Genomic DNA, 57,671 nt, shown 5'->3' with positions numbered 1-57,671 from the left:
ATAGTGTAGAAATACGTAGGCCGAATGCGGGGTTAGATTGCTCAGGCTATTCTTTGAAAGCTTTTTTAATGAGTTGATTAAAGGCAAGGCTTCATAAGTATTTTTGGCATAATCATCTGCTTCAAATTCAAATTTTCTCGACAGAATGTTCATGACCAAACCGGTTATTTCGGAGATTGGACTATACAGGATTCCAAAACAAATTAAAGCAGCATGAAAACTGGGTTCAGTGACACCAATAGCATAGGAAAATTCGGGGTTATTAATAAAAAGTGATAGTATGAATAGCGTAATTCCCGTGAGAAGTATTGAAATAATAAGGTTTATAATAATATGGTGGCGTTTATAATGGCCGACTTCATGGGCAAGTACGGCTACTATTTCTTCTTCCTCTAAATCCTGAATTAACGTATCATAAAGTGTTACCCTTTTTTCTTTTCCAAATCCGGCAAAATATGCATTGGCCTTAGTACTTCTCTTAGATCCATCTATAACAAAGATGTTTTGAAGTTTAAATCCCACCTTTCGTGCGTAACTTTCAATTTTACTCTTAAGAGATCCATCCTCAAGGGGAGTTTGTTTGTTAAATAAAGGTACTATTAACCTGCTGTAAAAAAGGTTCATAAAAACCGTGAATACTGCAATCAGTCCGAGGGCATAAATCCAAAAATTGCTGCCGGCAAATTGAAAAAACCAAATAACCATTGAGAGTATACCACCTCCTAAAATGGTCATCATTAACCAGCCTTTAATTTTATCAATAAAAAACAACTTTCTGGTAGACTTATTGAATCCAAATTTTTCTTCTATCACAAACGTCTGATAATATGAAAAAGGTGTTGTAATAATATCACTTCCAATCATAATGATACCAAAAAATAAAAGAGCCATTAAAATTGGGTTTTCAGTAATATTTCTGGTGACTAGGTCTAGCCATTCAAATCCGCCAAATATTAGGAACCCTAAAGTTAGAACTAGTGAAAAGGAAGAAGATAGAATTCCAAATTTGTAATTATCTTTCTTATATGCCTGAGATTTTAAATATTCTTTCTTATCAAAGACATCCTGCAATTCTTCTGGAATAGGGTCTTGAAATTTCCGTGAATTGAGATAATCCAGGACAGTTTCCATAAGGAATTGGAGCACTATGATTACTATTATTATATAAAACAGGAAAGTACTATTCATAAAAAACTTTTATCATTCAATTAAAAACGTGACAAATTTAAATAAGCTAACACTGAAAAAGAGTTGAATATTTTATCGTGAACCTGGCAATTGGGGTTATGATCTTAAAGAAATTCTCTTTGCCGCTTTGCCTCAAAGATAAGAATTGCAGCCGACACAGAAACATTCATGGAATCTATCTCACCTTGCATTGGTATTATAATATTCTGATCGGATTCGTGCAACCACTCTGATGTGAGTCCCGTAGCCTCGGTACCTACTGCAATGGCACAAGGTTTCTTATAATCCACTTCGGTATAGTTACAAGTAGCTGACAAGCTGGCTGAATAAATAGCTATTTTATTCTTTTTTAAAAAATTGAGTACCTCCTGAGTTTTTCCAGTTGCAATATTTACGGTAAAAAGGCATCCAACACTGGCTCTGATTATATTTGGATTATAAAGATCACCCTTGTTATTTACAATAATTACCGCATCTAAATTAGCCGTATCGGCAGTTCTTAATAAAGCACCAACATTTCCAGGTTTTTCCGGTGCTTCGGCAATCAATATCAATGGATTTTTATTCCTAAATGAAATATCATTCAGATTGTGATTTTTTGAACAGGCAATAGCAACAATTCCTTCCGTACTTTCACGATAGGCTATTTTTTGGTATATCTCCTGTGATACTTCTATCAATTCTGGATATTTCTCAAGCCGGGAAATAATCTGCCTAACTTTTACTTCAGAAATAATATTGGTGCAAAAAAAGACACTCTGAACAGAATAACCACCTTTACCTGCCAGTTCAAATTCTCGCTGTCCTTCCAATACAAATAAGCCAGAATTTCTACGTTCACGTGATTTTTCCTTTAATAATAATACTTTTTTAACCAAAGGATTATGTAAACTACTAATCTGCTTAACTTTGTTCATAGGACAAAAATAGAAGAATTGATAAACTTTCTATCAGTTGTCCGACAAAGACCACAACTTATATAATCTGAAATGCGTAAGGTTTTTTTATTACTAATTTTTTTAGGGCACTTTTCCTGTAAAGAAGCGCCCAGAGATAATGCAGACAAGAGTAATCCCCAGGTCCTGTCGACAAAGATTGAACAATCTAAATATCCTGATGCTTTAGAGAGGGTTTTTAAAGCTCATGGGGGTCTGCAAAATTGGACAAAGAAAAAGGTGCTTGTATACGATTTACCTAAAGCTGGATTTACTGAAACGCATACTACTGACCTCAAAACCAGGATGGATAAGATAGTTTCTTCCAATTTTTCAATGGGTTTTGATGGCAATCATGTTTGGTTATTGGATAAAACCGGAAACTATAAAGGAGACCCGGTTTTTTATCATAATCTAATGTTTTATTTCTATGCCATGCCTTTTGTTTTAGCTGATGATGGTATAATATATGGAGAGACAACGAATTTGATCTTTGATGGGAAAAGTTATCCGGGTGTTAGCATAAGTTACCATTCAGGGGTGGGTACTTCACCCAAAGACGAATATTTCCTGCATTACGATCCCCAAACTTATCAAATGGCCTGGTTAGGATATACCGTAACCTACAGAAGTGGGGAAAAGTCTGACAATGTTAAGTGGATCCGATATGCGGATTGGATGGAAGTAAATAATATCATATTACCCAAAGCAATAACCTGGCACGCCTACGAAGGAAAAGTAATAAAAGAAGCTAAAAACACTGTACATTTTGAGAATGTTACTCTTTCGGAATCTTTAAAACCGGATTCTTTTTATGCCATGCCGGTTGACAGTAAAAGTGTTGAAATGAAACAAGAGTAAAAGACTCTATAATCATAAGCTTCCTTATATTGATTCAAAATAATTTAGCGCGCTCAATCAGTCGCGTATTCTATATCATATGTAACCAAGAGTGTAACTATTAGACTATAACTTTTTATCCCTTCTTCCTGGTTGTTCGCTTTCAGAAATGTATTAAAAATTGATTTAAACATAGGTTCAAAAGGATTTTCAAAGGCCTGCCAAAATTTATTCAACTCTTCGTAGTTTTTTTGAACACCCGGATTTAATCTGGAATATAATTCACGAAATTTCGTTTCATCTCTTGATTTTATTTCACTTAATGAATAACTAAGTGCATAGGCCGCGGCAGAATACTTAAAGTAAATATCTTTATTATTAGCTGTAACGAGGTAGCCAATAAAATTAACTTCGTTTTCTGCAGAATAACCAACTTGATGTCCTATTTCATGCCCGGTAACCACCGGGAATCTGAAATTAGGTATTCTTTTATTCACCTGTGCCTCATTTGTAAAGGGATTAAGATAGCCGCCATATCCCATATAAGTCAGGGCGGTACTAAAAATAGATTTCTTTAAACTTGGATTTTTGTAACCAAAAAATGGATACCTAATTTCGAGTTCCGTATATCCCTCCAATGTCTTTTGAAAGATTTCTCTCTGATTATAGGGGATATTTACACTTTGCGAAGTATCTGAAGTTATTTCATACTGTAGTTTATTTGTCTTTTCTACAAGCTTTTCTGTAAACATTATCAATTCATTGGCCGTATATGTATCTTTTAGGTGAAGTGTTTGAGAAAGGGGCACACGGTAATAGTTAAAACCCCACATGAGATGAAATGTGAAATAGGCTACTGAAAGTATAAGAACTACATCTCTAAAGAAAAGTTTCAGGTTTTTTCTTATTTGATTTCTTTTGATAATTATATACCGGATGGCAAGTATTGTCAGGATAGCATAAATTAGATCGCCAATGGACAAAGGGAACCATCCAAATACTATTCGAAAAAAGTGTGAAATAAAGGGATATAAGCCTTTGCTGTAATAATTTTCAACAAGCTCCGGGTAACTGCCGAGATACTTGACCAGTATTATTTGCGGGATAATTGATAATGCAATCCCATTCTTCAACCTATTATTCATGAATTCAAAAATACCAATTATCTCGCTAGGTTAATTTTCAATATGTATTTTTGATCTTTTAAATTAAGATATGAATCAAGAGATAGAACAATTAGAACCAAAGAGAATCTGGTTTAATTTCTCAAAACTGAATGCTGTACCACGTCCTTCCAAGAAAGAAGAAAAAGTGATTGAATTCATGTTGAATTTTGGCAGGTCATTGCAATTAGAGACATTAAAAGATGAAGTAGGCAACGTTATTATTAGAAAAGAGGCATCCATTGGAATGGAAGATTGTAAACCAATTACGCTTCAATCTCATTTGGACATGGTACATCAAAAAAATTCCGATACAGATTTTGATTTTGATACTCAGGGAATTGAGATGTATGTGGATGGTGATTGGGTTAGGGCCAGGGGAACAACACTTGGTGCAGATAACGGGATGGGAGTGGCAGCGATAATGAGTTTACTAGAAAGCCATGATATTCCACATCCCCCTCTTGAAGCCTTGTTCACTATTGATGAAGAAACAGGTATGACGGGGGCAATGGGACTTAAAGGAGGTGTCCTCAAGGGTCAGATTTTATTGAATTTAGACACTGAAGAAGATAACGAGATAGACATTGGGTGCGCCGGCGGGATAGATATTACCGCTACCAGAACCTACGAGGAACAGACAGTCCCAAAAGAGTCCATTGCATACCGCATAAGCGTCAAAGGATTACACGGCGGACATAGTGGTATGGACATACACCGAGGTTTTGGTAATGCAAATAAAATAATGAACCGCCTTTTGTTTAAAAGTGCTGAAGAATTTGGTATTGGAGTGTCACAAATTGATGGAGGAAGTCTAAGAAATGCCATTCCTCGTGAGAGTTTTGCAACGGTTGTTTTAAATGCAGACCGAAAAAAAGATTTTGAAGTCCAAATAGCAAAGTGGGTAGAGGATATTAAAAGTGAGAATTCATTCATTGAAACCAACCTGGATATTAACCTGAATAAAGTTGAAATGCCCGCAAAGATGATGGAGAAAACTGCTCAGGATAAAATTTTAAGAGCTGTATATGGAGCACATAATGGCGTTTATGGAATGAGTGCGGCAATTGCCGATTTGGTGGAAACTTCCAATAACATAGCTAGAATTGAAGTCAAATCCGGGAAGATTAGGATTGGTTGTCTAACCAGATCTTCCGTAGATACGGCCAAAAATGATTTGGCTAATTCTCTTAAATCCGTTTTTGAGCTTGCAGATTGTACGGTTACTTTAACAGGAGAATATCCGGGTTGGAGTCCAAACCCTAATTCTGAAATATTGGAAGTACTTAAAGATCAGTACGAAATCCTTTTTAGTGAAAAGCCGAAAGTAGTAGCTTGTCATGCCGGATTGGAATGTGGTATTCTGGGAAAAAATTACCCGGAAATGGACATGATAAGTTTCGGGCCTACCATTAAAGGTGCGCATTCTCCGGATGAAAGAGTAAGTATCTCTTCAGTAAAGAAGTTTTGGACCTTTCTATTACAGATTTTAAAGAATACACCATAAAATAAAAAAGGCCCGAAAATTTTCGGGCCCTTTTTTTACTCGGCTTTACCTGTAATCTCCAGGTCAAAAATGAGATCAGCGTTTGGAGGGATTGGACCTCCACCTTGTTCACCATAACCCAAATGTGGCGGAATAAATATCCTGATTTTGTCTCCAATTTTCATACCTAATAAACCCTCTTTAAAACCGGCTACAAGCCTTGAATCCGGACTGTAATCCATGGGAAAGGCCTCATAACCTCCTCCTTGTTTTCGTCTTTCATCGAATTTATCAAACTTGATAGCAATTTCTTCATAATTACTGTCGAAAAGAGTTCCATCTGCCAGCCAGCCGGCATAATATACTAATACTTTATCACCAATTTTTGGATTAGCACCGGTTCCTTCGTTTAGGCTAAGAACTTTTAAACCAGACGGGAGCTCTTTTGCAACTTCCTGTTGTTGTTTTATTTCCGCTGCGAAATCGGTTTTAACCTTGGCCATAGCCGCAATAACAGCTTCTTCCTCTGCAAAATAATCTGTCATCACTTGAACCGCATCAAAATTCTTGGCTTCTTTACCATTTCTAACAATGTTCATAGAATTTATTACTACATCAGCTACGGGTTTGTCCTTTCTATTGGGTTCTGCATAGGTTTTTACATTAGCTATGGAATCTACAACATCCATTCCCGATACGACTTCTCCAAAAACGCTGTGTTTACCATTTAGGAAAGGCGTCTCCTTATGAGTTATGAAAAACTGACTTCCATTGGTTTTTGGTCCTGAATTGGCCATTGAAAGGATACCCGCCCTATCATGTACAAGGGAATCATTGAATTCATCTTTAAACCTGTACCCTGGGTTGCCGCGACCTGTACCAGTAGGATCACCTCCCTGAATCATAAAATCTTTAATGACTCTGTGGAAAATAGTGCCATCATAATACTTTCGGTCTTTATACTCTTCACTTACAAAGGGATTGTTACCTTCTGCTAGGGAAACGAAATTGGCCACTGTTACAGGAGTTTTTTCCATTTCGAGTTTTATAATGATAGCTCCCTGACTGGTATTTACATCTGCGAATAATCCATCTCCCAGATCCCGGTACTTACTTGATGTACAGCTTGTTAATGCTGATATACCAATTAAAACAATTGCAATTAATTTTTTCATTTTTTAAAGTTTAATTATCAAGATTTTCTTTTTGTTTTTCAATTTTTAGAATGCTAATGGTGGACTTAAGCGCTACGTTAGGTCCAATTTTGTTATTATCCCCATGATAACCATAAGCCATGGCAGAAGGGAAAAAGAAAGTGGCCGTTTCATTTACTTTAAGAAGTTTTACGCTATTGCGCAGGCCTGGAAATAATTCCTGTTTATCTACTTTATACTTAATAGTCCCGATTTCCTCCATAGAATAGATGGTATCATTTTCAAGACTAACTAAATTGTAATTAAGAGTAACCAAATCATCAGAAAGAGGGGTGTAATCACTTTCCTCATTTATAGCACTATAAAAGTACCAGGATCCTGTGGCCGATGCCAGATAGTGATGAAGAGTATCATTTGTGATGATTTGTTGAATAATCTCCTCTTCCTGGTTTAATAATTCTATATTCCGCTGAACAGAGGCGTTAATAAGACTTCCCGACTGAGTTTTAACAGGCCGCCTGGGTTCAGTTTCGCCACAAGCTATAAGACATACGATTGGTAATACATAAAGGAAGTTCTTCATTTGCTAAGCTGGTCTTTATAGTTTTCCAATAAGGCTTCGAAATGCTTTACTGTGCTCTCCATGTCACCTTCACTTCTTCCTCCAGCCGCATTGGTATGCCCACCACCATGATAGTGATTTCTCGCAAATTCATTAACGGAGAAATTTCCTTCAGAACGAAATGAAATCTTAATAATTCTTTCTTCTTTATTCTCAATAAAAATAACAGCAAATCGAATATTCTGAAGCGTAAGGCCATAATTTACAAAACCTTCGGTATCTCCTTTTTTATAATTATGGGCATCCAATTCTTCCTGACTCAAACTAGTATATGCAGTGTTATATTCCTTTAGGATGACCATGTTTTTTAACGCACAACCTAAGAGTTGTAACCTATCAGGGGTGTTAGTATCAAATATTTGATTTTGCACTTCAAAATTATTGGCCCCTTTATTTATCAGCTCAGCTACTACCTGATGAGTTTTACTGGTTGTTGACGAATACTTAAAAGAGCCTGTGTCCGTAACAATTCCGGCATACAAACAATCTGCAATTTCACTTGTAACCTTGTCGACATCTCCCAGAGAACTAATAAAATTAAAAACCATTTCTGATGTAGAACTCATTTTTGAATCTGAATATGTTATTTGGGCGTAATTATCAGGTGCCTGATGATGGTCTATCATTATAAAAGTGGCTTGCAACCCTTCCAGAATCGGCGTCATCTGTCCAACTCTTCCTAGTTGATTAAAATCAAGGGTAAAACAAAGGTCAGAGCTATTAAGGTATTCAACTGCGGTAGCGTTATCTCTTTCAAAATTAAGGACCTCGTTTGTGCCAGGCATCCATTTTAGGAACTTGGGATAATCATTGGGGACAATTACCTTTACTTCCTGTCCAATTGCCTTAAGATAATGCCATAATCCCAGCGATGAACCAATAGCATCACCATCAGGATTTTTATGGGGTACAATAACTATTCTTAATGGCTTTGAGAGCAGTGCTTTTATAGCCTTTACATCCTCAGAATTCATGCGCGCAAAGATACAATTAAATTGGAGATTCCCTATAGCAGTAATTTCAAAAGTAAGAGCAGGCAGAATACTTCATTTATCCAGTTTAAAATATACTCTAAAAGTATTCTGGAGTTGGACTAATATTCCTTTTTATAAAAGTCTATTTTTGTTATCTAAATCATTTGATTCATGTATAAATCATTCGTTGTTATAATCTTGTTTGCTTTAACTGCGGGTTGTACCGCCAAAAAAAAATCGGTTAAAACAACTGTCCCGGATTCGGAAATTGCAATTGCTTTTGGTTCTTGCAATAAGCATAACTTAGAAAATCTTTTATGGGATGACATAAAAGAAGCTGATCCATTATTATGGATCTGGGGCGGTGATATAATTTATGCTGACACAGAAGATGTAGCGGAAATAAGACAACTATATAATGCCCAAAATAAGGTTTCCGGTTATAAAAAATTAAAAAAAAGCACGCAGGTAATAGGAACTTGGGATGATCATGACTATGGATTAAATGATGGAGGTACAGAATATGTGTCTAAAAAACAGAGCCAACAGGCTTTTTTAGATTTTATGGATGTACCGGCAGATCATCCGAGACGAACTCAGGAGGGTGTTTATTTTGCATATGACTATAACGGTAGTCTGGGTAAAATAAAGATTATAGTTTTAGATACACGATATTTTAGAACAGCTTTAACCGCGGATACAGAAACAGAGAAACGTAATAAACCGAACCCATACGGTGAGGGCACACTTCTTGGAGAAACACAATGGCAATGGCTTGCCTATGAGTTGAACAATACGGATGCCGATTTTAATCTTGTTGTAAGTAGTATTCAGTTCTTGTCTAATGAGCATGGTTTTGAATGTTGGGGAAATTTCCCCCATGAAGTGGATAGATTTAAACATTTGCTCGTAGATTCACAGGCTAAAGGGGTAATTATCCTTTCGGGGGATCGCCATATTTCTGAGTTTTCTAAAATTAATATTCCCGGACTTTCCTACCCTTTAATAGATTTTACTAGTAGCGGACTTACGCATAGTTATTCAGATTTTTCCGGGGAACCCAATCCATACAGATTGGGTAATGTCATTGCTAAAGAGAGTTTTGGATTGGTAAAGTTGAATATGATTACTAAGGAAGTTCATTTACAAATCGTTAAAAATAACGGTATCGTGCCTCTTGAGATAAGACAAAATTATTAATGTTGTGGTTTGCTGTAAGAAAATGTATTTTTGCCCAAAATTTTATAAATGACAGCCAACAGAACTTTTACAATGATTAAACCAGATGCGGTTGAAAATGGACATATTGGAGCCATTTTAGAAAAAATTACATCTGCAGGTTTCAAGATCATAGCTATGAAATATACTCAGTTGAGCAGACGTGATGCCCAGCAGTTTTATGCCATTCACCGCGACCGACCTTTTTTTGGCGAGTTGATTCAGTTTATGACAAGAGGACCTATTGTTTCTGCTATTTTAGAGAAAGATAATGCGGTAGATGATTTTAGAGCCTTAATAGGGGCTACAAATCCTATGGAAGCTGCTGAAGGAACTATTCGAAAATTATTCGCTAAAGATATAGGTGAGAATGCAATACACGGTTCAGATAGTGATGAAAACGCTGCTATAGAAGGAAGTTTCCATTTTTCAGGAAGGGAAGTTTACTTAAGAGAATAGTACTAAAAAACCATAGATAAAACTTACCAGTTACCTTAATACAATATTTTTGACTAGGTCCTTGTTCAACTCTTCATTGATCATATCAATGATTTTGGATTTTCCATGACTTAGTTCTTCTCGTAAGACAGAAGATGAAAGGGAGACAAAAAGCGTATCATTGCGCAACTCTACTGCCGTAGTATAGTTGTTTACTCCGTTGTCCATTATCTTCTCCCATGCTTTTTTGACTATGACTTTGTCTATACCTTTTTGCAATTTATTTTCTTTAATAAATGCATTCAAAGCTTCACTCAGGGGATGTAGATTTTTTTCTTTTGCCATTACTCTTTAGCATTGATGGGCTGAAATCGTCTGTAATGATAAGACAAGCCTTCTTTATTTTTGAGAACCATATTGGATTTAGTAATCTCGGTTATTTGCTCTTCCCATGAACTTAAGTCATTCTGGTAACTCATCCAAAAAAAACCATCTCTTTCATTTATTTGGTATGACTCTGCATCACTGGAAGTATTATAAGTTCCATCAAATGTGGGTTGTACTTTCTTGCGAAAACCTTTCATATTATTATATTCAAAGTAATCGATAGTCACATTTACGTTATATTCTTTGCTTCCTCCATCAGGAAATTTAACCTCTTCAATCTCCCAATATCCGTTAATATGATTTAAATCTGAAACGGATATTTTTTCAGAACACGCCAGAAAGGATAAAAACAATATCAAAGAAATTTGCTTACGCATACTACAATTTAAAAATTTTATAGGATTGATGAATAGATTTCACAACATTTTCCGTCCGCTCTGGGTGTGTGTCAGTAATAAATATTTGCCCAAAATTTTCATCATCAACTAAGGTAATGATGTGTTTTACCCTATTTTCATCCAATTTGTCAAAGATATCATCCAAAAGCATTATCGGAGTAGTTCCGGCGTGTGCTTTTAGAAAGTGAAACTGAGCAAACTTTAAAGCGATTAAAAATGATTTTTGCTGTCCCTGACTACCAAATTTCTTTATAGGATAATCTTCTATTTCAAACCGAAGATCATCTTTATGAATCCCTGTGGAGGTGTATTGCAATGCCCTGTCTTTTTCAATATTACTTTCAAGGAGCGATAAAAGATCTTGTGAGAACAATTTGCTTTCATAGTGCACGTTAACCAACTCCTGTCCCCCGGAAATTGCTAAGTATTGTTCTCTAAAAATAGGAATAAAATCTTCGATAAAAGCCGCCCGTTTTTCGAAAATGATTTTTCCAAAGCCGTTTAACTGCTCGTTATAAACAGAAATTGTTTCCTGGTCGAAAGAATGGTTGGCCGCAAAATATTTCAGTAGGGTATTACGCTGTTGAAGTGTTTTATTGTATTTAAGAAGTGTTTGCAGATACTCCTTATCTGACTGTGATATAACACTGTCTACAAATTTTCTTCTAATATCACTTCCCTCAAGAATTAAATCTCTATCGGCTGGCGAAATAATAACTAAGGGTAATAGACCAATATGATCAGATAAGCGATCATATACTTTATTATTTCGTTTGATGATCTTTTTCATGCCTTTTTTGAGGCTGCAAACAATTTTTTCGTTCCTGTCTTTGAGTTTAAAAGTACCTTCAATGATAAAAAATTGCTCTCCGTGCTTTATATTCTGACCAGCCAGAGGGTTAAAATAACTTTTACCAAATGCAAGGTGGTAAATAGCATCAAGCACATTGGTTTTTCCTTTGCCGTTATCACCAACAAAACAATTCGTTTTGGAATCGAATTCAAATTGTTGCGCCTCAAAATTTTTGTAGTTAACCAGGGATAAATTCTTCAGAAACATTGGGAAGGTAATTTGGTAATAAACATGGAAGGTGCAAATTATCGAAAAATAACGAATATTTAGGCTTTTGGTTTTAGATAAAAACTTTATTTTTGCGCGACCAATAAATGTAAAGATGGCAACATATAAGAAAAGGGGTTACAAGCCTAAAAATAAAGCCGAAGAAAGAGAATTTGATTCTAAGCATAGTGCCACGGCGGAAGTTTTTAGCAGCCTGGATGAAAGTGCTTCCAGATCAGAACAATGGGTGGCCAAAAATCAAAATTATATCCTTGGCCTGATAGGTGTGATTGCCATTGCTGTTTTAGGCTATCTTTCTTATAATCAGTTCATTCAAAAACCAAAAGAAGCAAATGCTGCTAATGAACTTTTTTATCCTCAACAATATTTTGATCAGGCTTTAAACAATACAGCAGAAAAGGATTCACTGTTTACTTTAGCATTAAATGGAGCAGAAGGTAAATATGGTTTTCTGGATATTATCGATGAATACAAAGGGACAAAAGCAGCCAACCTGGCTAATTATTCTGCAGGCATGGCTTATTTGAACATGAAACAATACGAAGACGCCATCAGGCATTTGGAAAATTTTTCTTCAGATGATGCCATCCTTGGTGCCCTGGCGAAAGGGGGAATTGGAGATGCTTTTATGCAATTGGGTCAAGCCACAGATGCTTTGGGGTATTATGAATTGGCATTTGCCCACAATATTAATGATTATACTACTCCAAGATTTCTTTATAAAGCCGGAGTAACTGCTTCAGAGCTGAATCAGAATGATAAGGCACTTCAGTATTTCCAGAGAATTAAAGATGAATTTTCAAATTCGGAAGAAGCTAATACTATAGATGCCTTTATAGGAATGGCTAAAAGCAACAAGTAAATGGCTACGTCCAACAAAAATCTGTCGGTTTATGACAAGAAAACAATCCCAAACGCGAAGGCTCTTCGGTTTGGGATTGTTGTTTCAGAATGGAATTCGAAGATCACGGAAGGCCTTTTTAAAGGCGCCGAATCTACATTGTTGGATTGTGGTGTAAAACAAGATAATATTTTAAGATGGGATGTTCCGGGCAGTTTTGAGCTGACATTTGGATGTAAAAAAATGATACAGCAAAATAATCCGGATGCTGTTATTGCAATAGGCAGTGTAATACGCGGAGAAACCAAACACTTTGATTTTGTTTGCAGCGCTACCGCCCAGGGAATAAAAGACCTGAATGTAAATACCGACACCCCCGTGATTTTTTGCGTGCTAACCGATGATAATCTTCAACAGGCAGAGGACAGAAGTGGTGGTAAGTATGGAAATAAAGGAACAGAAGCTGCAATTGCCGCGATTAAAATGGCATTACTTTAATTGATTACTGCTGATGCTAATTCCTCTCATTCACATTTAGGCACAATTGGATTATTTTGTAAAATGTGACCTTAATAATGCGCATGCCGTAAACTGTTAACAATTTTTGGGAAGGATATCTCTTCATATTTTTTGATTTTGAGTAACTTTGAGCCTTAGGCTCATGGGAAGATTTTCAAAACTACGAAAGAACAGAAAATACAGTTATACACCACGTTATTATAACGATAAGGGTGAAGGCAGCCCGTATAAAATGCAGCCAAAACTTGATAAATTCCGATCTACAATAGATGCACCAAGAGGATTGAAAGGAAAGTTCAGCAATGCAATGGCGGATATCAAGAGGGCTGGCGACAAAAATCTAAAACTAAGAATGCTAATTATAATCGTTGTCCTAATTCTTATATTCCTTTATATTATCGATTTTGATTTATCAATCTTCTTTTCAAAATAATGGCAGATATTATACAACTTTTGCCAGACCACGTGGCTAATCAGATAGCCGCCGGTGAAGTAGTCCAACGCCCGGCTTCTGTTGTTAAAGAATTATTGGAGAATGCCATTGATGCAGGAGCTACTACCATAAAATTAATTGTAAAAGACGGAGGAAAGACTTTGATCCAGATCGTGGATGATGGACTAGGTATGAGTGTAACGGATGCCAGATTGAGTTTTGAAAGACATGCAACTTCTAAAATAAATTGTGCTGAGGATTTATTTCACCTGGACACAAAAGGATTTCGTGGAGAAGCCCTGGCTTCTATTGCTGCTATAGCGCATGTGGAAATGAATACCCGTCCGGCAGAAGATGAAGTAGGTACGCTTCTTAAAATTGAAGGGAGTAAGGTATTATCGCAAGATGTAACCGTAACACCTAAAGGAACCTCTGTATCTGTAAAGAATCTCTTTTTTAATATCCCGGCAAGGAGAAAATTCTTAAAGTCCAACCAGGTAGAATTACGTCATATTACTTCAGAATTTCACCGGGTAGCTCTGGCACATCCTTTGGTACATTTTTATTTTTATAACAATAATAGTGAACTATTCAGCTTGCCTTCAACCAATTTAAAAAAGCGAATTGTACATATATTCGGGACTAAAACAAAAGAAAAGTTAGTACCTGTAGAGGAAGAAACCAAGGTTGTAAAGATATCAGGCTTTATTTGCAAACCGGAATACGCAAAAAAAAGTAGGGGAGAACAGTTTTTCTTTGTAAATAATCGCTTTATAAAAAGCCCATATCTTCATCATGCTGTTATGGCTTCTTTTGAAGGGCTGTTGAGACCAGATACAAGCCCGGGCTACTTTTTATATCTGGAGGTAGATCCAGAATCAATTGATATTAATATACACCCTACAAAGACAGAAATTAAGTTTGATGATGAACATACCTTATACGCAATACTCAAATCAACAATAAAACACAGCTTAGGTCAGTTTAATGTAAGTCCGGTATTAGATTTTGACAAAGATCAGAATTTAGACACTCCATATGTACTATCAAATATGCAGGCACAACAACCCGGTATTACTGTTGATCCCGGTTATAATCCATTTAAGGAAAGCGGACTTGAAAATAGAGATAAAAGGTTTTTTAAAAGGCAGCCGTCTGGGGATTGGGAAAGTATGTACGTAGGTTTGGAGTCAAAAGTCGGTAGGGGTGAGGGTTTTAGTACGGTACATTTTGAATCTGACACTATCACAGGTTCTATTTTTGAGGAACAGCAGAAATTAGAAGTAAGTGGGGCGACTACATTCCAGCTTAGAAGAAAATATATAGTAACGACCATAAAATCTGGTATGCTTATTATTGACCAGGGACGAGCTCATCAGCGAGTACTATATGAAAAATTTCTTAAGAGTATTACGGTAGAGGAAACTTTAAGCCAGCAATTGCTATTTCCTATATCGCTCGTTTTTTCAAAAACAGAATTAGCGGTACTTAAGGAAATTAAAGCTAGTTTGATATCTCTGGGTTTTGCCTTCGGTCTTTTTACACAGGATGAACTCCAAATAACCGGAATTCCGCAGCTTATTAATGAGAGTGAAATAGGTGTTATCCTGGATCAATTAATTTCTGATTATCAGATGGAGGTAAGTGAGAACGATTTTACCCAGTCTGAGGTATTATCAAAAGCACTTTGTAAATCTTTAGCAGTAAAAACTGGAGAAATATTGGATGGCGAGTCACAACAGGCCTTGGTAAATGCATTATTTGCATGTAAGGAAACTAACCGAAGTCCGTTTAACAAATTAATTCACATTACTATAACTGAGCGTGAAATTGATAATAAATTTATTTAGATGGGAAAACTTACCGATGCCATTAAGCATCTGCTAATTGTTAATGTGTTGTTCTTTGTGGCAACCAATCTATTTGGAGATCAGATGTATCAATGGTTTTCATTGTGGTTTCCGGAGAACGAGAATTTTGGAATTTGGCAGATTTTGTCCCATATGTTTATGCATGGCGGATTTATGCATATATTATTTAATATGTACGCCCTCTGGGCCTTTGGAACACCATTGGAGCGGATGTGGGGTCGGAATAAGTTTTTGTTCTTTTATTTTTCTGCGGGCATCGGGGCAGCCCTTATACATAGCGGCGTAAATTATTATTATTTCAATCAGGGTATAGAGGCCCTGGTAAATTCGGGAATAGCGAAAAATCAGATTATGGAAATTATTTCGGGGGGGCAATATAGTCCGGACTGGTATAATTATGCACCACGAAGTGTTATAGATAATTTTTTAAGCGCGTATAATACACCGGCAGTAGGTGCTTCCGGGGCTATTTATGGAATATTGGTAGCTTTTGGAATGTCTTACCCAAATAGTGAATTATTCCTTATCTTTTTACCAATTCCTATTAAAGCAAAATTTTTCATTCCTGTATTAATAGGCCTGGACTTGTTTTCGGGAGTTACCGGATATTCCATATTTGGTGATGGGATTGCCCATTTTGCCCATGTAGGCGGAGCGCTTTTTGGATTTCTAATGATGTGGTACTGGAAGAAAAATCAGTTTAATAAAAATAGATGGGACTAGCATGAATTCTGGAAATTTGAAATATCAATTTGCGCGACTCAACATAGCAGAAAAATTAATTGCAGTAAACGTATTTGTTTTTATCATAAACGGATTATTTACTTTCTTAATGGGCATGCCTTCCAATTCATTGATTCGCTGGTTTGAATTACCTAAAGATTTCATCGACTTTATTTCTCAACCTTGGTCTCTTGTTACCTATTCCTTTTTTCACGGGGATATCTGGCACTTATTTTGGAATATGATAATGCTTTATTTTTCAGGAAGAATATTCCTTAATCTTTTTGGGCCTAAAAAATTCACAAGCGTTTATTTTTTGGGAGTCATATTGGGAGGATTAATCTTTTTATTAAGCTATAATGTATTTCCTGCTCTTTTAGCCACCAACACGGCGCTAATTGGTGCGTCTGCTGGTGTGACTGCCGTTTTAATTTTTGTATGTACCTATATTCCTAACCAGGAAGTAAGGCTCTTTATTTTCAATGTAAAGTTGTGGTATATTGGAGCTTTCTTTGTATTGGTAGATTTAATTCAGATACCATCCGGCGGAAATGCAGGTGGGCATCTTGCCCATTTGGGAGGAGCTTTACTGGGATATGTGTATGCCAGGCAGCTTTTAAAAGGCAGAGATATTGGAGAAGGATTTACCAAAATGTTGGAAAGCCTTGAAGGTCTTTTTAAGAAGAAAGAGAAAAAAGCGCCTTTAAAAACTGTGTACCGACGAGCAAAAGGAAATAGTAATTCAAGTGTAAATTACGACAGGGAAAGTAAACAGCGCAAGATTGATACCATCCTGGATAAAATAAGTAAATCTGGTTATGAAAGTCTTTCCAAATCAGAAAAGGATTTCTTATTTAAGGCAGGTAAAGATGACTAGTCTGTGAGAGAATTATCATTTTTTGACAGGGGAGTTTATATTTTAAACTTGATATGTGGTGCACTTCTTTTATTGTCATGTCTGGCACCTTATATTTCTGTAAAGACATTTCTTCCTTTAGCTTTTTTGAGTTTGTTCTTTCCGTTAATTTTTATCATAAATATTCCATTTATTTTTTATTGGAGCTTTAGAAAAAAAAAGATATTTATACTATCACTTTCAGCTGTTCTCATTTCTTATTTTACTTTTGGCTCTTTTTATAGATTTGGTTCTTCCAATATATATCCTGAAGATAAAGACTTGAGTATTATGACTTATAATACCAGAGGTTTTAACTTTAAAGGTTGGTCAAATTTCAAATTAATACGAAATAAAATTATCGATTTTGTTGATGAACAAGACCCTGATATAATCTGTTTTCAAGAATCTAAGTGGCTAGATATGAGGCGGTTAAAAAACTATCCATTTAAATACATAACCCCATATACCTCTCAGAAAAGCATCCAGGCTATTTTGTCAAAATACCCAATAGTTGCCAATGGAACTTTGGAATTTCCAGATACTGCCAACAACGCCATTTATGCAGATATTGAATATAAAGGGGACACTATTCGAATATATAACCTGCATCTTCAATCATATCAAATTAGACCGTCCAGTGTAAGGAATGTCAGGCGCGCGGTTAGTTCATTCAATAAAATGAGAAGAACCTTCGTAAAACAAGAAGAACAGGTACAAATATTTAATAATCACAAAAAAAAATCTCCGTTCAGGACCATAGTATGTGCGGATTTTAACAATACACCATTTTCAAACGTGTATCGCATTGCCAAAGGGGAAATGCGAGATACATTTGACGAAAAAGGTACTGGTTTTGGAAAAACTTTTGACATAAAGGTTGTTCCATTTCGCATCGACTTTATTTTAGGGGATAAGACCATGCAAGTAATGACACATCAAAACTTTGATCTAAAACTATCTGACCACTACCCTGTACTGACATCAATTCGACTCTGACAGCAAGAAGTAACAATCAATCAAATCTGCCAGGATATGAATGAGTAAGGCAAGCCCGATTATCCTTGTCTTATTAAAAATAAACAGCAAGATATAAACGGCTATGGCCCAATAGGAATGAAGAGGGTGGAAGTTAATACTGCATCTCCCGGGATCAAAAATGGGATTGGCAATTAAATGATCTACATCAATTAAAATTCCCGAAAGGAGAATAAGGATTATCCATATTCTATTATTTTTAAAAAATATGAGGCCAACAGCTATTGGTACTATTATATGAATACCGTAATGAAGCAAGAATCTAAGCATTTAGAAAATCGAGATTTTGGTTCATTAAATAATCAAGACTGGCAGTACCTTCGTTGAATAACAAATCCAGAACACTACAATTTTTAATAAAACCATGCCTGTCATTGAAAACCTGCATATAGCTTTTTTGCCTTATATCAATTGTTTTTTTGGCATGTACCAAAAACCTGGCATCGAAAACCGCTTTGGGATTTAGCTCATAGACATCAGTTTGCCTTGCATTAATGTCGAATTGTAGGCAATTGGAAATAATATCAATTGCATTAAGATTAAAATCTAATAAATATGAGTAATTATTCACGAAAAGCGGGGCCAGATCATCTTCGTAATATTCAAAAAAAGGAGATGTCCTGTATGCGGTTTGAAGCGTTCTCCAATGTTGACGCTGCCATCTGTACTCATTATCAAGCTTTACATCTTTATACTTTTGTCTACCCTCCTTGCCACCTACATGTTTAATTGGAATATTCAACATAAATTTTCCCTGATCTGTACAAATAAAGGCCCGATTTCGATAGGTTTGTTTTTGATAATTGTCGCAGACTTCCCAGATTATTTTATTTTGCACAAGAGTTGAATAAGTGGCAATATCAGGCAAGTAGGTAGGATGGAGTAGCAAGTTCATCTATTTGTATTTTTATTCCACCCAAAAAAATAAATTATTACTTTTTAAGCTTCTTTCTACGTTTCCAAAAGTAATCAAATATAAACCAGGCCGCCAGTGCAATAAGGAAATGCTTAAAATAAGACCTGGGCTCACCATCACCTCCAACAGTAGTGAAAATCCTATCCCATCTGGGTTTCCAATGAGTAATTCCCTTATTGAAATTATCAAAGCTTAGCCAAATAAAAATTGGTTTGCCAACAATATGATTGGCGGGGACGTACCCCCAACTCCGGCTATCTTCTGAGTGATCTCTATTATCTCCCATCATCCAATAGTAATCCTGCTTAAAGGTATAGGATTCAGTAACCTGGCCATTTATACTTACCTGATTCCCTGAAACTCCTACAGTATTTCCTTCATAGTCGCGAATTATCTTTTTATAAAGTGGAAGAACTTTTGGATTTAGCGAAATAGTTACTCCTTCCTGAGGAATGTATATAGGTCCAAAGTTATCATTATTCCAGGGATAGTCAGGTGCATGCGGGAATATATTATAACCCTTTAAACCTTTAGGTTCTACTATTTTTACAACAGAATCTATATCCGAATTACTTCTTAATTCTTCCAACATTTCGTCGGTAAGTGTCACCGTGCGCTGGCGACCTGTTTCTTCCCGTAAAGAAAGTCCTGCCTGTCTAATAACTTTTGGGGGAATTCCACTTGCATCTGTAATCAACTCTATTTCACCCTTGGCATTTTGACCTCCTGCAATGAGGTATTTGTTGACAGCATCAAATTGATTTTGGTTCAAAGGAGCCGACAAGTATTTTCTTGTAAACTCATCTATTCCCAAACTTATAAGTAGCCTTGAGGATACTCCTTTCTGTGAGTAAACATTATAATCATATTGAGGTTTAGCTCTGTCTGACAGTTGAAGCAGTTTGCCATTGATGTATACTACACCATCAATTACTGATAGCGAATCGCCGGGAGTTCCAACACATCGTTTTACATAATTGGATTTTTTATCAATTGGTTTTTTTACTCCTTCTTCCTTCTTAAAAAAGACGCGAACCGTATCTGCCGGCCAGCTGAAAACAACAATATCATTTTTTTTAACCTTTTCAAATCCAGGTAATCTGAAATAAGGAAGTTGAGGTTTCTTCAGATAAGATCTTATTCCTAAACCAGGTATTGTATCATGTACCATAGGAGCTGCTATGGTGGTCATGGGAGCGCGAGCCCCATAATGAAACTTACTCACAAAGAGGAGGTCTCCAATCCTGAGGGTGCGTTCCAGTGAACCTGTGGGGATTACATATGGCTGAATAAAATAAGTATGAACCAGTGTTGCAGCTACAACAGCAAATACAATGGAGCTTACCCATTCTCCTAATCCACTTTTTGGATGCAAACTTCTGTCCTCTATATAAGTAACATCTTCGGCATAGTTAATATAGTAAATATAAAATCCAAGAGTGAGGATAACCAACCACGTATCAAGAAGGCTATTTTTACCGAAACTTCGTATAGTTTCAACCCAAATTACAGGAAACATCAGAAGATTAATTATGGGAATGAAAAGAAGTATAACCCACCATTTAGGCCTTCTTATAATTTGCATTAATACAATGGCATTGTATACTGGAATGGCAGCTTCCCAAGGTTTTCTTCCTGCTTTAATATATAGCTTCCAGGTCCCTAAAAAATGAATGACTTGTATAACTAAAATAAAGATGATCCAATTTGTACTATTCATACTCTTTTATATATTTTTTCAGACGTTATTTCGTCCGGTTTGTTACCAAAATTAACCCAGGTTTAACACGTCCTTCATGGTGAAGACACCTTTTTTCCCATTTAGCCATTCCGCGGCAACAACAGCACCTAACGCAAAACCTTCCCTATTGTTCGCTTTGTGCTTTATTACTATTTCGTCTACTAAATTTTCATAAGAAACGACATGGGTACCATATTCATCGGCTATCCTTTTGGAAATTATAGGGACATGTTGGTCTTGAGATTTTTCCATTTCCCAGCCTTTATAATCCGAATTCTCAATAATACCTTCAGCAAGTGTAATTGCAGTTCCACTTGGAGCATCAAGTTTTTGCAGATGATGGGTTTCTTCTATTGATACCCTGTACTCGGGTAATTGGCTCATCATTTTTGCTAAATAACTGTTTAATTCAAAAAAAAGGTTTACACCTAAACTGAAATTTGAAGCATAAATAAAAGCCCCATTTTTTTCTTTACATAAAGAAATTACTTTGTCGTAATCTTTCAGCCAACCTGTAGTGCCGGATATGACCGGAACATTGTGTTCAAGACAACTCTTAATATTATTAAATGCAGCCTCCGGACTACTAAAATCTATTGCCGTATCCATTGCTGTATAGTCAACTTCTCTTGTGTCCACATCTACTTTAGCAACTATAGTATGATTTCGTTGGATAGCGATTTTTTCAATCATTTTTCCCATTTTCCCATATCCAAATAAACCTATATTCATATTTTAGAATTTAATGGTTAAAGCCACTCCATAGTTAGGGTCTCCAAATATTGGGTTATATTCGAGATACGGTTTAATATCCAAACCAAGATCGTCATCTACATTAAATTGTTTTAAATGTGCATCCACATTGGCATCAATAATATTCAAAGCATATAATGCCAGCGTAATAAATAATGCCAGATCGCGATCTCTTTGATAACGTTCCTGCGCATCCTGCAAGGCACTGTCTGATAAGTCCGGGCTGCCGGGAACTATTCCGGATCCGTTTACATCATAGAATTCATCATCCGTAAAACCAGCTTTTCTTCTTTTAAATGCCGTTCGGTAACGATCATAAAGATCATCATTATACTTATAGGCATAGATTCCGACGCCTATGGCACCAATAACAATAGGAATTTTCCAATAACGCTTGTTATAGGCCTGACCTAAGCCGGGTAGAACAGCTGAATAAAATGCGGCCTTACTTGGAGCTAAGGGATTAATCCGCTTTTTTTCCACTTTACCTTCAACAGTAATTTTCTGTTTTTTTGAATTTTGCGGGACAGAATCCTTAGGACTTTCTTTTTGACCTTCCTGGGCCAAAGAAAAAAGTACAGGAAACAATAATAAACACCAGAAAACAAGGTTTTTACTCACCTGTAATTAGTTTTTTCAATCGCTGAAAATCTTCCTCTGAACTGAAGGGAATGCTTATCTTACCCTTACCGTCAAAAGTAGAATTAACTTTAATATCGGCAGAAAGATAGTGTTTAAGATGTTTCGCCCCATTATTAAATACTTCTGTTGTTACTGACGACTTGCTTGAAGATTTCTTTTGAATAGGCCCTTCATGATATTGCTTCACAAGATGCTCCGTTTCTCTAACAGACAAACTGTTTTTTACAATTTTTTCATAAAGGCTAATTTGATCTTCTTTTTGGTCAATATTTACCAGAGTCCTGCCATGTCCCATAGAAATAAAGCCATCTCGCATTCCGGTTTGGATAATGGGGTCCAGGCGTAATAAGCGAAGATAATTAGCAATGGTAGATCTTTTTTTACCCACCCTGTCACTTAACTTTTCCTGGGTCAAACCAATTTCATTGATTAAGCGATTATAGGAAAGGGCAATTTCAATTGGATCCAGATCCTGGCGCTGAATATTTTCAACAAGTGCCATTTCAAGAGACTCCTGGTCATTGGCAATTCTAATATATGCCGGGATTGTTCTAAGTCCAATTAATTTAGAAGCCCTATACCTTCTCTCTCCTGAAACTAACTGAAATTTATTAAAGTCAGACTTTCTTACGGTAATGGGCTGAATAACTCCTAATTCCTTTATAGAGGAAGCCAGTTCCTGAAGGGTGTCATCATTAAAATGAGAACGGGGCTGAAAAGGATTTACCTCAATTGTGTCAATATCTAGTTCTACTATATTACCAACAACTTTATCCGCGTTTCTATCCGATACCGAATTAATATCATTTTCAGGATCTTTAAGAAGAGCAGAAAGTCCTCTTCCCAAAGCCTGTTTCCTGGTTGCTTTCGCCATTATACCTTCTCTCTATTTTTTTTCAATAGTTCGTTGGCCATATTCAGGTAGTTCGTTGCACCTTTACTGCTGGCATCATATTTTATGATGCTTTCGCCATAACTGGGGGCCTCGCCCAGACGAACATTGCGCTGAATTATAGTATCAAAAACCATATCAGAGAAATGTTTCTTAACCTCTTCCACAACCTGATTAGAAAGCCGCAATCTGGAATCGTACATGGTTAGTAACATACCTTCAATATCCAATTCAGGATTGTGAATCCTTTGTACACTTTTTATTGTGTTTAATAATTTTCCAAGTCCTTCCAGAGCAAAATATTCACATTGTATGGGAATAATTACAGAGTCTGCAGCTGTTAAGGCATTTAGGGTAAGCAGGCCTAAGGAGGGAGCGCAATCAATAAGAATATAGTCGTATAACGCCCTTAAATCTCCAATGGCTTTCTTCATCATATATTCCCTTTCATCCTTGTCGACCAATTCTATTTCAATGGCAACAAGGTCTATGTGTGCGGGAATCAAATCTACATTTGGTGATGAAGTCCGAATAATTGTTTCTCCAGCTGTCTTTGTATGCTCCATTAACTGGTATGTACCAATTTGAATCTCATCTACATTAATACCTAATCCGGAAGTTGCATTGGCCTGGGGGTCGGCATCAATTAATAATACTTTTTTTTCAAGTACACCCAGCGAGGCAGCCAGATTTACTGTAGTGGTGGTTTTCCCAACCCCACCTTTTTGGTTTGCTATAGCAATAATCTTGCCCATAATTGAAGTAAGTTAGGGGTTAAAAATACGATTATTTACAATGCCCAAAAAAGTATTTTGTTAACAGAAAGTGAATAACTCTGACAAAAGCGTTAAAGTTGGTTAAAGTAAAGCTATTAGGCAATTGGGTTAGGTATCCTAACCAGTTAATCTATTAAAATATCAAGTATCTGGATAGCTGCATCACTAATTTTGGTGCCCGGTCCAAATACAGCTGCAGCTCCGGCATCAAATAAATAGTTATAATCCTGTTTGGGAATTACACCTCCCACAATTACCATGATATCTTCTCTACCATATTTTTTCAACTCTTCCAAAACCTGTGGCACCAAGGTTTTGTGCCCTGCAGCCAGAGAAGATACACCAAGAATATGAACATCATTTTCAACCGCCTGTTTTGCGGCCTCAGCAGGTGTTTGGAATAAGGGTCCTATATCAACATCAAACCCGAGATCTGCATACCCGGTAGCAACAACTTTCGCACCACGATCATGCCCATCCTGACCCATTTTTGCAATCATAATCCGAGGTCTTCGACCTTCCTGCCCTGCAAATTTATCCGCCAATTCCCTGGCTTTTTTAAAACTCTGGTCGTCCTTGATTTCTTTTGCGTACACTCCTGTAAACGATTGAATTTTTGCTTTATATCTTCCAAAAGCAACTTCCAGAGCATCACTAATCTCTCCAAGAGTAGCCTTAGCCCTGGCGGCTTCTATCGCTAAAGCTAACAAATTGTTTTCACCTTGAACTGTTTTTGCAGCTGTTTTATCTTTAGCAGCTTGTGTTAATTTTTTTAGAATACGCTTTACCTCTATGTTGTCTCTTTCCTGTTTTAAAGTTTCTAATCGTTCTATTTGTTGTCTTCGTACCTCCGCATTATCTACCTCCAGAATCTGCAATTCATCTTCTTTTTCTAACTGATATTTGTTTACTCCAACAATAATATCTTCTCCGCTGTCTATACGAGCCTGTTTTTTGGCGGCAGCTTGTTCAATTCGCATTTTAGGGATACCAGCTTCAATTGCTTTGGTCATTCCTCCATGCTCCTCCACCTCCTGAATAAGATTCCAGGCTTTTTTGGCCAATTCATTTGTCAAATATTCTACGTAATAACTACCAGCCCAGGGGTCGACTGTTTTGGTGATTTTTGTTTCTTCCTGAAGATAGATTTGTGTGTTTCTTGCTATACGTGCCGAAAAATCAGTTGGTAAAGCAATGGCCTCATCTAATGCATTGGTGTGCAGACTTTGAGTACCTCCCAAAGCCGCAGCCAAAGCTTCTATGGTCGTTCTTGCAACATTGTTGAAGGGATCTTGTTCTGTAAGACTCCAACCACTGGTCTGACAATGTGTTCTGAGCGCCAAAGATTTTGGATTTTTAGGATTAAACTGTTTCACGAGTTTAGCCCAAAGCATTCTCCCCGCCCTCATTTTGGCAATTTCCATAAAATGATTCATTCCAATAGCCCAGAAAAAAGAAAGCCTGGGGGCAAAATGATCGATATCCAGACCTGCCTTTAAACCAGTTCTAATATATTCTAATCCATCTGCCAGAGTATAGGCTAATTCAATGTCGGCGGTAGCACCAGCTTCCTGCATATGATAGCCGGAAATACTTATGCTGTTAAATCTGGGCATATTTTTACTGGTGAATTCAAAAATATCTGCAATTATCTGCATAGAAGCAGTAGGTGGGTAGATGTAGGTGTTTCTAACCATGAATTCTTTTAGTATATCATTTTGAATAGTCCCTGCGAGTTGCTCAGGAGACACCCCTTGTTCCTCTGCGGCAACTATATAAAATGCCATAATGGGCAATACCGCACCATTCATGGTCATTGATACAGACATTTTATCTAAGGGAATACCGTCGAACAAAATTTTCATATCCTCAATAGAATCAATAGCCACCCCGGCTTTACCAACATCTCCAACCACTCTTTCGTGGTCGCTGTCATAACCTCTGTGGGTGGGTAAGTCAAAGGCAACGGAAAGACCTTTTTGACCTGCTGCAAGATTACGCCTGTAAAAGGCATTGCTTTCATGTGCAGTGGAGAAACCGGCATACTGTCTTATTGTCCATGGTCTTCGCACGTACATCGTTGAATATGGACCTCGTAAATTTGGGGCAAGGCCAGCTGCAAAATTAAGATGCTCTAAATGTTCTATGTCTTTTTTTGATAAAAAGGATTTTACCGGAATATCTTCGGCAGTTATAAAGTCGGGTTTATTTGATTCTTTTTGCCTGGTGGAATCAAAAGGAGTTAAATTTAGGTGTTGCAGCTCTTTTCTACTCATGGTCCAATCTTATTTTTTCTGAAGATTCTGACAATCTAATTTCCGCTATTGGTTCAATAATGGTTTTCCTGGGATTTTTTTTGCTAAAAGGATTTTTTTGCAATTCCTGCTTCATTTTGTCCATTTCATTAGGGTATTTATTACTACCTAATAATACCTCCTCTCCGGCATCATAACGATTTTGTTGTTTAAGGGCACTTTCCTTGATTTTCCTCTGAATATTATGAGCTTTTAATTGTTTTAAAAAACCATCACCTTGCTCAATTTGTTTAAAGATATCCAATGCTCTTTCTGCCAATTGTTGCGTAAGCACCTCTATATAATATGAGCCATCTGACGGATTCGCAATTTTGTCCAAATAACTCTCACCTTTTAAAATCAGCAATTGATTTCTGGATATTCTCTCTGCAAACTCATTGTTTTCATGATATATAGCATCATATGATAAATTATAAACTGTATCTGCTCCACCGAGAATTGCAGACATACACTCTGTAGTTGTTCTCAGTAGGTTTACATTGTAGTCATATATTGTCTTGTTTCGGTTTGAGGGGCAAGCCAAAATATGACAATCTGTTTTAATTCCGAATTCAACTGCAAGGGCTTTCCAGAGCAGGCGTAAGGCTCTTAATTTAGCAATCTCAAAAAAGTAATTTCCGTCTACCGCAGTCTTAAAGCAAACCTTCAGATCAGAGCGCAATAGTTTTTTCTTATCCAAAAAATTAAGATATTCACTTAGGTGTCCAAGAGCGTAGGCCAGTTGCTGTGTCCGGTTGGCTCCTGCATTTTGATAGAGTGAAACGTCAATGCTTACAGTTGGTGTGTTTGCAGCCTCATTTAAAATTTCTTCCAGGGCAGCATGATCTGATTCAAAATCTGTAAACCAATTTCCAGTTCTGCAAAAATTACCCAAAATATCAATGTGAAAATAAATATTTCCATTAGCGCTACCAGTATAGGATAGAAGATCCTTGATGTATGCCACAGATAGAAATTGAAATTCAAAGTGTACAGGGATTGAATTAATATCAATACCCTGCAAGATCACCTTTGGTTTCAAATCAGGATTGACCAGGGTGAAAATCAAACTCTCGGTTCCGCTTTTGATAGCCAATAAAGCCTTTTGATTTGCCTCTGCGGAATCTGTAACCAAAATATGCTGTCCAATTAACCATTCAGATTCGGTAGAAGACGAACTTATAAGACTTTCATTTAGATCATCGGCATGGTAAAAAGGTTTCACTTTAATACCTTCCGGTGATTCCCATATCAGGGTATCATTGTAATCTGCACCTTTTAGATCTGCCTGTATTTTTTGCTTCCAGGCTTGCGGAGAAACATCCGGGAAATCAGTAAACAGTTGTTCTTTATTCATTTTCTTTCTGTTTTGTACTATCCTCGTACTCAATCAAATAAATTTCCTCATTCTTTTTTTTAAGATAATAGTTTTCCCGAGCAAATTTTTCTAATTCTTTGGGGTCTGAGAGTTGTTCAATAATTTCTTTATCCTTAGCTATTTCTTCTTTCAGGAATTCCTGGGTCTTTTCTAATTTTTTGATTTCTTTCCTCAACTCCATGTGTATAAGCAAAGAGTTTGTATCGAAAAAAGCCATCCATATGACGAAGACTGTTAATACCAGCACATAAATATTTGTTAATATTCCAAACCACTTATTATTTCGGATAGTTTTCAAACCCATTAGCTTAATTTTTCGTTAATGATAGTGCGTACAATATCTACGGCTACCGTATTGTATTTATTATTAGGAATAATTATATCTGCGTATTCCTTTGTGGGTTCTATGAACTGATCGTGCATAGGTTTCAAAGTGGTCTGATATCTACTTATAACTTCCGATAAATCTCTTCCTCTTTCATTTATATCTCGTTTGAGTCTCCTAATGAGTCGTTCATCAGAATCAGCGTGAACGTAAATCTTGATATCGAACATATCCCTGATAAGTGGGTTAGTCATAATCAAAATCCCCTCAATTATCATTACTTTTCTTGGGTGCGTTTTTATCGTATCTTCTGTTCTATTGTGTTTTGGGAAGGAATATACAGGCTGATCAATGGGCTCTCCCTGCCTTAACTTGTCAAGGTGTTGTGCCAAAAGCTCAAAGTCAATTGCCCTTGGATGGTCAAAATTAATTTTTGAACGCTCGTCATAACTTAGGTGCGACAGGTCATTGTAATATGAATCCTGAGATATTAATCCAACTTCTTCATTAGGAAGTTCATTAATAATTTGATTAACAACCGTGGTTTTACCACATCCTGTTCCTCCCGCAATTCCGATTATTAACATATTGGTTCAATTTGTACCAAAAATACAGATTTGGGATGATATTTATCCAGACAATCGCCTTCCTTTTATAACTGCATAATTACAGGAACAAATACTTATAAAACATGATAATATTCATATTTAGCCTAATAATTTAGGAATAATTTTGTGAAAATGAAATGATATTTTGATCTCAATTGAGATTATTCAGGCATTAGTCCGAGGAAAAAAGTAATGAGCTATAGTATTTCTCATTTTTTATAAAAACCCCACAAATTAATTGCCATTTATTTTTAATGGAAATCATAAAATTTATATAACTTAATAGTCTTTTCTAAGAAGATAATTTTAACTAGATATAATTAAAACATCTATGAATAATTCGTTTAAGGTTGTCGTAGATGGTAATCAAGAGTTTAAGATTGCCAGCGATGACATCTCGAAAATTGATGCCTTACAAACTTCATCCAATTCGTATCACATTTTAGAGGAAAATAAATCCTTTGCAGCCGAGGTTACCGAAAAAGATTTTTATCGTAAGAAGTATACGATTAAAATTAACAATAGTTCTTATGAAGTTGTTATTTCAGATGGTCTGGACCTTTTGATAAATGATATGGGTTTTGAACTTTCTTCAACTAAAGATATTGATTCTGTGTCGGCTCCAATGCCGGGTCTTATATTAGAGATACATGTTCGAATTGGACAGGCGGTTAATGAAAATGATCCTTTATTAATACTTGAGGCAATGAAAATGGAAAATGTAATTACTTCACCGAGGGATGGGATTATTAAAAGTATTTCGGTAAAGAAAAGTGATGCCGTTGATAAAAACCAATTATTGATTGAATTTGAATAACTATTCTACTATGAAAAAAATATTAATTGCAAACAGAGGGGAAATCGCCATCCGGGTAATGCAAACTGCCCAAAAGATGGGGATTAAAACTGTGGCTGTCTATTCTAAAGCAGACAGGAACGCGCCTCATGTAAAGTTTGCAGATGAGGCGGTCTGCATAGGAGAAGCTCCTTCCAACCAGTCCTATTTGTTGGGATCAAAGATTATTGAAGTGGCCAAAAAACTAAATGTAGACGGGATTCACCCCGGATATGGGTTTCTAAGTGAAAATGCTGATTTCGCAGAAGAAGTAGAAAAAAATAACATCATATTTATAGGTCCAAAATCAAAAGCTATCCGCGTAATGGGTAGTAAACTGGCCGCCAAGGATGCTGTCAAGAATTATAATATTCCCATGGTTCCCGGGATCGATGAGGCTATTACTGATGTAAAGAAAGCAAAGGTAATTTCCAAAGAAATTGGGTTCCCTATTTTAATAAAAGCTTCTGCCGGGGGAGGTGGGAAAGGGATGAGGGTGGTTGAAGAAGAAAAGGAATTAGAATCGCAGATGAAGAGAGCAATAAGCGAAGCCACATCAGCATTTGGTGATGGCTCTGTGTTTATTGAAAAATATGTGACCTCACCAAGACATATCGAGATTCAGGTCATGGCCGACAGCCATGGAAATATCCTTCATTTTTTTGAACGTGAATGCAGTATTCAAAGAAGGCACCAAAAAGTAGTTGAAGAGGCGCCTTCTTCTATACTTACACCAGAATTAAGAGAAGAAATGGGTATTGCTGCAACCAAGGTTGCAAAAGCTTGTGATTATCTGGGAGCAGGGACAGTAGAATTCCTGATGGATGCTGATCATAAATTTTATTTCCTGGAAATGAATACTCGGCTTCAGGTAGAGCACCCTGTTACAGAATTGATCTCCGGTGTTGATCTTGTAGAGCTTCAGATTAAAATAGCACGAGGGGAAGCAATGACCATTAAACAGGAGGATCTACATATAAATGGCCACGCTATGGAGCTAAGGGTTTATGCTGAAGACCCGCTTAATGATTTCCTGCCCAGTGTAGGCAGATTGGAAACCTATAGGCTACCCACAGGAAAAGGAGTCCGTGTGGATAATGGTTTTGAAGAAGGAATGGATGTTCCAATTTATTATGATCCCATGTTGTCGAAGTTAATCTCTTATGGCAAGAATAGAGATGAAGCCATTCAAATTATGCTAGAGGCCATAGAGGATTATCATATTGAAGGAGTTCAGACTACGCTGCCTTTTGGTAAATTCGTTTTTGAACATGAGGCATTCCGATCGGGGAATTTTGACACTCATTTTGTTAAAAACTATTATTCTCCGGAAGTACTAAATAAAAAAGCAGATGAAGAGGCCAGAATTGCTGCGGTATTAGCAGTTAAACAATATTTGGAAGATCAGAAAATCTTAAGAATACCAATAAACTAACATATGGACCCTAAATTAGAAAAATTAAAAGAAAGAATATCCCTTGCGCACATGGGTGGGGGACAAAAACGAATAGATAAACAGCACCAGAAGCAAAAATTAACTGCTCGTGAAAGGGTGAATTATTTGTTAGACGAGGGCTCATTTGAAGAGATGGGTATTTTGGTAACCCACCGTACGACAGACTTTGGGATGGATAAAGAAATTTACTTTGGTGATGGAGTGGTAACCGGATATGGAACAATCAATGGCCGGTTAGTTTATGTTTACGCCCAGGATTTTACTGTATTTGGTGGCGCTTTATCTGAAACCCATGCAGAGAAAATTTGTAAAGTAATGGATCTTGCAATGAAAGTTGGAGCTCCTGTTATTGGGTTAAACGATTCGGGAGGTGCACGAATACAGGAAGGAGTGAAATCTTTAGGAGGATATGCCGATATTTTTTATAGAAACGTTCAGGCTTCCGGGGTTATACCACAGATCTCAGCCATAATGGGGCCTTGTGCAGGAGGCGCGGTTTATTCGCCAGCTATGACAGATTTCACCATAATGGTGGAACAAACCAGTTATATGTTCGTTACGGGACCAAACGTTGTTAAAACCGTTACTAATGAAGAAGTTACTTCAGAGGAACTGGGTGGTGCAAGTACGCACTCAACCAAATCCGGGGTTGCGCATAAAACCTCTGTTAATGACGTGATTTGTTTGGAAGATGTTAAAAAATTATTGAGTTATTTACCTCAAAGCAACAGGGAAAAACCAAAGTCTTTACCATATGAAATAGGAGATGAAGTTAGGGACCAACTCACAGATATTATTCCTGATAATACCAATAAGCCTTATGATATGCATGACGTGATTAATGGTATTATTGACGAGGATTCCTTTTATGAGATTCATGAAGATTATGCCGAAAATATCATTGTAGGATTTGCAAGACTGGCAGGCAGAAGTATTGGAATAATTGCCAACCAACCAATGTTTCTCGCTGGGGTATTGGGGACACAAACTTCAGTTAAAGCGGCCAGATTTGTGAGATTTTGTGATAGTTTCAATATTCCTTTATTGGTTTTGGAAGATGTACCGGGATTTTTGCCGGGCACAGATCAGGAATGGAACGGTATAATTGTTCATGGAGCCAAATTGTTGTTTGCCTTTAGTGAAGCAACTGTTCCAAGGATAACGGTTATTACCAGGAAAGCCTATGGGGGGGCATATGATGTAATGAATTCAAAGCATATTGGTGCTGACTTTAACTTTGCCTGGCCTTCCGCAGAGATTGCTGTGATGGGAGCCAAAGGAGCAAGTGAGATCATTTTCAGGAAAGAAATTATGAGTGCAAAAGATCCTGCTAAAAAGCTGGCCGAAAAAGAAATGGAATATGCGGCAAAATTTGCCAATCCATTCAGGGCAGCCAGAAGAGGTTTTATTGATGAAGTGATCTTACCCAAAAATACCCGAAGAAAACTAATCAAGGCTTTTAGTATGCTTGAGAATAAGGAAGTGTCTGCTCCAAAACGAAAACATGGAAATATTCCGTTATAGGATTTAAATAGGGCGTTTATTTATAAATTAAGTTGGTAAATATACGACTCCGCTTGATGAGTCTTTAGAGGCTCCTGTAACTGTTTTCAGCACATTAATTTCCTGTTCAATGCGCAATATCCCCATTAATGCAAAGATCAATGCCTCCTTGTATTCTATTAATTTCTTTGATGGGATAACAAGACTTATTGTTGGTGCGAGTTTTGACTGAAGTAACTCCATCATAAATTGGTTAAGAGCACCTCCCCCGGTAACAAAAAGAGTACTTTGATCTTTTGTTACATTCGTTTTAATTTGCAATGCAACCTGCTCACAGATATGATGAACTGCGGTACATAATAAGTTTTCTGTGGTATCCTTCGTAGCATCAATGACGGGCACAACCTTATCTACAAACCATTCATAACCTGTTGATTTTGGAAAAGGTAAGCTGTAATATGAAAGTTGGTTTAATCCTTCCAGCATATCATTGTTAATGCTACCCTTCCTGGCCAACACACCATTATCATCATAATTTAGACCAATTTTGTGCGTGATATGGTTTAATATCATGTTTGCTAATCCAATATCATAGGCTATGCGCTTACCCTCATATTCAAAGGATACATTTGCGATTCCACCCAGGTTCAGACAAAAATCATACTTACCAAAAAAAAGTACATCTCCTATAGGTACCAGAGGAGCCCCTTCTCCACCCAGGGCAACGTCATTAGATCTAAAATCGCAAACCGTTTTATGCCTGCTGACGTTTGCAAGATGTTGTCCGGATCCAATCTGAAATGTTAATCCCTGTTGTGGCTGGTGGTGGGTTGTATGGCCATGGCTGGCAATAAAATCAGCATGCAAATCATTTTCTTTAATGAATATTTTTACTTGCTCTCCAAGCCATTGGCCATAGGTGTTGTTAAAAATTAAAAGCTCATCGGCAGAAAAAAAAATCGATTTCTTCAATTTTTCTTTCATCTCCGAAGTGTAAAACACACTTTTGGCTTGTTCTATAGTATACTCCCATCGGTCCAATGTTTTAGAAATATGGCAATAAGCTAGATCAAGCCCATCTAAAGAGGTGCCCGACATTAATCCTATTACTTTATATGTTTTCATTGCCAAAACGGGGTTTCTTGTGGTTCAAGATTAATAATGATGAAAGTTAAAAAGATTCATTTTCAATGTAAAAAAAATGTGATTCTTTTTTTTTGACGAAATACCTTTTTTATATTGTCTAAATCTCAGTAGGTCTCATCGATGAGATAAATTCTTAAGGTTTTATACTTTTGATTTTTGATAAATTTATACTATTAATTTTTAACAAAAATGTGTAATTTTATTAATTGTTATTTCAAGTCGTTAAATTGACCTAACTTAAACGTTTAAATTCCAAAACTTTGGTTGGGAATCGTATGTAACTGTTATGAACGGTTTTTGACAACTGGATAAATTAAATAACTATTTTATTAACCGATTTTTAAAATATGACAGTATGAGTAAGACTAAAAAAGAGAACAATTTAACCCGCCGAGATTTTGTGGGCAGAACTTTGGCCGCTTCGGCAGCGTTTACTATTGTGCCGTCTTATGCCGTCAGTGGACTGGGGCATATAGCTCCCAGTGATAAATTGAATATTGCCGGTATAGGTGTTGGGGGCATGGGGCTTGCCAATTTAAAGAATTTAGAATCGCAAAATATTGTAGGTCTTTGTGATGTTGATTGGAAGTATGCCAAAGGAGCATTTGATAGATATCCAAAGGCTAAAAAGTATTGGGATTTTCGTAGGATGTATGATGAAATGGGTGATGAAATAGATGGAGTTGTCATTGCTACAGCTGATCATACACATGCCATTGTTGCCGCCCAAGCCATGACCATGGGTAAACATGTTTATCTTCAAAAACCATTGACGCACTCGGTTTATGAATCCAGGTTATTGACGAAATTAGCGAAGAAGCACAATGTTGCTACGCAAATGGGTAACCAGGGAGCTTCTGGAGCAGGAGTTGCTGAAACCTGCGAAATACTTTGGAGTGGAGCAATAGGCGATGTTACCAGGGTTGAATCATTTACTGATCGGCCAATTTGGCCTCAAGGATTGAATACCCCGGAAAGAGGGGATTGGGTGCCTGATACGTTGAATTGGGAACTATTTACAGGGCCGGCTAAAATGAAACCTTTCAATGAGATTTATCATCCCTGGAATTGGAGAGGCTGGTGGGATTATGGTACAGGGGCATTAGGAGATATGGCTTGCCATATACTTCATCCTGTTTTTGAAGGTCTAAAATTGGGTTACCCAACTAAAGTACAGGCAAGCTCGTCATTATTACTGAATGATTCTGCGCCAGTTTCACAAGCTGCCAAACTAACATTCCCATCTAGAGGAAAACATGGTAGCATGAAATTGCCAGAGGTTGATGTTCATTGGTATGATGGTGGTATTAAACCAGAATTACCTGAAAATTGGCCTTCAGGTAAAGACCCGAACAAGAGTGGAGGAGGAACCTACTTCTATGGAACAAAAGATATTCTTCATGTAGGTTGTTATGGTGTTGAACCAGAATTGTTATCTGGCAAGAAGATTAATGTTCCCAAAACAGAACGAAGAGTTGAGGATGAAATGGGACTTGCATGGAATAAGGGAGCTCATGAAATGGATTGGGTAAGGGCATGTAAAGAAAGTGCAGAAAACAGAAAGCCTTGTACTTCAGATTTTGCCGAAGCCGGACCATTTAATGAAATGGTTGTTATGGGCGTACTTGCTGTTCGCTTACAGGCCTTGAATAAAGTATTAGAATGGGATGGTGAGAAAATGGAATTCACAAATATTGGTGCTAATGAGGAAATTAGGACAGTAATAAAGGATGGATTTAAGATTCATGACGGACACCCAACCTTTGACAAAGATTGGACCGAGCCAATGAATGCATTAGCATATTCCCAAGAATTGATCAAGCACACATATAGAGATGGTTGGTCATTACCTGATATGCCTGCATAGGTCATTGATTAGAGCATGAATTTTTAACAAAAAAAATGAGCAGAACTGGCTAATTAGGCCGATTCTACCCATAAAAATCAAAAAAGAACAAACAGATGAGAAAAATAAGTATAGTAGTTATAATCAGTTTGATAATGCTTCCCGTATTATCAAGTTGTAAAGACAAAAAAGCAGATCAAAAAGAAGACACCGATACAGCAACTGAAATGGCGACAGAAATACAAGAAGCTCCTATGAATGAACTTACCTCAGCAGAGATAGCTGAAGGCTGGGTATTGCTTTTTGATGGAAAAACTTCCGAAGGTTGGAGAGGCTACAAAAAAGAACATTTTCCTGCAGCCTGGGAAATTGTTGACGGAACCTTGCATATGCTTGGCTCAGGTAGAGGAGAAGCAGGTTCAAAAGACGGAGGGGATATAATCTTCGATAAACAATTTCAGAATTTTACCTTGAGCTTAGAGTGGAAAATTTCTGAAGGTGGAAATTCTGGCATCTTTTACCTAGGGGAAGAAAAGTTGGATTATATCTGGAAAACCTCTCCTGAAATGCAAGTATTGGATAATGAGAGACACCCTGATGCCAAATTAGGTAAAGATGGTAATCGTATGTCCGGTTCATTGTATGATTTGATACCCGCAAAACCACAAAATGCGAAACCGGCAGGAGAATGGAACAAAATTGAACTTACTGTATATAAAGGCACAGTAGTTCATAACCAAAACGGTGAGAATGTTGTGGAATACCACCTTTGGACACCAGAATGGAATGAAATGGTCGCAGACAGCAAGTTCCCGGCTTTAAATCCGGAATGGGCTGATGTTCCTGCTAAAGGTTATATTGGACTTCAGGATCATGGCGATGATGTTTGGTTCAGAAATATTAAGATAAAGGAACAATAAGGAGTTAGGCCTTTTATAAAATTGTTGCCCCATATATTGTTAAATGTATGGGGCTTTTTATTTGGATTTAACAGCTCTAATTTTGAAGTGTACATTGAGATCCTATAAAACTACAGGTAATTTGCCGTTCGCAATGAGCCTACCAAGAAAATGTTCTGCCGCTACTTTTTGGAACACTCTAAATTCTTGATAAACTAAAACAACCGCACTGGCATTTTTGTAATCAAAAAACCTTAATGCATAAGGATTCCCAAAAAGATATAGCACGACATTTTTAGAACCGATTAATTCGTTGATAAGCTGAATTTCAGTCTTGGTAAAACCAAAATTATCAGTTGGTTTCACTTGTGGCGGGAATAACGAAAGCAGTATATTTTCCTCCCTGGCAATATCACTTTTATTAGATTCTTCAGTAAGTGAAATACTTTTAAAGTTCAAATGATCTTTAAGCAATGTGATAAATAGATTATCAGTATTTTGAATGTTCGATATGCTCAAGAAACCTTCTTCCCTCATTGCAATGATATCACTTTTGTTTCCATCACAAATCGTTATGCAGTTTTTTGCAATTTCCTCGTTCAAAATATCTGGGTTACTCAACTCATTTGGGATTTCAACTTCTGAATTAATGGCTTTCTCCTTTAACTCCCAAACACGTTTAAATGCCTCTTCAATCTGAGTGTTCGTTGCATTAATTTGTATTATTTCAATACCTTCAGATATGTGCTCAGCAAAGCATAGAATATCATTGCCGGCATCAAAGGCCGCCCATTCTAAATCACCCTTATTAGAGAACATTTTGGAAACAGCATGCATATTCAATGCATCGGATATCACTAATCCCTCAAATCCTAATTCTTCTCGTAAAACCCCTTTAATTATTTTCTTTGAAATGGAAGAAGGTTCCATTGAGCCATCAGCAAGGGCAGGTACAGCAAGATGTCCTACCATTATAGATTCTATCCCGTTTTGAATTAATTGATTGAACGGGTACAACTCATTCTCAAGGAGTTCCTCTTTTGATTTGTTGATCACAGGAAGACCTAGATGAGAATCTGTAGCGGTATCCCCATGACCTGGAAAGTGCTTTGCACTGGTAAGTATACCTTTACTTTGTAGTCCTTTAGCAAAAGCAAGAGATTTTCGGGCCACGTTGTGCTTATCACTACCAAATGATCTATAGCCTATTACCGGATTTTCGGGATTGCTATTAATGTCAGCTACAGGAGTAAAATTCCAATGTATTCCTGCTTGTTTGCAATCAGAGGCGATATTCCTGCCAACTTCTGTAATAATTTCGTCATGATCTTTTATGGCACCCAGAGTTATAGCATATGGGTATTGTGGAGTGTTTTCTACCCGCATCGCCAAACCCCATTCAGCATCGATACTAATTAATAATGGATATTTGGCAACTTGCTGGTAACGTTTAATAAGAGATTTCAATACTTGATAACTGTCCTTATTATAAACCACCTTTTTCTTTCCTTCATAATTTGTAGCGGCACTGGCCCTGGAATGAAAAAAACAAAGCCCTCCAATATGGCAGTTTGCTATTAAATCTTGTAACCTTAATATTTCTTCTTCAGTGTCGTTGATAAAAGCGGCAGGCATAAAAAGCTGTCCAACTTTTTCCTTTTGGGTAAGTATTGTTTTAGCTGTTGGATAGTCCATATTATCATTCGTTTGAACCTGCCCCTTTTTTCCCATAATCTGCAGGATATTTTAAGTATTTTAAAATCAATAATGCCGGAAGCGCACCAATCACTACCCATATAAAGAACCCATCATATCCCAGCCATTCCTGAATATAGCCACTAACCAGACCGGGCAGCATCATACCAAGGGCCATAAACCCTGTTGCAAGGGCATAATGGGAGGTTTTAGAGGCTCCTTCAGCGATATAAATCAGATAGACCATAAAACCAGCGATCCCAAAACCATAACCAAACTGTTCCAAAACTACTGTGGATATAACGGCGAACTTATTTGTAGTATTTGTTATCGCCAGGAAAGCATAAAATGCATTGGGAATATTTATGGAAAGCACCATAGGCAACATCCATTTTTTTAAGCCATCTTTTGAAATCAATATCCCACCCAGAATTCCCCCAATGGTAAGCATAATAACGCCAATAGTTCCATATATGTAACCAACTTCAGAGGTGCTATATCCCAAACCGCCTTTAGCCGTGGAATCGAGGAAAAATGGAGCAGACATTTTCACCAATTGTGATTCTCCAAAGCGGAAAAAGAGAACAAAAGCCAATGCTATACCCATACCTTTTTTATTGAAAAATGTCGAAAACACTTCAAAAAAGCCTGCAGGTTTCTGCTTCTCAATAGCATCAGAAGATTCAAATTTGGGGGTTACAAAAAAATTGGTAAGGGTTAATCCAAACATCAAAAGTGCAGCAGCTATCATGGTAACAGACCATGCCTTCGTATTATCTCCATAATAATTTTCCAAAAATCCTGCGAGAATAACCAAAAGCCCTTGTCCTGTAACATTTGCCAGCTTGTAGAAGGTACTCCGAATACCAACAAAAAAAGATTGCCTATCCTGTGTTAAGCCTATCATATAGTAACCGTCGGAGGCAACGTCATTAGTGGCAGAGGCAAAGGCTGCCATCCAGAAGCACGCTAAAGTGGTGACAAAAAAAATATTGGTGGGCAAAAACAGTCCTACTCCGAGCAAGGCGATAGCGACAAGAAGTTGCATAAATAAAAACCAATTTCTCTTTGTACTAATAATATCTACATAGGGGCTCCATAAAGGTTTTATTACCCAAGGAAGATATAACCAACTGGTATACAAACCAATATCTGCATTGCTGATACCCAGCTTTTTGTACATAATAACGGATACAGTAACAACCAAAACAAAAGGGAGGCCTTGTGTAAAATAGAGCACTGGGATCCAAATCCAGGCACGTTTATTTTTTTGTATCATGTTGGTTTATTTGGTTTAAATGTATGACAATTGGTTCACTTTCTTTTCTGAACTTATCGGTAAAGGTGACCGCAATATTTTTTCTTTGGCCAACTAGCCCTTTTCCGAGGTTAAAGGAATGGCCGTTATCCATGAATATTTGGCTGATAATATTTTTAGGTTGGCAGATGGGGGGTTTTTTCGATTTTTTTACTTCATAAATATTGGCAAACCGGATATTTTCATTATTGACGAAGTTGAATGTAAATTTGAGATAATTGTTTTTATCAATTATATTATCTAACTCCGGTAAAGGCTGCCCTTCATTAATAATTAATGGCGAAACGGGTGTAAAAGAGGGATAGGAGTACATTTCATTTTTAATATAATTTACGACGTCTTCGTTCCCATTCATTAGTGATCTGGCACTAAAAAAAACGTTACCCTGAACAGCTTCGGTTTTTCTCGCCAGCCGCAATTGTTTTGGTAATTCTTTCATCTTATCCCAGGCTTTGTCACTGTTGTTTCTTACTTTATAAGCACCATTGCCTATATAAAGATTCGAGTTTTTGTGATTTTCTGCCCACCAGTCAATGAGTATGCGATGGGAGGCTACCGGTAACTTTAAACTCCAGTATATCTGTGGGACCAAATAATCTATCCACCCGTTTTCCATCCATAATAGGGGATCGGCAAAGAGATCTTCATAAGTAGTTTGCCCGGCTTTTGTATTTGACCCTCTTGGGTCAGTAGCTATGTTCTTCCAAACCCCAAACGGGCTTATGCCGAATTGTACCCAGGGTTTTTGTTCTTTAATGACCTTATGGACCTGCTTCACAAGTGTATCAATATTACTTCTACGCCAATCTTCCAGAGATTGATTTGTTTGAGCATAGGATGTATAGGTTATTGAATCATTAAAGATCTCATCCTTAATAGTATAGGGATAGAAGTAATCATCGAAATGAATGGCGTCTATATCGTATTGGTTAACCACTTCTTCAATAATGGAAACCATGTGTTTCTGCACCTCAGGCAATCCCGGGTTATAATAATACTTTTTACCATATTTAATCATCCAATCCGGATGCTTAAAGTAATCGTGAGATTCCGAAAGCACATCAGTATTCAGATCAAATGTAGCTCTGTATGGGTTAAGCCAGGCATGAAATTCAAAACCTAGAGTATGGGCCTCTCTTATCATCCACTTCAGAGGGTTTTGATCTGTTTCCGGGGCAATACCTTCTTCTCCGCTTAAAAAACGAGACCAAGGCGAAAAATTTGACTCGTAAAAAGCGTCACCAGCAGTACGAATTTGTAAGACTACGGCATTAAAATTTAGTGCTTTGTAAAAATTGAGGATATCCAGGTATTCTTCTTTTTGCTTTTCCCAGGGGTCACCCCCTCTTTGTGGCCAGTCAATATTGACCACTGTAGCAATCCAAACTGCGCGAAATTCCGTTTTTGGTATTGCCCCATTATGTTTAATCAGGCTGCAAGATGACAGTGAAAGCAAAATAAAGACCCCAACTTTTTTTAGCATCAATTGCGTTTAATTCCCTGCCGCTGCTATGGTTGATTAGCAGAAGCAGGGTTGATTAAGCCTAAGATTATAAATTGAATTTATAACGTACAAATCCCTCCATGGCCTCATATTCTGCCATCCCCAGAGCGTTGTATTTTTTAGCGGTTTCTGTATTCCGCTGTTCTGCTCTTTGCCAAAATTCCCGTTGATCGTTTCCAGGAAACATAGCACTGTCTTTCTGGGATTGATGCTTAAAAATTGCGCTCTTTTTTCGTTCCATTTCCATTGGCCCGATAGGTACGGTCATTTCCATGTCTGAAATATCCCATTCCTGCCATGCACCCCTATAAAGCCAAACATAGCAGTCATTAATCCAATCTGCTCCTTCTCGCACCAACCTGTCTATAGCGCTGTAAATAATTTGGAGACAAACACGGTGAGTACCATGTGGATCAGAGAGATCTCCTGCTGCAAATATTTGGTGGGGCTTTACTTTGTTGAGCAGATCATAAGTTATTTGAATATCTTCTTCCGAATAAGGCTTCTTTTTAACGGTTCCCGTTTCATAAAAAGGAAGGTTTTGGAAGTGGGCATTTTTTTCATCTACACCGCAGTATCTGCATGCAGCAAGCGCTTCTCCTTTTCTAATCAGGCCTTTAAATTTCTGAATTTCCGGACTGTCTACCTGGCCGGGCCTCTTGTTTTTAAGAAACGCCCTCACTTCTTTAACCTGCTCTGACAGGGCCTCATTAACTTTTTCCACATCCGTTGCGAAATCGAGAAAGCGGATTACTTCATCATCAAAAACGGCTATATTACCGGAAGTCTGGTAGGCTACATGAACTTCATGACCCTGATCCACTAACCTTAAAAGTGTGCCTCCCATGGAAATGACATCATCATCCGGGTGGGGGCTAAAAATTAGTGAAGTTTTAGGGTAGGGATCTTTTCTTTCTGGTCTTTGGCTATCATCGGCATTTGGTTTACCACCGGGCCAGCCTGTAATAGTTCTCTGTAATTGATTGAAAACAATTAGGTTAATATGTTCTGCAGATCCTATTTCAGCAATTAAATTCCCCATTCCATACTCATTATAGTCTTCATTGGTTAATTTTAGGATTGCTTTATCGAGTTTTTCAGAAAGCCAGATAGTTGCCCCCTTAATTAGCTTCTCATTCCAATCACATTCGCTTACCAGCCATGGTGTGCTTATCCTAGTAAGTGAAGAAGCCGCTGCATGGTCAACTATAAAATCGCATGCGTCATGATGTTGAAGAAAAGTTGCCGGAACAGATTCTCTTATTGGTCCTTCAACGGCTTGCCTAATAACATTTGCTTTTCCTTCTCCCCAAGCCATCAAAATTATGCGCTTTGCGGCCATAATTGAGCCAACACCCATGGTAATTGCTTTTATAGGAACATTTTCCAAACCGAAAAAATCGCTTGCCGCATCTAATCGTGTAACTCTGTCAAGTCTGACGATTCTTGTTTTACTAATCAGGGATGAACCTGGTTCATTAAAACCTATGTGTCCTGTTCGGCCAATCCCAAGAATTTGGATATCAATACCACCAGCATCCAGAATTTTTTTCTCGTAGTTAACGCAGAATTCCCGTACATCTTCCTTATCTAATGTGCCATCAGGGATATTGATATTACTTTTTTTAATATCGATATGATCAAACAAATGTTCGTTCATAAAGCGAACATAGCTATGAATGGAATCGGATTCCATGGGGAAGTATTCATCCAGATTGAATGTGATCACGTTTTTAAAACTCAGGCCCTCTTCTTTATGAAATTTCACAAGAAATTCATACATCTTGGTAGGAGAGGAACCTGTCGCTAATCCCAGTACTACATTTTTTCCCTGCTTTTGTCGCTGTCTTATTAGTTCTGCAATCTCATTGGCAACAAAAAAGGATGCCTGTTCAGAACTATCATGAATAACGGTGTTAATTTTTTCAAATTTCCGTGACTCTTCGTCAGTTGGAAAACTCATTGCGCTTGGTTTTGTGAGTGTTTGTGACATCTTAGCTACTAATATTTTTGATTCTTTGATGCAAAGATAGATAAATAATTGAAAAAATGCAGTTTTTTGCAATCTAATTTGCAAATAAATGCTTTAAAATATAGTATAGATAAAAAAAACAGTAAAAAACAGCAAATTGATATATTTTGCTATCTTTGTAAACAGTAATTAATAGGATTCGATTTATGCTAAAGGAAGAGCGTCAGCTGGCCATATTAAATGAAGTAGAACTTCACAATCGCATATTGTTAACAGATATAGCAGAGAAACTCAATGTATCTATAGATACTGCAAGGAGAGATGTAAAAGAGCTGGATGCTGTAAATAAATTACGTAAAGTACACGGCGGTGCAATATCTCTTGGCTTTACTGGCTTGGCAAGTAGTAATGCTAACATTTATGCGCTTGAGGAAAAAATTACTATTGCTCAAAAGGCAGTTGGTCTTATTCGTGAAGGAAGCGTAATATTCATTGATGGGGGTACAACATGTCTGGAACTTGTTCGCTTAATTCCTCCACAACTTAAGCTTACTTGTTTTACATTAAGTCTCCCTGTGGCCTGGCAATTGCTCTCCAACCCGGATATCAAAGTAATTTTTATAGGAGGAGAGATTTCCAGAGATGCACAAATATCTACCGGGGCTTATACCGTTCATCAATTATCTGAGATCAGATTTGATTACAGTTTTATAGGAACTGGGTATGTTGATGCTATTCATGGCTTAACCGAGTTTGATTGGGAAATTGTTCAGATGAAGAAGGCTGTTATTAATGCATCTAAAAAAACGGTACTTTTGTGTATATCTGAAAAGCTAAATTCACAGCATCAATATAAAACCTGTGATATTAACTCCATCAACACAATGATTACCGAATTAGCACCAGATAATAATCTTCTTAACCTTTACAGAAACCAGGATATTCACCTTCTATAATATGTCGGATTATATTAAAATAACGGAAACCCCTTCAGATTATACAGATTTGGAACTTATGAATACCCAATCTATTCTGGAGAACATCAACAATGAAGACCAGAAAGTAGCAGAAGCAGTACAAACCGTAATTCCTCAGCTTACAAAACTTGTCGATGCCCTTGAAGAGCGATTTTACCAAGAAGGTCGTTTGTTCTACATAGGAGCAGGAACAAGCGGGCGTTTGGGCATTTTAGATGCTTCAGAAATCCCACCAACTTATGGGATGCCTCACGACAGGGTCATAGGCCTAATTGCCGGAGGAGATTCTGCCATAAGAAAAGCAGTGGAATTTGCTGAAGACGATACTAAACAGGCCTGGTTAGACCTTAAATCTTATGATATTTCCGAAAAAGACGTCCTTGTAGGTATAGCAGCTTCAGGTACAACACCTTATGTGCTCGGGGGCATTTCAGATGCACGAAAACATGGTGTATTAACAGCCGGAATTACAAACAATCCCGGATCACCTTTGGCATCTATATCCGATATCCCTATAGAAATCAATGTAGGACCTGAATTTGTTACAGGTAGTACACGGATGAAAAGTGGTACTTCCCAAAAGCTTGCTTTGAACATGATTAGTACTGCACTAATGATCAGGGTAGGCCGGGTAAAGGGTAATAAGATGGTAAATATGCAACTCAGCAATAATAAATTGGTGGATAGGGGCACCCGTTATCTCATGGAGGGTTTAAACTTGAGTTATGACGAAGCACAAAAGGTTCTTAACCAATACGGTTCAGTTAAAAAAGCACTGGATGCACTTAAAAAATGAATTTATTTTAAGAGGGTATTTACCTCTTCAATAGTGACCATTTTTGAACCTGAATTTCCCCAGGAATTAAGCACGTAATTCATTACATCGACAATTTCTTCGTTTTCCAGGCCTAGCGGCATCATGGTATTGTTGTAGGTAACACCATTAACTATAAGTTCGCCCCGCTGACCGTATTTTACTCCTTTTATGCTTGCTTCCCTGTTATTTATTAAATAATCTGATTTAGCCAGAGGTGGAAAGGTATTCTCTACACCTTCTCCGGATTCTAAATGACAGGTAATACAGAAATCATTATAGATATCTTTACCTCTTTGAATGCTTTCTTTCAACTCTTTATCCTGAATCAGAAAATATGTCAGACCTGAAACAATCAGGAGATAACTGCAAATAATAAATTTCATTGGATAACAAATTATGGAAATGGCAAGTTAACTGTAGCTATATCGATTTATATTATAAAGGAACCAACTTGTAAATACCTTTTCCTTCAACAGCAACATAAATAAAGCCATCCGGGCCCTGGCGAACATTCCTGACCCTGCCAATATCCTCCATAAGCTTCTCGCGATAAGTCACTTCATTTCCATTTAATTCCAGACGTTCTAGGTATTGAAAAACAAGAGACCCAACTAGCAAATTGCCCTTCCAGGCGGGATACTTATCTGAAGTTACAAATGTCATTCCACTGGGTGCAATAGAAGGAACCCAATAGTGAATGGGTTGTTCCATACCTTCCATTTCAGTTATATCTGTTATTGGGGTACCACTATAATTTATGCCGTAGGTAATTACCGGCCAGCCATAATTAAGACCTTTTTGTACAATATTAATTTCGTCTCCACCTTGTGGCCCGTGTTCATGGATCCATATGGCTCCTGTTTCAGGATGTTTAACCATGCCTTGAGGGTTTCTGTTGCCATAAGTATAAATGGCCCTTTTGGCATTTGATTCATTAACAAACGGATTATCTTCGGGGATTCTTCCATCATCATGAATTCGGTAGATCTTACCACAATCTCGTGTGATATCCTGAGGATTTACATCGCGTTCCCCACGTTCCCCTATGGAAAAATACAAGTAACCCTGATCATCAAATTCTAATCTGGATCCGAAGTGTTGACCTTTTGTAGTATTAGGTGAAGCTTTATATAGTATCTCTTTGTCTGTAAATGAGTTACCATTTAATTTGGCGCGCATAATTGCAGTATTCCCACCTTTTTCTTCTCCTTCTTCAGAAGCAAAAGAAAAGTAAATCCATCCTGTATTTTCATAATCCGGATGCAGCTCCATATCCAATAAACCGCCTTGTCCTCTATTATATACTTCAGGGCCATTTGTTATTGTTGTTTTTTGTCCATCCTTAAAGCGAATGATTTCACCTGATTTTTCGGAAATTAACATACTGCCATCAGGCAAAAAAACCATTCCCCATGGTATTTCGAGTTCATCTACTAATAATTCAGCGGTAAAGGTGGTCTCACTGGGTGTATTTACCTCATTATCTGTCTTCTGCCCACAGGATAGATTCGTCATTACAACGAATAAATACAGGGTCTTCATACTATTTTTCATAATTCAGCGTTAAAAATAAATAATAAGTAGGTGATTTTGAAGCCTAAAGATAAAGAGAAATTATAAGTTTAAATAATTACGCTGTAGAATATACTGATCCCAAATCACGAATATTCTTGCCATAACACGAATTAACCTATGCTCCAAAAAAACTCAAGGCAACTTGTGTATGCCGTGCTATTGCTGGCGCTGTCAATTGTGGGTACTTCGGCAATTGCAAATACCAAAGTTTATGAGCTTATATCGGAAATAGCATCTGAAGAAGATGAAGTTAAGTCTTTGTCTGAAACTAATGCCATTGAAGTTGCTACACCTTTTAAAAGCTCCACTACAACTGGATCCTTTTTAAATGCCCCTATGTTCATGACTATTATCCAGGGGGCTAATGAGGAAGTAGTTTGCCCCAATGATGGTAGTACCCTTGCAAAATTCTTTTTATGCGGTACCAGTGATATCCGAACAATTACCCTTAGTCAGAGTGGGAGCAGCTATGAGTGGCAAAAACTCGATCCGAACAGATGTGCCTTGTCGGTTATTGATGATTGCGCAAACACAAATAACACTTGTTATGATACTGTAGGCACCGGTTCTACCTACAACCTGGATTCTTCAGGAGAATTTCGGGTTCGTGTAGATGGTGGTCAATATTACTATTTTAAATCCTCTTTGAATCCATTAGATCCTCAACTCATTCACGAGGATATTATTTGTGGGAACCCAGGAAGGGTAGAGGTAACCAATGTTCCTGCCGGTTATGAGTACAGTCTTAATAACTCGGGAGGTCCTTACCAGGACGATCCGTTTTTTGATATTACTACTTCAGGAAATCACATGGTATGGGTGCGTTTAAAAAATGTTTCCGGTAGTGCATGTCTATTTCCTTCAAATACAGAAACTGTTCAGGATCTCGATATTAGTGTAGATGTTACGGCAAACGATATTCTGTGTAGCGGGGAACTAGGAAGTATAGACGTTCAGGTATTTGGCGTTCCCGGATTTTATACCTACAGGCTTATAAAAGCTGGTGTCACGGTAGATACTTTTGGACCTGACGCTGCGAGTAGTTATACATTCGCAAACGTTAGCCCGGGGGTTTATAGTGTACGTATAGAAACTAATAAGTGTAATGAGCTCATTACATTAGATATTAATAATGATCCTATAGATATAGGAAGCGGAATTAGCCCATTGGCGGTTTCTGCAACAGCATCGGATAGTTTTGGTTGTGGAGCGGCTTCGGTTGATGTTACAATTGATACTTCAGGAGGTACTTCTCCATATAGATATAGTTTAGATGCGGGTGTTAATTTTAGTGCACCTTATGCAAGTACAGCAATGTTTACTGTAACTGCGGCGGGGACATACAACATTCTGGTTGAGGATGCTAATGGCTGTACAAAGACGGCAAGTATAGACGTTGAAGATTTGCCACCCCCCATTTTCACTATAACAACAGAAGATGCTAATTGTGGAGGGGTCAATGACGGTAGGATTACCGTTAATGTTACTAATGGATTTGGATATAATCTTGAATTCAGTAGCGATAATGGTACGAACTACCAGGGAAGTAATGTATTTAACAATTTGGCACCCGGCAGTTATGATGTGATCATCCGCTATCAGCAGGGTTCTTTTGTATGTACAACTCCATCATCGACAGAAACGGTTGGGACTCCATCTAATATTACAGGTACCGCGACTCCCGATTCAATTCCTACTTGTTTAAATGAGAACGGTGGGCAGATAACAATTTCGGGTGTAGCCGGAGGGACGCCACCATACGACTACAGTATTGGAGCCGGTTTTAGTCCTACCACGGTTTATTCCAATCTCGGTGTGGGAACATATACTCCTCAAATCAGGGATGCAAATGGTTGTGTAGAAAGTCTCCCGCCACTAGTCTTTAATGCCTTAGACAAGCCAACGGATATGGACTTTACCATTTCCAGTATTGATTGTTTAACCAGTAGTGCTTCAGTTACCGTTGCTGTTACAGATGGTGCTGCACCTTATACCTATGAAATTATTGCACCAGCCATCAGCGCTATTAACAATGGAAATAATCCTGTTTTTACCGGTCTGGGACTTGGTACTTATACTTTTAGGGTAACTGATAATGAAGGGTGTAGTTATGATGAAGTTTTTGCAATTACTGATATTAGTTCCATTGCGGTCCAGGCTCAGGCTACTAAGGTAGTAACCTGTGTTGGAGACAGTGATGGCGAAGGCCGTTTCCTGGTAGATGGCTTTGATACTACTTACAGATATCAGATTGATGCAGGTCCGGTATTTAATGGGCAATCAGGCGGAATAATTAATGTTACAGGATTAACAGCAGGGAGTTATACAATTACAGTGACCGATGAGGATACTAATTGCGCCGATACGGCCACTTTAGTAATTCAGGAACCAGCTGTCGCTTTTGCCATAACCAGCCTTAATGTTACCCCTATGAGTTGTCAGAATGGTAATATAGGTAGGGTTACTATTAACACTGTTGGAGGTTGGGGAGGTAACCGCTACACATTAACTCAGCCGGATTTATCAACACGAGGCCCTAAAAACGGGAATACCTTTTCAAACCTGTCTCTTGATGGTTTGTATCAGGTAAGCGTTACCGATGCGAATGGTTGTACAGTTACGGATAGCTTTACACTAACAATTTTAACTTCCCCTACAATCAGCTTAGATGCAGCCGCTTCAGATTTCTGTTATGACAATGTAGATGCAGCTACTCTTGCCGTAAATGCAGCAGGAGGTCTTCCGCCATATCAATTCAGAGTAAATGGCGGCCCTTTAGGTGGCGCAAGTACTTTTATCAATCTTACACCGGGCAATTACAACATTGAGGTAATAGATGCCAATGATTGTCGGGATGATATTACGCTGACCATCGAACCCGAAATTACAGCCAGTGGAACGATAATTAGGGAACTCACTTGTGGTGGTATTTCTGCCCAGATTCAGGTAAATATTTCTAATGGTTACACCTCAGGTGGTGATTATGATATTTATGAGGTAAGTATTGATGGAGCCCCTTATACTTCAAATTCTAATAATATTACAGGAAACTCGTTTATCTATGATATTCCAAATGGATCTATCTTAGTTCCTACAACCTATCAGTTTTTGGTTACTGACAGTCAGGGATGTACAACAGAAACTAATGTAATAACTATTGATCCACCAGAAAGTATAGTGGGATCAGCAAATCCAACTGACACTACATGTGGTGATAATAATGGTATTATAACTTTGGTTCCCGATACTAATTTCGGGGTTCCGCCGTATGAATATAGTGATAACAACGGAATTACATTTAGTTCTCAAAATATATTCTCAGGATTTGCACCGGGAATCTATAGTACTTTTGTTATCAGAGATAGTCGTGGGTGTATAACTCCTGTATTATCTGCTACAATTAATGCCAGTACCCCAGTTGACGCCACTGTAGTTGCCAATAATGCTGTTTGTGCGGCAGGTACTGTTGAAGGTTCAATAGATGTTACAGCCGTTGCCAATGGGACGCCTAATTACACTTATATTGTGCAAGATGTTACAGGTGCTACCGTCGCCACAGTAGGGCCAACAGCAAGTACTGCTGTGAATTTTCCAAATTTAGTACCTGGCACCTATACCATTGTAACTCAGGATGCTTCCGGATGCGAAGACAGGGATACCGTGACCATTACACAAAATCAGCTAGATCTGATTCCTGTATCGACTACAACGCCTCCTGATTGTACCACGGCCTTTACGTATATCGTGGATATTGTGGGTGGAACTCCACCCTACCAGATAGGTATTTTAGGTGGTCCTCTGGGACCTCCAAATGTGGATATTGACACACATGATTTTACAGGACAAATAGCTTATGGAATCACCTATTTTGTTGAGGTTATAGATGCGCTAGGTTGTAGGTATATAGAACAGATTGACCCTATTGCTGGTCCATCGCCTATTGCGGTAACCGCAACAGCAACAACGGCTTCCTGTGCACCGGGAGGTAACGGGCAGATTGATTTTCAGGTTACAGGTATTGCTTCTCCTGCAGATCTTACTATTGAGTTACAGGATACGAATACAGGAGCTATTATAAGTGGTCCTACAGTATTAAACAACGAGCCTATTCCATATAACGGCTCTTTTACGGCACTGCCACCTGGAAATTATCAGATACTTATAAATGATAACAATACCAGTTGTGATGCCAGTGCACTTGTAGATATTATAACGGATATTCCAACATTAGTTGTGGATAATAACGAACCTGCGAATTGTAATGTGGGTGCGTTGGTAACAGTTCGAGGAACAGGTGGTACTCCTGGTTATAACTTTGCATATGTTCCAACCGGTAATCCGGCTCCCGGTGTATTTACAGCACAGACTACCTATGAAATTCCGGGTCCATACCCCGCAGATTACGATTTTTATGTTGAGGATAGTAATGGTTGTACCAGTTTTACAACGGTAACAGTGACAGAAAACCCCGGCGTTCCAGTCCCCACCTTGGATGTTGTGAATCAATGTACTGCAGTTGCCAATTACACCGTTAATATCCTCTCTCCTTTGAGCACAGGTTCAGGCCTGCCAGATGAGACATTTGAATATGATATTGGAGGCGGATTCCAAACAAATCCTAATTTTATTGTACCAAACCCAGGTGATTATACCATAATTGTAAGGGATGGTAATGGTTGTACCAACAGTATAGTTGCCAGAGTATTTGATTTCTTTGCAATTACAGCAAGTGCAACTACAGAGCCTACCTGTAACGCAGGAGATGGCGTAATTACTGTGAATACAACAGGTGGTAGTGGTAACTTTGAATTTCAACTTAGGGACAATTTGTTAAACCCAATAGGCCCTCCACAAGGTTCAAATATATTTATCAATGTATTACCCGGAAACTATAATATTTTAGTAACCGACCTGGATTCAAACACCATTCCGCTATGTGAGGACAACGCAATCGTTGATGTTACCATAGTTAACACTCCAGTTATATCCGGAACTCCCAAGGGAGATATTACTTGTAATGGGGCGAACGACGGTTATATTTCTGTAGAATTGCTTCCGGGATCAGATACCGACAGTCCATTTACTTATGTCTTATATGATGGCGGTACAGCGACAATATTGCAGGGTCCACAGGCTACATCCATTTTTGACAACTTGGCTCAAGGGACTTATCAGGTTGAGGTTATTTCAGACAGGGGATGTACAGACAGATCCGGAGATGTTGTTATTCTTGAACCTACACCATTACAAATAGCTACGACGAATACGGAATTTACCTGCGATCCGAGTAGTAACCGATTTAATACGGCTACAATAACAATATATACGGATACCAATGGAGATGGTACAGGGGCTAATACTGGTACCCCAACCTATACCTATAGTATGAATGATGGGACTCTGGCTTTTGATGGTACTAATTTCCAGACAAGCAATGTCTTTGAAGTAATTGATAATGGTACAGATCAAACCATAATTCTAACGGCTAAGGACCAGAACGGTTGTGAAATTACAGATACAGTTACTATCAATGCGCCAGTAGGACTCACTTTTACGTTTAATGTGAATTCTATTAGTTGTGATGCATCGGGTACAGGAGTAAGTCCGGGTTCAATAGATATCATAATGGATCAGGGCCCAGGAAACTATGATGTGGAAATATTGCCTTTGGGATCTGAGCCAATTCAGAATTCTGGTGGTAGTAATACCGTGAGCTGGGCTATAAGTACACCCGGGAATTATATATTTGCAGTTACCGATGTGGGAAATGCAGGTTGTACTTATCTAACTCCTGTAGTTAATGTTCCGGATTATAATACCATTGAGGCTCTTATTGCAGAGACCAAACCGGTTACCTGTTTTAATGGATCTGACGGTGAAATAAGTATTCAAATAAACAATTACAGCGGAATCTATAATTATGAAGTATTCTCACGGGATAATGCAGGTGTAGAAACGACCACTGGTGTTACCGGTACATTTGATACCAACATTCCAGCTCAGAATCCGGGAATAATTACAGGTCTGCCTGCAGGAAATCTGCTGGTTTATGTAGAGGCACTGGACGTTCCTTATTGTGATGCGGTTAGTAATATAGCTACGGTAAGACAACCAGACAGGGCTTTAACTGTTGCACTTTCACAAACGGCCGAAGTAACCTGCGCAGTGCCAGGACTGGGTGAGGTATTCGCAGTAGGTGATGGTGGCTGGGGAAGTTTTGAATACCAGCTAATTGCCCCGGATGGCTTTACTATTATACAAGATTTTCCGAGTACTAATGACAGCTTTTCAGGTTTATCTGATGGCACATATACAGTGAATGTAAGAGATCTGGAAGGATGTATTGCAACCAATACTATTAATTTGGCTTTACCGGCACCAATATATGCTGATATTCAGGTTGTTATTCCTTTGCAATGTAACAATGATAATAATGGTGAGATAGAGGCCTTTAATGTAAGTGGAGGTCAGGGCCCAGGTAATTATTTGTATCAACTTAATCGATTAATTGACGGTACCAGCAGTGGTATACAGACCACTACCAATTTTGGTAATTTATCAGCGGGTGATTATACAATTACCGTTTTTGACGGATGGGATTGTAGTTATACTACTGTTCCTATAACCATAGTTGATCCGGAGGTGGTTCTTGCAGAGCTTGTTGAATTGTCGCCACCCGGCTGTGGTGACGTGGGAGTCATGGAATTAACGGTAACGAATCCTGAAGTAGGGATAAGCTATTTCTTCAGGCGTTCAGGTACTTTAGATCCATTTTTACCTTTAGATGCGCTTGATCCTACAGCGACTTCAGTACAAATCTCTGAGGATATCACCATTGATCCGGGACCATTCCAATATGATGTGCAAAATTCGAATGGATGTCCTTTTGAAAAATCGAATCAAATATCTCTGGATCCTGCAGCACCCTTGGTGATTGCATTAGATTTAGCTAACGCTACTATTAATTGTGCTGGTGAGGCAACTGGTATTATCCGTTCCGAAGCTTTTGGTGGTATTGGTAATTACGTTTATTCTTTACTCAATTCAGATACGCCGCCATTCCCTTCAGGAGGTAATGTGGAAAGAAGTGCCCAGGCGTCAGGAATATTCAGAGACCTTGGACCGGGAACTTATTGGGTTTATGCACAGAGTGGTGGATGTACTGCCATTTCTACCCCAATTACTATTGTAGATCCACCACCATTGGTGCTGGATTACATAGAAGCAGTGCCTGTTAACTGTAACGGGGATATGGATGGTCAGCTCATTCTTGAAGCCAGTGGCGGTACCGGTATTATCCGTTATTCTATCGCTGACCAGTTAAGTGAATTCTTTGAGGCCGATGATCCATTATTCCCTAATAGAAAAACATTTACCGATCTTGGACCAAGAAGTTATGAAGTTATTATTCAGGATGCTTTGGGTTGTACCATAACCCAGACCATTACTATAACCGAACCAATGGAATTAGTGGCAGGGATAATAGATTCTACCCCTGAAACCTGTCTGGGTGATCAGGACGGTACATTAAGCCTGGAGGTATTGGGTGGAACCGCTCCATATGAATTTGCTTTAAATTCATCTGCTGATGTAGATTTTGCACCTAACCCTTCTATGTTCTGGGATAATCTTGTTGGTGGAGATACTTATGTAATCTTCGTACGGGATTCAAGAGGTTGTGAAACCAATGTTATTGTACCTATAGGAATAGGAGTAGAACTAATTGCTACGCCAATTATTCAATATGGTTGTGATGGTATATTCCCGAACAGCACAGTTACAGTAGAAATGCAAGATCCCAGCCAGTATTCAGATTTACTTTTTGCATTAAATCCTGCAGATCCGACAGATGCAATTACTGCTCTGGCAACAGCCGATAGGATTTGGGGTGATTTACCTGGAGGAGATCATACGGTATATATTTATCATTCTAATGGATGTACAACCTTCGTTGACTTTACAACGGATACTTACGAACCGCTAACTTTATCTGCCGTCAAAAGCGGGCCTAATGAAATTACAGCAACTGCTATGGGCGGATATGGAGGTTATGAGTATTTCTTCCAGGAGGTATCTTATGCCGATGTAAATGTATATGAGACAAATGAGGATGCCATAGTTAATATTATGGTGAGAGACCAGGGTGGTTGTGAAGCAGTAATAGCAATACCTTTTGATTTTACAGGGATGCTGGAAATTCCAAATTTCTTTACTCCTGATGGAGATAACAACAACGAATTGTGGTTTCCAAGAAATAGGGACTACTTCCCAAATATCGAAGTCAAGATCTACGACCGTTATGGTAGAGTAGTGGCTGTATTGGATCAGGTTTCCGGATGGGATGGAAAATACGACGGAAGTGAACTACCTTCCGGAGATTACTGGTATGTGGTTAATGCCAATGATAAAGAAAGACAGCAATATGTTGGGCACTTTACCTTGTATAGATAAGGAATAGGGTTCCAATAATAAAAAACAGGTGTAAATTAATCATTTACACCTGTTTTTTTAAATAAGAAGTATACTCATTTCTAGTAGCCTCCATCTCTCCTACTTAAAGTAGTCTTATATTATAATCCTTTTATATAATTTATAACCAACCACTGTTCTTCCTCATCTGGTATTTTCTTTATAAAACTGGGCATTTCATCCCGTCCTATGAACGATTTGTAAAACAGACTCCCGTCTTTTTGACTTTTAAAGGAAGCATCTGTAAAATCTCCAACTGTTGTGTCTAGCGATTTTGCTTTTGTTCCGTCACCTTTCCCCTTAGAACCATGGCATGATTTACAATGTTTCGCGTATAAGATGCGTCCAATTTTATCGGTATCCGAGACACCGGCATAGGGATTTACCATTTTCTGGTATTTAGATGGGACTTCCCATTTTTCTTGTTCGTTGGAAATTAGGGAAGTCATTGACAACAGGATAAAACTGCCAAGAAATACTCCCGTGATTAATAAAACTTGTTTTTTCATTATAAGGGAATTTAAGTTATTGTCTACTCAAAAACTTTCTATTACATCTTTAAAATAGTTTTCTTCATTAAATTGGGAATGTACGTCACTTTTGATTTTACCGATCTTATACAAGATAAAAATAATGTAACCAATAATAAACCAAATTACAAGAATCATACCACTTACGCTTATAACTAAAGTTATTGGTGCATTTGCTGCCGCTGCCCACAAAGATCTTTTTTCTTCAAATTGATCTACTGGAGTGGGTATGCCCCAATTTTTGATTGTTTCTAAAGTAAGATCATTGTAGATATCTGATTCCAATATTTTTACAACGATTTTAACATGCCCTCCCACAGCGCCAGGTAAATCTTCCGGAAATGGGATTTCTACTATGCCGTTCTCATCGGTAGTATTAAAAAAATCCCCTATGGGTAATAAACTGAAGGTTCTTTGTACATAAAAATATAATTCCAGGTCTTCAATAGGGCTTCCATCTTGGTCGGTTGCTTTTGCCTGGATTATTTTAGCTTCATTATTATCTATGAAGGAAAGCGTTACAATGGCATCTTGTAAATCATCTTGTCCGTAACTAATTGTATTAGCCCCGAAAATGAAGGTCACGGCCATTATGACCTCTAAAAAATAACAAATAAGTTTCGTTTCAGATTTCATTTTAGAAAATATTTTGTTTAAAGACAGTTTCAGAACCTTGTTTATATTTTTTAATAGGGATTACCGGAAACAATTTAATAAGCACTGTAATAATCAGTAATAACCAGGCAAAAGATGAAAAGGTAATTGCCCATTCTTCCCAGGTTGGATTATAGTGTAAATAGGATTCATCAACTCCCTGAATAGGTAAATATGGATGTTGCAATGAAGGGATTACTATTAAAAACCGTTTTAACCATGCCCCGAGTACCACAAATATGGCTATTATTAATATTGGTAGTGGTTTGCGAAATGGTTTAAAAAATAAGAGTATAATTGGTAAAACAAGACCACCCAGCTGAACAAACCAATACATAGGGGCATATTTTCCCACGAATAGTTCGGTGATATGTTCCCCTTCTACCCCAACCATTTTAAAAGCTGGGCCCAGATATTCGTTAATATTAAAATACAGATAAACAAGGGAGAGGAGTACCAGTAGTTTACCCATCCTATCAAAATGACTAAGTGTTATGTATTTACTCAGTTTTAGATGTTTCCTGATAAAATACATGGCAATAATGATCACGGCAGCACCTGCCATAAATGCCCCTGAAACAAAATAAGGACCAAGGTTGGTGCTGTCCCATCCAGGACGCCAGGTTGTCGCAAACAGCCAGGAAGTAATCGTGTGGATCGCAAATGCCACCGGAAGTACAGAAATTGCCAATATTTTGTTTACTTTTTGCAGCATTGCTATTTGTTTGGGATGATTATGCCAATTGATGGCTGTAATTCTATATAACGCTTTTTTCCAATTAGGAATCTGCGTTAAACGGTCACGACAAAGAGCGATGTCCGGAAGTAAAGAAATATATAATAATAGTATGCTTATAACTAAATAAGTAGAAATAATAATAACGTCCCAAATAATGGGGGATTGGATTCTTAAATGCGTAATTACATAAAAAATACGATCCGGACGACCCATGTCAACAATAATGATTACAGCTGCACAAATAATAGCAGCGACCGCAATAATTTCGGAAATTCTGGTAAGAGGTCTGGCCCACAAATTTTTGTTGAGTTTTAAAATGGAACTGAACAATGAGCCTACCAGGCTAATAGCAACAAAAAAAACAAAATTCGAGATGTAAATTCCCCAGGAAGTATAATCTCTCATGGCAGTTACTACAAGTCCATATCGCAACTGGCGATAATAGCCAATCAATCCTAATAAAATAAGTATGAGTAAGAATGCAATCCACAATTTATATTGTAAGGACGTTGTAATCAAATGACTTAAGAGGCGTTTTCCTCTTTTTGTTCTAAACTTTTGAAGTTCGATATTCGGTTTACTCATGACTCACTGTTTTCTTGAGTGGTCTCTTCAAAGGGGAACAACCTGTCAACAGGTGGGAGATAATAAACACGTGGTTCCGTACCTAATTCTTCCATATATCGATACCCGGCTTTTTCTTTCAGTAAAGTAGATAACCGTACCGTTTCTTCTCCATTGGTAACAGTGTCGTCGATCTCATCCCCAAAGTAAATGACACCATTAGGACAGGCAGTAATACAATGGGGTAGCTTATTGTTCCGAAGCATGTCCGGGCAAAAATCACATTTTCCTACTGTGCCTATTTGGCTTGGAAGACTGGTTTCAGGAGAATATGGAATACTTTCATCTTCACCTGGTGGTTTTCCCCAGTTAAATACTCGTGCCGAATATGGGCAGGCAGCCATACAAAATCGACATCCAATACAGCGTTCATTATCTACCAGCACAATGCCATCTGTACGTTTATATGTTGCCCCAACCGGACAGACTTTTACGCAGGGAGGGTTATCACATTGGAAACATTTTTTTGGCATCCAGTAAGGGGAAGATTTTTCATTATCCTGCATTTCCAAAACCTTAATGTAAGGACGGTCCGGAGTTAAATTATGAGTATGGTCACATGCTTCGATGCATTTTTTTGCAT

Annotated in this window: 50 protein-coding genes (2 of these 50 running past the window's edge); 19 read left to right on the top strand and 31 right to left on the bottom strand. The window is 37.8% G+C overall.

Features of this window, described 5'->3' with window-relative positions; genetic code table 11:
• A protein-coding gene (locus ABJH90_RS09140) for a M48 family metallopeptidase (RefSeq protein WP_348138570.1) crosses the window boundary here: on the bottom strand, positions 1–1,188 show its 5' portion. The gene continues 45 nt to the left of window position 1, outside the view; the window shows 1,188 of its 1,233 coding nt (coding positions 1–1,188); the start codon lies at positions 1,186–1,188; its stop codon lies beyond the left edge, outside the window.
• A 104-nt stretch (positions 1,189–1,292) separates the two neighbouring features.
• Entirely contained in the window at positions 1,293–2,105 is an 813-nt protein-coding gene (locus ABJH90_RS09135; protein WP_348138568.1) for an RNA methyltransferase, read from the bottom strand.
• 72 nt (positions 2,106–2,177) lie between these two features.
• Between ABJH90_RS09135 and ABJH90_RS09130 the strand changes: the two genes are divergently transcribed.
• Entirely contained in the window at positions 2,178–2,984 is an 807-nt protein-coding gene (locus ABJH90_RS09130; RefSeq protein ID WP_348138566.1) for a DUF6503 family protein, read from the top strand.
• A 53-nt stretch (positions 2,985–3,037) separates the two neighbouring features.
• Here ABJH90_RS09130 and ABJH90_RS09125 read toward each other — a convergent pair whose 3' ends face one another.
• Positions 3,038–4,108 carry a DUF3810 domain-containing protein gene (locus tag ABJH90_RS09125; protein WP_348138564.1) on the bottom strand — a complete coding sequence of 357 codons (1,071 nt, stop codon included), beginning with the start codon at positions 4,106–4,108 and terminating at the stop codon, positions 3,038–3,040.
• Positions 4,109–4,178: 70 nt separating this feature from the next.
• On the opposite strand from ABJH90_RS09125, the gene ABJH90_RS09120 reads away from it, so the two are divergent.
• The gene (locus ABJH90_RS09120; protein ID WP_348138562.1) at positions 4,179–5,633 is read left to right on the top strand and encodes an aminoacyl-histidine dipeptidase; all 1,455 of its coding nucleotides are present in this window, start codon (positions 4,179–4,181) and stop codon (positions 5,631–5,633) included.
• A 35-nt stretch (positions 5,634–5,668) separates the two neighbouring features.
• Here ABJH90_RS09120 and ABJH90_RS09115 read toward each other — a convergent pair whose 3' ends face one another.
• The 3 genes from ABJH90_RS09115 to ABJH90_RS09105 are packed head-to-tail and all read right to left on the bottom strand — an operon-like array spanning position 5,669 to position 8,362.
• Complete coding sequence (locus tag ABJH90_RS09115) at positions 5,669–6,787, bottom strand: peptidylprolyl isomerase (protein WP_348138560.1); 1,119 nt, start codon at positions 6,785–6,787, stop codon at positions 5,669–5,671.
• A 10-nt stretch (positions 6,788–6,797) separates the two neighbouring features.
• On the bottom strand, positions 6,798–7,349 hold the full coding sequence (gene gldI / locus ABJH90_RS09110) for a gliding motility-associated peptidyl-prolyl isomerase GldI (protein ID WP_348138558.1): 552 nt from the start codon (positions 7,347–7,349) through the stop codon (positions 6,798–6,800).
• Positions 7,346–8,362: a bifunctional oligoribonuclease/PAP phosphatase NrnA gene (locus ABJH90_RS09105; protein WP_348138556.1), complete on the bottom strand. Its 1,017-nt coding sequence runs from the start codon at positions 8,360–8,362 to the stop codon at positions 7,346–7,348. Before ABJH90_RS09105 ends, gldI begins: the two co-directional genes overlap by 4 nt.
• A gap of 171 nt (positions 8,363–8,533) precedes the next feature.
• Between ABJH90_RS09105 and ABJH90_RS09100 the strand changes: the two genes are divergently transcribed.
• Both ABJH90_RS09100 and ABJH90_RS09095 read left to right on the top strand, forming a co-directional pair.
• Positions 8,534–9,562, top strand: a complete 1,029-nt coding sequence (locus tag ABJH90_RS09100) for an alkaline phosphatase D family protein (RefSeq protein ID WP_348138554.1) — start codon at positions 8,534–8,536, stop codon at positions 9,560–9,562.
• A gap of 48 nt (positions 9,563–9,610) precedes the next feature.
• Positions 9,611–10,039, top strand: coding sequence for a nucleoside-diphosphate kinase (locus ABJH90_RS09095; protein WP_348138552.1), 429 nt, complete (start codon positions 9,611–9,613; stop codon positions 10,037–10,039).
• Positions 10,040–10,069: 30 nt separating this feature from the next.
• Here ABJH90_RS09095 and ABJH90_RS09090 read toward each other — a convergent pair whose 3' ends face one another.
• Genes ABJH90_RS09090 through recF form a run of 3 tightly spaced genes read right to left on the bottom strand, consistent with a single transcriptional unit; the run spans position 10,070 to position 11,863 of the window.
• A complete protein-coding gene (locus tag ABJH90_RS09090) occupies positions 10,070–10,363 on the bottom strand; it encodes a DUF721 domain-containing protein (protein ID WP_348138550.1) in 294 nt (97 codons plus the stop codon).
• Entirely contained in the window at positions 10,363–10,782 is a 420-nt protein-coding gene (locus tag ABJH90_RS09085) for a hypothetical protein (RefSeq protein ID WP_348138548.1), read from the bottom strand. Before ABJH90_RS09085 ends, ABJH90_RS09090 begins: the two co-directional genes overlap by 1 nt.
• Position 10,783: 1 nt before the next feature.
• A complete protein-coding gene (gene recF, locus ABJH90_RS09080) occupies positions 10,784–11,863 on the bottom strand; it encodes a DNA replication and repair protein RecF (protein ID WP_348138546.1) in 1,080 nt (359 codons plus the stop codon).
• Positions 11,864–11,978: 115 nt separating this feature from the next.
• On the opposite strand from recF, the gene ABJH90_RS09075 reads away from it, so the two are divergent.
• The 7 genes from ABJH90_RS09075 (at position 11,979) to ABJH90_RS09045 (ending at position 18,165) form a co-directional block, all read left to right on the top strand.
• On the top strand, positions 11,979–12,746 hold the full coding sequence (locus ABJH90_RS09075; RefSeq protein WP_348138544.1) for a tetratricopeptide repeat protein: 768 nt from the start codon (positions 11,979–11,981) through the stop codon (positions 12,744–12,746).
• Positions 12,747–13,223 (top strand): 6,7-dimethyl-8-ribityllumazine synthase, encoded by a 477-nt coding sequence (gene ribH, locus ABJH90_RS09070; protein ID WP_348138542.1) that lies wholly within the window; start codon positions 12,747–12,749, stop codon positions 13,221–13,223.
• Positions 13,224–13,386: 163 nt separating this feature from the next.
• Positions 13,387–13,677: a riboflavin synthase subunit beta gene (locus tag ABJH90_RS09065; RefSeq protein WP_348138540.1), complete on the top strand. Its 291-nt coding sequence runs from the start codon at positions 13,387–13,389 to the stop codon at positions 13,675–13,677.
• Complete coding sequence (gene mutL / locus ABJH90_RS09060) at positions 13,677–15,527, top strand: DNA mismatch repair endonuclease MutL (RefSeq protein WP_348138538.1); 1,851 nt, start codon at positions 13,677–13,679, stop codon at positions 15,525–15,527. Before ABJH90_RS09065 ends, mutL begins: the two co-directional genes overlap by 1 nt.
• Positions 15,528–16,271 carry a rhomboid family intramembrane serine protease gene (locus ABJH90_RS09055; protein WP_348138537.1) on the top strand — a complete coding sequence of 248 codons (744 nt, stop codon included), beginning with the start codon at positions 15,528–15,530 and terminating at the stop codon, positions 16,269–16,271.
• A gap of 1 nt (position 16,272) precedes the next feature.
• On the top strand, positions 16,273–17,148 hold the full coding sequence (locus ABJH90_RS09050; RefSeq protein ID WP_348138535.1) for a rhomboid family intramembrane serine protease: 876 nt from the start codon (positions 16,273–16,275) through the stop codon (positions 17,146–17,148).
• A gap of 3 nt (positions 17,149–17,151) precedes the next feature.
• A complete protein-coding gene (locus ABJH90_RS09045) occupies positions 17,152–18,165 on the top strand; it encodes an endonuclease/exonuclease/phosphatase family protein (protein WP_348138533.1) in 1,014 nt (337 codons plus the stop codon).
• Here the strand turns inward: ABJH90_RS09045 and ABJH90_RS09040 are convergent.
• From ABJH90_RS09040 to udk, 11 genes are all read right to left on the bottom strand, one after another.
• Positions 18,151–18,474, bottom strand: coding sequence for a DUF6122 family protein (locus tag ABJH90_RS09040; RefSeq protein WP_348138531.1), 324 nt, complete (start codon positions 18,472–18,474; stop codon positions 18,151–18,153). The two genes, ABJH90_RS09045 and ABJH90_RS09040, sit on opposite strands and share 15 nt — an antisense overlap.
• Entirely contained in the window at positions 18,467–19,099 is a 633-nt protein-coding gene (locus ABJH90_RS09035) for a WbqC family protein (RefSeq protein WP_348138529.1), read from the bottom strand. The genes ABJH90_RS09040 and ABJH90_RS09035 overlap by 8 nt, the downstream gene beginning before the upstream one ends.
• 37 nt (positions 19,100–19,136) lie before the next feature.
• On the bottom strand, positions 19,137–20,840 hold the full coding sequence (lepB, locus tag ABJH90_RS09030) for a signal peptidase I (protein ID WP_348138527.1): 1,704 nt from the start codon (positions 20,838–20,840) through the stop codon (positions 19,137–19,139).
• A 51-nt stretch (positions 20,841–20,891) separates the two neighbouring features.
• Complete coding sequence (dapB, locus tag ABJH90_RS09025; protein ID WP_348138525.1) at positions 20,892–21,593, bottom strand: 4-hydroxy-tetrahydrodipicolinate reductase; 702 nt, start codon at positions 21,591–21,593, stop codon at positions 20,892–20,894.
• 3 nt (positions 21,594–21,596) lie between these two features.
• Complete coding sequence (locus ABJH90_RS09020; protein ID WP_348138523.1) at positions 21,597–22,235, bottom strand: DUF5683 domain-containing protein; 639 nt, start codon at positions 22,233–22,235, stop codon at positions 21,597–21,599.
• Entirely contained in the window at positions 22,228–23,130 is a 903-nt protein-coding gene (locus ABJH90_RS09015; RefSeq protein ID WP_348138521.1) for a ParB/RepB/Spo0J family partition protein, read from the bottom strand. Before ABJH90_RS09015 ends, ABJH90_RS09020 begins: the two co-directional genes overlap by 8 nt.
• Positions 23,130–23,903, bottom strand: a complete 774-nt coding sequence (locus ABJH90_RS09010; RefSeq protein WP_348138519.1) for an AAA family ATPase — start codon at positions 23,901–23,903, stop codon at positions 23,130–23,132. The genes ABJH90_RS09015 and ABJH90_RS09010 overlap by 1 nt, the downstream gene beginning before the upstream one ends.
• 146 nt (positions 23,904–24,049) lie before the next feature.
• Positions 24,050–26,200, bottom strand: coding sequence for a methylmalonyl-CoA mutase (gene scpA, locus ABJH90_RS09005; RefSeq protein ID WP_348138517.1), 2,151 nt, complete (start codon positions 26,198–26,200; stop codon positions 24,050–24,052).
• Complete coding sequence (locus ABJH90_RS09000; RefSeq protein WP_348138515.1) at positions 26,193–27,575, bottom strand: methylmalonyl-CoA mutase subunit beta; 1,383 nt, start codon at positions 27,573–27,575, stop codon at positions 26,193–26,195. The genes scpA and ABJH90_RS09000 overlap by 8 nt, the downstream gene beginning before the upstream one ends.
• Positions 27,568–27,900 (bottom strand): septum formation initiator family protein, encoded by a 333-nt coding sequence (locus tag ABJH90_RS08995; RefSeq protein WP_348138513.1) that lies wholly within the window; start codon positions 27,898–27,900, stop codon positions 27,568–27,570. Before ABJH90_RS08995 ends, ABJH90_RS09000 begins: the two co-directional genes overlap by 8 nt.
• A complete protein-coding gene (gene udk / locus ABJH90_RS08990; protein ID WP_348138511.1) occupies positions 27,900–28,508 on the bottom strand; it encodes a uridine kinase in 609 nt (202 codons plus the stop codon). The genes ABJH90_RS08995 and udk overlap by 1 nt, the downstream gene beginning before the upstream one ends.
• 352 nt (positions 28,509–28,860) lie before the next feature.
• On the opposite strand from udk, the gene ABJH90_RS08985 reads away from it, so the two are divergent.
• The 3 genes from ABJH90_RS08985 to ABJH90_RS08975 are packed head-to-tail and all read left to right on the top strand — an operon-like array spanning position 28,861 to position 32,344.
• Positions 28,861–29,346: an acetyl-CoA carboxylase biotin carboxyl carrier protein subunit gene (locus ABJH90_RS08985; RefSeq protein WP_348138509.1), complete on the top strand. Its 486-nt coding sequence runs from the start codon at positions 28,861–28,863 to the stop codon at positions 29,344–29,346.
• Between the two features lie 10 nt (positions 29,347–29,356).
• Complete coding sequence (accC, locus tag ABJH90_RS08980; RefSeq protein WP_348138507.1) at positions 29,357–30,799, top strand: acetyl-CoA carboxylase biotin carboxylase subunit; 1,443 nt, start codon at positions 29,357–29,359, stop codon at positions 30,797–30,799.
• 3 nt (positions 30,800–30,802) lie between these two features.
• Positions 30,803–32,344 carry an acyl-CoA carboxylase subunit beta gene (locus ABJH90_RS08975; RefSeq protein WP_348138505.1) on the top strand — a complete coding sequence of 514 codons (1,542 nt, stop codon included), beginning with the start codon at positions 30,803–30,805 and terminating at the stop codon, positions 32,342–32,344.
• A 27-nt stretch (positions 32,345–32,371) separates the two neighbouring features.
• Here ABJH90_RS08975 and ABJH90_RS08970 read toward each other — a convergent pair whose 3' ends face one another.
• Positions 32,372–33,448, bottom strand: a complete 1,077-nt coding sequence (locus tag ABJH90_RS08970; protein WP_348138503.1) for an anhydro-N-acetylmuramic acid kinase — start codon at positions 33,446–33,448, stop codon at positions 32,372–32,374.
• Between the two features lie 376 nt (positions 33,449–33,824).
• Here ABJH90_RS08970 and ABJH90_RS08965 point away from each other — a divergent pair, with 376 nt between their 5' ends.
• Positions 33,825–35,336, top strand: a complete 1,512-nt coding sequence (locus tag ABJH90_RS08965) for a Gfo/Idh/MocA family oxidoreductase (protein ID WP_348138501.1) — start codon at positions 33,825–33,827, stop codon at positions 35,334–35,336.
• Positions 35,337–35,431: 95 nt separating this feature from the next.
• Positions 35,432–36,235, top strand: coding sequence for a DUF1080 domain-containing protein (locus tag ABJH90_RS08960; protein ID WP_348138499.1), 804 nt, complete (start codon positions 35,432–35,434; stop codon positions 36,233–36,235).
• A gap of 102 nt (positions 36,236–36,337) precedes the next feature.
• Here ABJH90_RS08960 and ABJH90_RS08955 read toward each other — a convergent pair whose 3' ends face one another.
• The 4 genes from ABJH90_RS08955 to nagB all read right to left on the bottom strand — a co-directional run bounded on the left by ABJH90_RS08955 (position 36,338) and on the right by nagB (position 42,724).
• Positions 36,338–37,945 carry a glycoside hydrolase family 3 protein gene (locus ABJH90_RS08955; protein ID WP_348138497.1) on the bottom strand — a complete coding sequence of 536 codons (1,608 nt, stop codon included), beginning with the start codon at positions 37,943–37,945 and terminating at the stop codon, positions 36,338–36,340.
• Positions 37,914–39,188, bottom strand: coding sequence for an MFS transporter (locus ABJH90_RS08950; RefSeq protein ID WP_348138495.1), 1,275 nt, complete (start codon positions 39,186–39,188; stop codon positions 37,914–37,916). The genes ABJH90_RS08955 and ABJH90_RS08950 overlap by 32 nt, the downstream gene beginning before the upstream one ends.
• Positions 39,172–40,710, bottom strand: coding sequence for a family 10 glycosylhydrolase (locus tag ABJH90_RS08945; RefSeq protein WP_348138493.1), 1,539 nt, complete (start codon positions 40,708–40,710; stop codon positions 39,172–39,174). The genes ABJH90_RS08950 and ABJH90_RS08945 overlap by 17 nt, the downstream gene beginning before the upstream one ends.
• A 67-nt stretch (positions 40,711–40,777) precedes the next feature.
• Complete coding sequence (gene nagB / locus ABJH90_RS08940) at positions 40,778–42,724, bottom strand: glucosamine-6-phosphate deaminase (RefSeq protein WP_348138491.1); 1,947 nt, start codon at positions 42,722–42,724, stop codon at positions 40,778–40,780.
• Between the two features lie 185 nt (positions 42,725–42,909).
• Between nagB and ABJH90_RS08935 the strand changes: the two genes are divergently transcribed.
• Both ABJH90_RS08935 and murQ read left to right on the top strand, forming a co-directional pair.
• A complete protein-coding gene (locus ABJH90_RS08935; protein ID WP_348138489.1) occupies positions 42,910–43,659 on the top strand; it encodes a DeoR/GlpR family DNA-binding transcription regulator in 750 nt (249 codons plus the stop codon).
• Position 43,660: 1 nt separating this feature from the next.
• The gene (gene murQ, locus ABJH90_RS08930; protein ID WP_348138487.1) at positions 43,661–44,476 is read left to right on the top strand and encodes an N-acetylmuramic acid 6-phosphate etherase; all 816 of its coding nucleotides are present in this window, start codon (positions 43,661–43,663) and stop codon (positions 44,474–44,476) included.
• A 2-nt stretch (positions 44,477–44,478) separates the two neighbouring features.
• Here the strand turns inward: murQ and ABJH90_RS08925 are convergent, their stop codons facing one another.
• Both ABJH90_RS08925 and ABJH90_RS08920 read right to left on the bottom strand, forming a co-directional pair.
• Positions 44,479–44,880, bottom strand: coding sequence for a cytochrome c (locus ABJH90_RS08925; protein ID WP_348138485.1), 402 nt, complete (start codon positions 44,878–44,880; stop codon positions 44,479–44,481).
• Between the two features lie 52 nt (positions 44,881–44,932).
• Positions 44,933–46,051, bottom strand: coding sequence for a PQQ-dependent sugar dehydrogenase (locus ABJH90_RS08920; RefSeq protein ID WP_348138483.1), 1,119 nt, complete (start codon positions 46,049–46,051; stop codon positions 44,933–44,935).
• Between the two features lie 138 nt (positions 46,052–46,189).
• On the opposite strand from ABJH90_RS08920, the gene ABJH90_RS08915 reads away from it, so the two are divergent.
• Positions 46,190–54,523 (top strand): T9SS type B sorting domain-containing protein, encoded by an 8,334-nt coding sequence (locus tag ABJH90_RS08915; protein ID WP_348138481.1) that lies wholly within the window; start codon positions 46,190–46,192, stop codon positions 54,521–54,523.
• Positions 54,524–54,642: 119 nt separating this feature from the next.
• Here ABJH90_RS08915 and ABJH90_RS08910 read toward each other — a convergent pair whose 3' ends face one another.
• The 4 genes in view from ABJH90_RS08910 to ABJH90_RS08895 are tightly spaced (at most 27 nt apart) and all read right to left on the bottom strand, a layout consistent with a single transcriptional unit that may run on beyond the window.
• The gene (locus tag ABJH90_RS08910) at positions 54,643–55,050 is read right to left on the bottom strand and encodes a cytochrome c (protein WP_348138478.1); all 408 of its coding nucleotides are present in this window, start codon (positions 55,048–55,050) and stop codon (positions 54,643–54,645) included.
• A 27-nt stretch (positions 55,051–55,077) separates the two neighbouring features.
• Entirely contained in the window at positions 55,078–55,707 is a 630-nt protein-coding gene (locus tag ABJH90_RS08905) for a hypothetical protein (RefSeq protein ID WP_348138476.1), read from the bottom strand.
• Position 55,708: 1 nt separating this feature from the next.
• Positions 55,709–57,049, bottom strand: coding sequence for an NrfD/PsrC family molybdoenzyme membrane anchor subunit (nrfD, locus tag ABJH90_RS08900; protein ID WP_348138474.1), 1,341 nt, complete (start codon positions 57,047–57,049; stop codon positions 55,709–55,711).
• Positions 57,046–57,671: the 3' portion of a 4Fe-4S dicluster domain-containing protein gene (locus ABJH90_RS08895; RefSeq protein ID WP_348138472.1), read on the bottom strand. 289 nt of this gene lie beyond the right edge of the window; only the last 626 of its 915 coding nucleotides appear in the window; its start codon lies beyond the right edge, outside the window; the stop codon is at positions 57,046–57,048. Before ABJH90_RS08895 ends, nrfD begins: the two co-directional genes overlap by 4 nt.

The sequence above is a fragment of the Eudoraea sp. genome (assembly GCF_039969275.1).
In the GTDB taxonomy this organism is placed as follows: Bacteria; Bacteroidota; Bacteroidia; order Flavobacteriales; family Flavobacteriaceae; genus Eudoraea.
The sequence above is the reverse complement of the archived record's forward strand: the minus strand, read 5'-3'. Positions and strand labels throughout refer to the sequence as shown.

Excerpts from the sequence above, each read along its gene's own strand:
- gldI (WP_348138558.1), bottom strand. The coding sequence starts at position 7,349 with ATGAAGAACTTCCTTTATGTATTACCAATCGTATGTCTTATAGCTTGT.
- ABJH90_RS09000 (WP_348138515.1), bottom strand. The coding sequence starts at position 27,575 with ATGAATAAAGAACAACTGTTTACTGATTTCCCGGATGTTTCTCCGCAA.
- nrfD (WP_348138474.1), bottom strand. The coding sequence starts at position 57,049 with ATGAGTAAACCGAATATCGAACTTCAAAAGTTTAGAACAAAAAGAGGA.
- scpA (WP_348138517.1), bottom strand. The coding sequence starts at position 26,200 with ATGAGTAGAAAAGAGCTGCAACACCTAAATTTAACTCCTTTTGATTCC.
- ABJH90_RS09040 (WP_348138531.1), bottom strand. The coding sequence starts at position 18,474 with ATGCTTAGATTCTTGCTTCATTACGGTATTCATATAATAGTACCAATA.
- ABJH90_RS09065 (WP_348138540.1), top strand. The coding sequence starts at position 13,387 with ATGGGAAGATTTTCAAAACTACGAAAGAACAGAAAATACAGTTATACA.
- recF (WP_348138546.1), bottom strand. The coding sequence starts at position 11,863 with ATGTTTCTGAAGAATTTATCCCTGGTTAACTACAAAAATTTTGAGGCG.
- udk (WP_348138511.1), bottom strand. The coding sequence starts at position 28,508 with ATGTTAATAATCGGAATTGCGGGAGGAACAGGATGTGGTAAAACCACG.
- ABJH90_RS08910 (WP_348138478.1), bottom strand. The coding sequence starts at position 55,050 with ATGAAAAAACAAGTTTTATTAATCACGGGAGTATTTCTTGGCAGTTTT.
- dapB (WP_348138525.1), bottom strand. The coding sequence starts at position 21,593 with ATGAATATAGGTTTATTTGGATATGGGAAAATGGGAAAAATGATTGAA.
- ABJH90_RS09055 (WP_348138537.1), top strand. The coding sequence starts at position 15,528 with ATGGGAAAACTTACCGATGCCATTAAGCATCTGCTAATTGTTAATGTG.
- ABJH90_RS09100 (WP_348138554.1), top strand. The coding sequence starts at position 8,534 with ATGTATAAATCATTCGTTGTTATAATCTTGTTTGCTTTAACTGCGGGT.
- ABJH90_RS08935 (WP_348138489.1), top strand. The coding sequence starts at position 42,910 with ATGCTAAAGGAAGAGCGTCAGCTGGCCATATTAAATGAAGTAGAACTT.
- ABJH90_RS08950 (WP_348138495.1), bottom strand. The coding sequence starts at position 39,188 with ATGATACAAAAAAATAAACGTGCCTGGATTTGGATCCCAGTGCTCTAT.
- ABJH90_RS09120 (WP_348138562.1), top strand. The coding sequence starts at position 4,179 with ATGAATCAAGAGATAGAACAATTAGAACCAAAGAGAATCTGGTTTAAT.
- ABJH90_RS08960 (WP_348138499.1), top strand. The coding sequence starts at position 35,432 with ATGAGAAAAATAAGTATAGTAGTTATAATCAGTTTGATAATGCTTCCC.
- ABJH90_RS08965 (WP_348138501.1), top strand. The coding sequence starts at position 33,825 with ATGAGTAAGACTAAAAAAGAGAACAATTTAACCCGCCGAGATTTTGTG.
- ABJH90_RS09115 (WP_348138560.1), bottom strand. The coding sequence starts at position 6,787 with ATGAAAAAATTAATTGCAATTGTTTTAATTGGTATATCAGCATTAACA.
- ABJH90_RS09085 (WP_348138548.1), bottom strand. The coding sequence starts at position 10,782 with ATGCGTAAGCAAATTTCTTTGATATTGTTTTTATCCTTTCTGGCGTGT.
- ABJH90_RS08970 (WP_348138503.1), bottom strand. The coding sequence starts at position 33,448 with ATGAAAACATATAAAGTAATAGGATTAATGTCGGGCACCTCTTTAGAT.
- ABJH90_RS09015 (WP_348138521.1), bottom strand. The coding sequence starts at position 23,130 with ATGGCGAAAGCAACCAGGAAACAGGCTTTGGGAAGAGGACTTTCTGCT.
- ABJH90_RS09135 (WP_348138568.1), bottom strand. The coding sequence starts at position 2,105 with ATGAACAAAGTTAAGCAGATTAGTAGTTTACATAATCCTTTGGTTAAA.
- nagB (WP_348138491.1), bottom strand. The coding sequence starts at position 42,724 with ATGTCACAAACACTCACAAAACCAAGCGCAATGAGTTTTCCAACTGAC.
- ABJH90_RS09105 (WP_348138556.1), bottom strand. The coding sequence starts at position 8,362 with ATGAATTCTGAGGATGTAAAGGCTATAAAAGCACTGCTCTCAAAGCCA.
- ABJH90_RS08905 (WP_348138476.1), bottom strand. The coding sequence starts at position 55,707 with ATGAAATCTGAAACGAAACTTATTTGTTATTTTTTAGAGGTCATAATG.
- ABJH90_RS09130 (WP_348138566.1), top strand. The coding sequence starts at position 2,178 with ATGCGTAAGGTTTTTTTATTACTAATTTTTTTAGGGCACTTTTCCTGT.
- accC (WP_348138507.1), top strand. The coding sequence starts at position 29,357 with ATGAAAAAAATATTAATTGCAAACAGAGGGGAAATCGCCATCCGGGTA.
- mutL (WP_348138538.1), top strand. The coding sequence starts at position 13,677 with ATGGCAGATATTATACAACTTTTGCCAGACCACGTGGCTAATCAGATA.
- ABJH90_RS09035 (WP_348138529.1), bottom strand. The coding sequence starts at position 19,099 with ATGAACTTGCTACTCCATCCTACCTACTTGCCTGATATTGCCACTTAT.
- ABJH90_RS08955 (WP_348138497.1), bottom strand. The coding sequence starts at position 37,945 with ATGGGAAAAAAGGGGCAGGTTCAAACGAATGATAATATGGACTATCCA.
- ABJH90_RS09095 (WP_348138552.1), top strand. The coding sequence starts at position 9,611 with ATGACAGCCAACAGAACTTTTACAATGATTAAACCAGATGCGGTTGAA.
- ABJH90_RS08975 (WP_348138505.1), top strand. The coding sequence starts at position 30,803 with ATGGACCCTAAATTAGAAAAATTAAAAGAAAGAATATCCCTTGCGCAC.
- ABJH90_RS08985 (WP_348138509.1), top strand. The coding sequence starts at position 28,861 with ATGAATAATTCGTTTAAGGTTGTCGTAGATGGTAATCAAGAGTTTAAG.
- lepB (WP_348138527.1), bottom strand. The coding sequence starts at position 20,840 with ATGAATAGTACAAATTGGATCATCTTTATTTTAGTTATACAAGTCATT.
- ABJH90_RS09090 (WP_348138550.1), bottom strand. The coding sequence starts at position 10,363 with ATGGCAAAAGAAAAAAATCTACATCCCCTGAGTGAAGCTTTGAATGCA.
- ABJH90_RS08925 (WP_348138485.1), bottom strand. The coding sequence starts at position 44,880 with ATGAAATTTATTATTTGCAGTTATCTCCTGATTGTTTCAGGTCTGACA.
- ABJH90_RS09125 (WP_348138564.1), bottom strand. The coding sequence starts at position 4,108 with ATGAATAATAGGTTGAAGAATGGGATTGCATTATCAATTATCCCGCAA.
- ribH (WP_348138542.1), top strand. The coding sequence starts at position 12,747 with ATGGCTACGTCCAACAAAAATCTGTCGGTTTATGACAAGAAAACAATC.
- ABJH90_RS08920 (WP_348138483.1), bottom strand. The coding sequence starts at position 46,051 with ATGAAAAATAGTATGAAGACCCTGTATTTATTCGTTGTAATGACGAAT.
- ABJH90_RS09075 (WP_348138544.1), top strand. The coding sequence starts at position 11,979 with ATGGCAACATATAAGAAAAGGGGTTACAAGCCTAAAAATAAAGCCGAA.
- murQ (WP_348138487.1), top strand. The coding sequence starts at position 43,661 with ATGTCGGATTATATTAAAATAACGGAAACCCCTTCAGATTATACAGAT.
- ABJH90_RS08995 (WP_348138513.1), bottom strand. The coding sequence starts at position 27,900 with ATGGGTTTGAAAACTATCCGAAATAATAAGTGGTTTGGAATATTAACA.
- ABJH90_RS08945 (WP_348138493.1), bottom strand. The coding sequence starts at position 40,710 with ATGCTAAAAAAAGTTGGGGTCTTTATTTTGCTTTCACTGTCATCTTGC.
- ABJH90_RS09010 (WP_348138519.1), bottom strand. The coding sequence starts at position 23,903 with ATGGGCAAGATTATTGCTATAGCAAACCAAAAAGGTGGGGTTGGGAAA.
- ABJH90_RS09050 (WP_348138535.1), top strand. The coding sequence starts at position 16,273 with ATGAATTCTGGAAATTTGAAATATCAATTTGCGCGACTCAACATAGCA.
- ABJH90_RS08915 (WP_348138481.1), top strand. The coding sequence starts at position 46,190 with ATGCTCCAAAAAAACTCAAGGCAACTTGTGTATGCCGTGCTATTGCTG.